The sequence below is a fragment of the Cryobacterium sp. PH31-AA6 genome, assembly GCF_030063195.1.
Classification (GTDB): Bacteria; Actinomycetota; Actinomycetes; order Actinomycetales; family Microbacteriaceae; genus Cryobacterium.
In genome coordinates this window covers 57,672-115,342 of sequence record NZ_JASISS010000003.1, presented here as the reverse complement: position 1 = coordinate 115,342, position 57,671 = coordinate 57,672, and the positions used below count along the sequence as shown (strand labels likewise).

The window sequence follows — 57,671 nt, the reverse complement described above, 5'->3', positions numbered from 1 at the left end:
CTCCCCGAAGGGGTTTCCGGTCGACCACCCGGCGGCCGACCTGCTGCTCAACCGGCGCTGGGCGCTGTTCTCGAACCTGCCGGGTGCGGCGGCACTGGACGACGGATTCATTGACCTTGTGATCGAGCGGTTCCGCGCGATCACCCCCGTCATCGATTTCCTGAACACGCCCCTCGCGGGTGTCACGCCCCTCGAACGCGAGGCCGCGACCGGGCGGAGATCCGCCCGCTAGAGACCGACGGATCCGCTCAGCGAGACTGGCGCCCCTTGGGCTTCGGCGCACCCTTGACCGCCGGCGCGCGCCCCTGGCCTTTGGAGGCTTTTGCCTTGCCGCCGGCCTTCGCCTGAGCCTTCGGGGCGTCGGATGCCACGGGCTTGCGTACCAGAGGTCTCGCGACCTCGAGCAGTTCGAGTCCGGCGCTCGTCAGGGTGGGCACGTCGTCGATGGTGACGAACAGTTCGCCGCCGACCTCGTCCTCGAGCTTGCGGATGGAGATGAGGAGGGTGGCGCGGGTCATGTTGAGGGTCTTCGCCGCGGCACCCCAGTTAGTGGCTTCGGCGGTCGTGACGAAACGCCGGAGCAGGGTGGTATCCACGAGAAAGCCCTTCGAACTGCCGCCGTGCCGGTCACGGGGGCAGTAACAGGGTACGCGGTCAATGAGAACATGGTGAGAGAGCGTCCTCGCGCCGCGGGCGGGCACGGTCAGCCTGGCCCCGTCGGCTGGCTGCCGCAGAACAGGGGATTGCCGGAAAAGACCAAGGTGACGGGGTAATACGGTCGACATCATCAAGGATGACTCTGGGGCTGGGTGATGAATCCCTTCGTCGGTAGTTTGGCGTGCTGTTGAAGTACCTCGAGCCAGCTCCGATACTGCTGGATTGTGGTGAAGTAATGACCGCGTACCCGGTCGATCTCGGCGGTGGCCGGAAGGGAGGACCTGTCGGTGAGCGCAGCCGCGAGCGAGCGCCAGCTTTCCGCGAGAAGGACGAGCTGATCCGAGAGTTCCCATCCCGGTTCCAGTTCCTCGTTCGCTTCAGGAACAGTAACCATCACCGGCGCCCAATCGGCCATGCATGCCTGCAGTCGACGTCTGGTCGAGGACGTGACACGAAACATCAACTCTGCGAACTCCGGCTGAGAGCACAGGGCCGTCAGATCGATTCCCAGTTTGTGATCGTCAATCTGATCCCAGAAGCCGCTAATCGCGTGCGGTTGCGGCTGAATCCCGAGAGCGCCCAGGGTGGCGAGATTCGTCGCGTGGTCGCCCTTTTCGAAGCCGGGGATACCGGCCGAATACAGGTCCGCGCCTACCAGCGGCGCTAGCAGCATGCGGCCGACGTCATTGACGGTCTGCGAGAGGCTGCGGAACGCAATGGTGGATATTCCCCGGAAGCGATCCTTGTCTTGTTCTTGGGTTCGCCGCTTGCTCCACGCGTCCACGAGCCGGGCGGTAACCAGGATGCCAACCAGGCCGATCAACGCGTCTCGGGTGTGGGCGACATCTTTCGTCGCGTCACTGAGACCTCTGAAGTCCAGTAGAGCGGGGCTCAGGATGAGGAGGATTGCCCCTGCCAGCAATCCATGACGTCGGAAAATGCTCAACACTGTCGCGATCATGTGTTTCCCCCTGAATCGACCACTGGCTTCTCGCCATCCAAGATGCCCGGTGCTGCCGTTCGTTGTGCCGGTCAGCAGGCCTTGGAAATTCTGGCACATGTGCGGTCGTCCACGTGGTGACCATGCTGCCGGTGTTTCCGCTTCGGTGCCGTCTCGACCGAAGGTGACGGGTACGTCGTCGCCGGCGAAAGGCGATTCACGTCGGAGGTGTCCCTCGACTTGATGGTCATGACGCGGGGGCCAGCTGCGGGCGCTATCGGGCGGAGCGGCAAGAGAACGAAGGGCAGCGGTGAGAACATGGGGTCATGACCGCAACACTCGTCGCCAGGGGACTGGCCGGCGGCTACGCCCACCGCACCCTGTTCGAATCGCTCGATCTCACCGTCGCCCCCGGAGACGTCATCGGAGTGGTCGGCGCGAACGGGGCAGGCAAGTCCACCCTGCTCCGGCTGCTCGCCGGCATCCTGGTGCCGCAGGCGGGCACGGTCAGCCTGGCCCCGACGGATGCCTTCGTCGGTTGGTTGCCGCAGGAACACGAGCGCGTGGCCGGCGAGACGATCTCGGGCTACATCGCCCGCCGCACCGGGTGCGCGGAGGCGACCCTCGAGATGGATGCCGCCGCGTCGGCCCTCGCCGAAACCGCTCCGCGCCCGGACGGCGTCGACCCGGCCGATGTGTACTCGAGGGCTCTGGACCGGTGGCTCGCGAGCGGCGCCGCCGACCTCGACGACCGGCTGCCGATCGTGCTCGCCGAACTCGGGCTCCGGCTCGGCACCGACCTGGCCGAGAACACGTCGATGACGGCGCTCTCGGGGGGCCAGGCGGCCAGGGTCGGTCTCGCCGCCCTGCTGCTCTCCCGGTTCGACATCGTGCTGCTCGACGAACCGACCAACGACCTCGATCTCGACGGGCTGGAGCGGTTGGAGGCCTTCGTGCGCGGGCTGCGCGGCGGTGTCGTGCTGGTCAGCCACGACCGGGAGTTCCTCGCCCGCTGCGTGACCCGGGTGCTCGAACTCGACCTGGCGCAGAACGCGAACCGGGTGTTCGGCGGCGGCTACGACTCCTACCTCGCCGAACGTGAAACGGCCAGGCGCCACAAGCGCGAGGACTTCGACGAGTTCGCCGCGAAGAAGGCCGATCTGGTCGGCCGGGCCCGCACCCAGCGGGAATGGTCGAGCCAGGGCGTTCGGAACGCCATGAAGAAGGCGCCGGATAACGACAAGATCAGGCGCAAGGCCTCCGCCGAGTCCAGCGAGAAGCAGGCGCAGAAGGTGCGGCAGATGGAAAGCCGGATCAGCCGCCTCGAGGAGGTCGAGGAGCCGCGCAAGGAGTGGCAGCTGGAGTTCACCATCGGCGCCGCACCCCGGTCGAGCGCCGTGGTCGCCACGCTCGGTGCGGCTTCTTTCCGCCGGGGTGACTTCACCCTCGGTCCGGTGTCGCTGCAGGTCAACGCCGGCGAACGGATCGGTATCACCGGCCCGAACGGGGCGGGCAAGACCACCCTGCTCCGGGCGCTGCTCGGCAGGCAGGAGCCGGATGAGGGCACGGCCGCGCTCGGGGCGAGCGTGCGAATCGGCGAGATCGACCAGGCTCGTGCACTCCTGGCCGGTGATCGGCCGCTCTCCACAAGCTTCGAGGAGCTGGTGCCCGACCTGTCCATGGCCGAGGTGCGCACCCTGCTCGCCAAGTTCGGGCTGAAGGCTGACCACGTCGGCCGGCCCGTCGACGAGCTCTCCCCGGGCGAACGCACCAGGGCCGGCCTGGCCCTGCTCCAGGCGACCGGGGTCAATCTGCTCGTGCTCGACGAGCCGACCAACCATCTCGACCTCGCGGCGATCGAGCAGCTCGAGCAGGCGCTCGAGTCCTACCAGGGCACTCTTCTTCTGGTCACCCACGACCGGCGGATGCTTGAACACGTGCAGACCGACCGGCACTGGAGCGTGGACGCGGGGCAGGTCACGGAGTCCTGAGGCGGTCCGACCGGGTTCGCGCCGCCCGGTCGGGCAACCTAGTGTGGTCAGGCCCGGTCTTCCGCTCGGCTGCAGCCGAAGGGGCGTTCCACCGATGATGGGTGCTCACCATGCCATGACCGGCGCGGCCGCGTGGATCGCGCTCACGGCGACCGCCGGCCACGGCCTCGGCATCTTCCCGGTGTCTCCCTCCGGCACGATCACCGGCGCGCTCCTTTGCGCGGGGGCAGCCCTCCTCGCCGATGCCGACCACGGTTCGGCGACCATCTCGCGCTCCGTACCCGTGCTCGGCGGGTTCGTCACCCGCGGCATCTCCCGCGTCTCGGGTGGTCACCGCCACGGATTGCACGGGCTGTTCGCCATCGCCTGCATCTGGTTGTTGGCGACCGGCCTCGACCGGCTGACCTGGCAATTGCCCGGGTTCGCCCGGCCTGTCGACGTGGGGATCGCGGCCGCGAGTGCCGCCTCGATCGCCTTCGCCGCTTACGCACTCGGACTGTCCCGCAAGTCCTGGCCGACAGCCTGGCTGATCGGACTGGTTGCGGCCGCCGGCATCACGGTCTTCACGCCGGAACGCCCCGACTGGTTCGTCGTCTGCGTCACCCTCGGTTACGGCGTGCATCTCGCCGGGGACCTGCTCACCACGGGCGGGCTGCCGCTGTTCTGGCCCTGGATGCCCAAACCGCCCCGGGCCTGGCGCACGGTGCCGGTGCTCAACCAGCTCTGGACCTCCGGCGGCTACCTGGCCGTTCCCGTGCTCGGTAACGCCGGCTCCCTGCGGGAATGGGCACTGCTCATTCCGGTCACCGGCTACGTCGGTTACGGGCTGCTGTTCGCCGCGCTCGCCGAGGTCGGCGTCGACCCGGCGGCCTGGGCGCGCTGATCCCCCTTGGCGGATGAGCGTCGGAGTGGTTCGCTGGAGGCATGACCAAGCTGCCGATGTTCCCGCTCGGGTCCGTGCTCTTCCCGTACCTCCCCCTGCAACTGCAGATTTTCGAGGAACGCTACCTGGTCATGCTGTCCCGGATTCTCGCCGACGAGCCGGCCGAGTTCGGGGTCGTGCTGATCGAACGAGGGCAGGAGGTCGGTGGGGGAGAGCACCGCTTCGGCTTCGGGACCGTCGCACAGATCACCCAGCTCGCGGCATCCGACGGGTTCGTCGGCGTGCTCGCCCAGGGCGACCGCCGGGTGGAAGTGGTCGAATGGCTCGAGGAAGACCCTTACCCCGAGGCGGTCATCCGTGAGATTCCGGAGCTGGACTGGGACGACGACCTTTTCCCGCTCAGGGAGGAGGCCGAAAAGGTGGTGCGCCGTGCCCTCGCCCTGGCCAGCGAGTTCACCGACCAGGCCTGGTCCGCGGATGTCGAACTCTCCGACGATCCGACGGCCGCCGCCTGGCAGCTGGCGGGCATCACCCCCGTCGGCCCCCTCGATCAGATCACCCTGCTGCGCTCGAACACGATGGAGGGGCTGCTCAGTGCCGTGCTGGTCTGCGGCGCCGCCGCGGTCGAGTCGTTCAGCTCCCCCTGGTCGGAGGAGTAGCCGGTTCCACGGTGCCGGCGCGGTGCCGCTTCCACGGTGCCGACTGCACCCGGTGCCGACTTCGCGGCCCCGACCGGTAGGCTGGTGGCGAAAACCGAATATCGGGCCATCACGGTCGATGCGGGAGAGTTCGACGCCGCCAGGCGGGCGAACACCGAAGGAGCAATCCTCCCCGACAATCTCTCAGGTACTCGTACCGCATCGAACTGGCCACTCTGAAAAGTAGTCGCAGCTTCAGCGCGGCTCGCCCATGGTGAAAGCCGCAGCCACGACCGGTGCGGCGAAGCTCTCAGGCCTGACGACAGAGGGGGAGTTCCCAGGGGCTCGATCGCGCCCCGGAGATTCTCGCTCGGCCCCGGCCGACGACAACCTGGAGAACTCATGACCCCGGACACCGCCGCCCACCCCTCGGATTCAGAGTCGACCGCCGCTCCGTCGGCCGTCGAACGGTTCTCCCCGCTGCACCAGGCGCACGTCGACGCCGGCGCCAGCTTCACCGACTTCGCCGGCTGGCAGATGCCGGTGCGGTACTCGAGCGATCTCGCCGAGCACCACGCCGTGCGCACCCAAGCGGGCATCTTCGACCTCTCGCACATGGCCGAGATCACCGTGTCCGGCGCGGATGCCGGGGCGTTCCTCGACTACGCCCTCGCCGGCAAGCTCTCCACGATCGACCTCCTCCAGGCCAAGTACAGCCTCATCCTCAACTCCGCCGGCGGCATCATCGACGACATCGTCGTCTACCGCACCAATGCCGAGGACTACCTCGTCGTCGCCAACGCGGGCAACCGGGTCCCGGCCTACGAGGCGCTGTCGGCCCGGGCCGCCCGGTTCGACGTCACCGTCACGGACCAGAGCGACGACGTCGCCCTGATCGCCGTGCAGGGGCCGGTCTCCCGCGCCATCCTCGAGGCCACCGCCGGGCTCACCGTCGACGGCGACCTTTCCGACCTGAAGTATTACCGGGCCCTGGGCGGCACCTTCCAGGACAGCGACGTGCTCATCGCCCGCACCGGCTACACGGGTGAGGACGGCTTCGAGCTCTACATCGACGTGCCCGCCGCCGCCGCGCTCTGGGACGCACTCCGCGCCGCCGGGGAGCCGTTCGGCCTCGTGCCGGCCGGGCTGGCCAGCCGGGACACCCTCCGCCTCGAGGCGGGCATGCCCCTCTACGGCCACGAACTCTCCGTGACCGGCTACCCGGCCCAGGCCGGGCTCGGCCGCGTCGTCAACCTGGCCAAAGAGACCGACTTCATCGGCCGTGCGGCCAGCGAAGAAGGCCCTCCCGCCGACGCGGCGGTGCTGGTCGGCCTCGTCGCCGCGGGCAAGCGCGCCGGCCGCGCCGACTACCAGGTCTTCCGCAGCATCGATGCCCCCGACGCGGAGGGCGTGATCACGAGTGGTGCGCTGTCACCGACACTGGGGCATCCGATCGCCATGGCCTACGTCGCCCCCGGCCTCGCCGGCCTCGGCACGGAGGTGTTCGTCGATGTGCGCGGAACCCGCATCCCCGCCACGGTCACCCCGCTGCCCTTCTATAAGCGTCAGAAATAGTCACCCCCTAGTTCACCCTTCGAGAGGAAACCCCATGGCAGACAAGTCTGAACTGCAGTACACCGCAGAGCACGAGTGGGTGCTGGTCGACGGCGACACCGCCCTCGTCGGCATCACCGGCTACGCCGCGGACAAGCTCGGCGACGTCGTCTTCGTCGAGTTGCCCGCGGTCGGCAGCACCGTCGCGGCGGGCACCGTCGTCGGCGAGATCGAGTCGACCAAGTCGGTCGGCGAGCTCTTCGCCCCGGTCAACGGTACGGTCACCGAAACCAACGACGCCGTCGTCGACAGCCCCGAACTGGTCAACAGTGACCCGTTCGGCGCCGGCTGGCTGCTCAAGGTGACCTTCACCGAGCTGCCCGCCCTTCTCAGCTATTCCGAATACTCCGCCCTCGTCGGCGAGTAGCCCCAACGCGAAGCCAGGTCACCCAACACATGTCACAGCCCTTCACCCAGCGCCACATCGGTACGGATGCCGACGCGCAGTCCCGAATGCTCGCCACCCTCGGCTACGACTCGGTCGGGGACCTCGTCAACGCGGCGGTCCCTGAGACCATCCACGTCGACCGGTTCCGCACCGTCGGCGACAGCACCCTGCCGCCCGCGGCGACCGAACGGGAGGCGATCGAGGAACTCCGCGAGCTCGCCGACCGGAACACGGTGAAGCGCTCGATGATCGGCCTCGGCTACTACGACACGATCACGCCCGCCGTGATCAAGCGCAATGTGTTCGAGAACCCGAGCTGGTACACGGCCTACACGCCCTACCAGCCGGAGATCTCACAGGGCCGGCTCGAGGCCCTGATCAACTTCCAGACCATGGTCGCCGACCTCACCGGGCTGGCCACGGCGAACGCGTCGATGCTCGACGAGGCCACCGCTGTGGTCGAGGGGATGCTCCTCACCCGCCGGGCCTCAAAGTCCGCCTCGCACCGGTTCATCGTCGACGCGGATGCCATGCCGCAGACCCACGCGCTGCTCACCAGCCGCGCCGCGGCCCTCGGCATCGAGCTCGCGATCGTCGACCTTCAGGCCGACACCACGGCCGCAGAGCTGGGCGACCACTTCGGCATCTTCGTGCAGTACCCCGCCGCATCCGGCCGGGTCTGGAACCCCGCCGGGGTCATCGCCGCCGCGCAGTCGCAGGGGGCCTTGGCCGTCGTCGCGGCCGACCTGCTCGCCCTCACCCTGATCACCTCGCCCGGCGAGCTCGGCGCGGACGTCGCGGTCGGCACGAGCCAGCGGTTCGGCGTTCCGATGGGCTTCGGCGGACCGCACGCCGGCTACATGGCCGTGCGCAAGGGTCTCGAACGGCAGCTGCCCGGCCGCCTCGTCGGTGTCAGCGTCGACGCGGCCGGCCATCCGGCCTACCGGTTGTCGCTGCAGGTGCGCGAGCAGCACATCCGTCGCGACAAGGCCACCTCGAACATTTGCACCGCCCAGGTTCTGCTCGCGGTGATGGCGGGTATGTACGCCGTGTACCACGGTCCGGACGGGCTGAAGAAGATCGCGACCGCGGTACACGAGACCGCCGGCCGACTCGTCGCGGCCCTCCGCTCCGCCGGCCTCGACGTCGCCGGCGACACCTTCTTCGACACCGTGCGGGTGTCGGTCCCATCGCGCGCCGCCGAGATCGTGGCCCGCGCGGCCGGAGCCGGCGTCAACCTCTACCAGGTCGACTCCGACCTGGTCGGCATTGCGGTAGACGAGACCACCACCGCCCGGGACCTCACCGTCGTGCTCGGTGCGTTCGGCGGGCTGGACGCCTTCGGTGCCGTCGATCTCACCGCGGCCACGCCGGGACTCCCCGATGGGCTCGCGCGAACCAGCGCCTACCTGGGCCACCCCGTCTTCAACACGCACCGCTCCGAAACGAGCATGATGCGTTACCTCAAGCGCCTCGCCGACTTTGACTACGCGCTCGACCGGGGGATGATCCCGCTCGGCTCCTGCACGATGAAGCTGAACGCGGCCACGGAGATGGAGGCGGTCAGCTGGCCCGAATTCGGTGGCCTGCACCCGTTCGCGCCCCGCGAGGACGTCGAGGGCTACCTCGAACTCGTCCGCCAGCTCGAAACCTGGCTGACCGATGTCACCGGCTACGACACCGTGTCGCTGCAGCCCAACGCCGGCAGCCAGGGCGAACTGGCCGGTCTGCTCGCGATCCGCGGCTACCACCACGCCAACGGTGACGCGGACCGCACGGTCTGCCTGATCCCGTCCAGCGCGCACGGGACCAACGCGGCCTCGGCCGTTCTGGCCGGGATGCGGGTCGTCGTCGTCGCCTGCGACGACCTCGGCAACGTCGACCTCGTCGACCTCCGGGCCAAGATCGCCGAGCACGCCGGCACCCTCTCCGCGCTGATGATCACCTACCCATCCACCCACGGCGTCTACGAGCACGAGGTCGGCACCATCTGCCGGGCCGTGCACGACGCCGGTGGACAGGTCTACGTCGACGGCGCCAACCTCAACGCCCTGCTCGGGTTCGCCCGCTACGGCGACTTCGGCGGCGACGTCTCGCACTTGAACCTGCACAAGACGTTCTGCATCCCGCACGGCGGAGGCGGACCCGGCGTCGGCCCGGTCGCCGCGAAGGCGCACCTCGCCCCGTTCCTGCCCGGACACCCGATGGCCCAGAGCGACGAGCACTACCTGCACAGCGCGCTCGGCGACACCGTCGTGCACGGCGGCGGCCCCGTTTCGGCCGCGCCGTACGGGAGCCCGAGCATCCTGCCGATCTCGTGGGCCTACGTGCGGATGATGGGCGCGGACGGCCTCCGCGAGGCCACCGGCGCCGCAGTGCTCGCCGCGAACTACGTGGCGAAGCGGCTCGAGGCGCACTACCCGGTGCTGTACGCCGGCGACAACGGTCTGGTCGCGCACGAGTGCATCCTCGACCTTCGACCGCTCACCGCGGCGACCGGGGTCAGCGTCGACGACGTGGCCAAGCGCCTCGTCGACTACGGCTTCCACGCGCCGACCATGAGCTTCCCGGTTTCCGGCACCCTGATGATCGAACCGACCGAGAGTGAGGACCTCGTCGAGATCGACCGCTTCGTCGAGGCCATGATCTCGATCAAGGCCGAAGCGGATGCCGTGGCCGCGGGGAGCTGGCCCGCGGACGACAACCCGCTGCACAATGCGCCGCACACCGCGCAGTCCGTGATCGAGGGGGAGTGGACCCACCCCTACGACCGTGAGACGGCCGTCTACCCGCTGCGCAGCCTCATCCGTGGCAAGTACTGGCCGCCCGTGCGTCGGATCGACAACGCCTACGGCGACCGCAACCTCGTCTGCGCCTGCCCCCCGCCGGAAGCCTTCGCCGACTAACCCCCCTCTGGGCCCGCGAGAGTGTACTTTTCGCCCCTTCGGCGCTGCTGAGGGGGCGAAAACTGCACTCTCGCGGGAGTGAGCTCGGGGAATCAGGTGGCGGGGGTGAGGAGGGCCGGCCACCAGGCCAGGGCGAGGGGGTAGCCGACGAAGGAGAGGACGTCGAGGAGCGTGTGTGCGATCACCAGCGGCATCGTGCGGCCCCAGCGGGTGTAGCACCAGCCGAAGACGACCCCCATCACCGCGTTGCCGATGAAGGGGCCGATGCCCTGATAGAGGTGGTAGCTGCCGCGCAGCAACGCCGTCGACCCGATGATCGTCCAGGTCGACCAGCCGAGCTCGCGCAGCCGAGTAAAGAGGTAGCCGATGACGATGAGTTCCTCGGTGAGTCCGGCCCGCACCGCCGAGAGCAGGAGGACCGGGATCGTCCACCAGAACGTGTCGATCGGCTGGGGCACGACGGCGACCGTGATCCCCAGCATCCGGCCGGCCAGGTAGAGGGCCAGGCCCGGGATGCCGATGGCGAGCACGAGGCCACCGCCCCGGAGCAGGTCCCGCCACCCGTCGGTGAGGTCGAAGCCGAGCCGGCGGAAGGCGCTGCGGCGTGGTTGCCACAACAGATAGAGCACGAGGGCGACGCCGAACAACGCGAAGAACAGGCCGAGGAACTGGTAGCTGAAGTCGAGCCACTCCCGCGTCGACTGCGAGCCGTTGATGCTGGCGGTCTGCTGTGCGAGCGGGGTCGTGTCGGTGAGTCTGGCGATGATCGCCACGATCGAATAGACGGCGGATGCCCCGAGCGAGAGCCCGAGCACGATCGCGATCTCCCAGTACCGGCCGGCACGGCCCGGTCGAACGGGGTTCAGGCGACCAGGGTTCATGTGGCTGGTCTCGTCGCGCAGGCGGGCGTGCCCCCGGGAAGCCGGTGGCGGAACCGGGCCACCAGCCGGTAGCCGACCGAGGCCGCCCAGGACCACGGTGGAACCGTGCCGAGCCAGCCCAGCATCCGCCAGCCGGGCGACGGCTGGCGTCGGAGCAGGGCGGCGACCGCCGCGGCCCCGCCGTATTGCCGGCCGCCGTCGACGAGCCAGACCCGGGACGCGGCATCCGCGGTGGTCAGCGCGTAGGAGGCCAGATCCGTCCATTGGTACGGCGCCGCCGCGGGCATGGCCGGAAGGATGCGTCCCATCCGGGCCACGGAGGTGGTGCAGAACGCGCAGTCACCGTCGAAGATAAGCAGCGCCGACCGTGCGGGGGAGTAACTGTCCATGGAACAATCATCGCATCGCGGCGGTCCGGCGCGGGGTGGGCGCGGCCTCCCCGCAGCGGTCCGACCCGACCGTCTCGAGGCCGTCGCGCAGAGGCGCAGAATCCTGCACGAAATGACGGATAACCGAAACAATCGTGCGCGTTGTGTTTCGCCTCGGTAACGTTATTGCGTTTCGTGGTGCAGTGCGCGCGAACGGTCCCTAAGGTCGAGATCATCTGGCGCGTCAGCCTGGCCACAAACCAGCCCCGCGCTCACTTTGTACAGGAGGAAAATTGAAGATCAACAGACTGGGCATCACTGCCATTGTTCTGGCCGCTGTGGGGGCCCTCACTCTGTCCGGCTGCGCCGGCGGCGGTGCCGGCACGCCTGCGGCGTCGAGCGACGCAAGCGCGATCATCACGACGAACGGCTCCGAGCCGCAGAACCCGTTGATCCCGACCAACACCAACGAAACCGGTGGCGGCAAGATCATCGACGCCATCTTCGCCGGCCTCGTCTACTACGACGCGAAGGGCGCACCCGTCAACGACGTCGCCGACTCGATCAAGTCTGACGACAACACGACTTACACGATCAAGATCAAGTCGGGCCTCAAGTTCACCAACGACGAGCCCGTCACGTCGTCGAGCTTCGTCGACGCCTGGCAGTACGGCGCGCTGCTCAGCAACGCCCAGCTCTCCAGCTACTTCTTCGAGGACATCGAAGGCTTCAGCTATGACGAGGACAGCCCCCTGACCGGCCTCAAGGTCGTCGACGACACCACGTTCACGGTCACCCTGACCTCCGCGCTGTCCGACTTCCCGCTGCGCCTCGGCTACTCGGCCTTCAGCCCGCTCCCGGCTTCCGCGTTCACGGACATGGCCGCCTTCGGTGAGAACCCGGTCGGCAACGGCCCGTACATGCTGGGCAGCGGCACCGCCTGGAAGCACAACGAGAAGATCAGCCTCGTGGTCAACCCGGCCTACGACGGTGGACGCAAGCCCGCCAACGGTGGCCTCACGATCATCTTCTACGCCAACCAGGGCGCCGCGTACTCCGACCTGCTCGCGAACAACCTCGACGTTCTCGACGCCCTTCCGGACAGCGCATACGGCACCTACGAGAAGGACCTCGGCGACCGGGCTGTGAACCAGCCGGCCGCGATCTTCCAGTCCTTCACGATCCCGGCCCGACTGGCGCACTTCGACGGTGAAGAGGGCAAGCTGCGTCGTGCAGCCCTCTCGATGGCGATCAACCGTGACGAAATCACGAAGATCATCTTCTCCGGCACCCGCACCCCGGCCTCCGACTTCACCTCACCGGTGATCGACGGTTGGACCGACAAGCTCAAGGGCGCCGACGTCCTCAAGTTCGACGCCACCAAGGCGAAGAAGCTGTGGGCCGAGGCCGACGCGATCTCCCCGTGGACCGGTACCTTCCAGATCGCGTACAACGCGGATGGCGGCCACCAGGGCTGGGTTGACGCAACGATGAACAGCATCAAGAACACGCTCGGCATCGACGCGGTTGGCGCGCCGTACCCGACGTTCAAGGAAGCTCGCACGCTGATCACGAACCGCACCATCGAGACCGCCTTCCGCACCGGATGGCAGGCCGACTACCCGGGTCTGTTCAACTTCCTCGGCCCGATCTACGCGACCAACGCGGGCTCCAACGACGGTGACTACTCGAACCCCAAGTTCGACGCACTGCTGAAGAAGGGCTCTTCCGAGACCGACCTCGACTCCGCGAACAAGGACTTCCAGGCCGCACAGGAGATCCTGCTTCAGGACCTCCCGGCGATCCCGCTCTGGTACTCCAACGTCACCGGTGGCTACGGCACGAGCGTTCAGAACGTGAACTTCGGCTGGAACTCGGTCCCGATCTACAACGAGATCACCAAGGGCTAGTCTTAACTGAGCACGGGGAAAGGGCGATGACGCACTGTCATCGCCCTTTCTGTATGCCCGGCGCGCAGCGTGCGTCGCCCGGCTCAGGAGGAAACATGACCATCACCAAATTAGGCTTCACCGCCATTACCCTGGCCGCGCTGGGAGCGCTCACACTCTCCGGCTGCGCGGGTGGGGGCGCCGCACCGGCGTCGACGCCGAACCCGGCCGCGATCATCACGACGAACGGGTCGGAGCCACACAATCCCCTGATCCCGACGAGCACGATCGAGACCGGCGGCGCGAAGATCGTCAACTCGATCTTTGCCGGCCTGGTCTATTACGACGCAGACGGTGCGAGCGTGAACGACGTCGCCGACACGATCACGACTGACGACAACACCACGTTCACCATTAAAATCAAGCCCGGCCTGACCTTCAGCGACGGCCAAGCCCTCACCTCGTCGAGCTTCGTCGACGCCTGGCAGTACGGGGCCCTGCTCAGCAACAGCCAGCTGGGCAGCTCCTTCTTCTCGGATATCGCCGGCTACAGCGTCGAGACGGACAGCCCCCTGACCGGCCTCACCGTCGTCGACGACACCACCTTCACGGTCGCCCTGACGGCTCCCACCGCCGATTTCCCTCAGCGCCTCGGCGCCACGGCGTTCTACCCGCTCCCGGCGTCCGCGTTCACGGACATGGCCGCGTTCGGTGAGAGCCCCATCGGCAACGGCCCGTACATGCTCGACGGCGCCACGGCCTGGAAGCACAATGAAAAGATCGACCTCGTCGTCAATCCCGACTACGCCGGCGGACGGGCGCCGAAGAACGGCGGCCTGTCGATCACGTTCTACGCCAACCAGGGCGCCGCGTACTCCGACCTGCTCGCGAACAACCTCGACGTGCTCGACTCGATCCCCGACAGCGCCTACGGCACCTACGAGAGCGACCTGGGTGACCGGGTGATCAACCAGCCCGCCGCGATCTTCCAGTCGGTGACGATCCCTGAGCGCCTGGCGCACTTCGACGGCGAGGAGGGCAAGCTGCGTCGTGCGGCCCTCTCGATGGCGATCAACCGTGACGAGATCACCGAGATCATCTTCTCCGGCACCCGCACCCCGGCATCCGATTTCACGTCGCCGGTGATCGATGGCTGGACCGACACCCTCCGGGGCTCCGACGTGCTCGAGTTCGACGCGAAGGCCGCGAAGAAGCTCTGGGCGGAGGCGGATGACATCTCACCCTGGACGGGAACGTTCCAGATCGCCTACAACGCCGATGGCGGCCACCAGGGCTGGGTCGACGCCGCCTCGAACAGCATCAAGAACACCCTGGGCATCAAGGCGTCCGGCGCACCGACGCCAACGTTCGCGCAGTCCCGCACCGCGATCGCCGACCGAAGCATTCAGACCGCGTTCCGCGCGGGCTGGCAGGCCGACTACCCCAGCGTATACAACTTCCTGGAGCCGTCGTTCGCGACCAACGCCGGGTCCAACGACGGGGAGTACTCGAACCCTGAATTCGACGCGCTGCTGGCGCGGGGATCGGCCGAGAACGACCTGACCGCGGCGAACAGCGACTTCCAGAAGGCACAGGAGATCCTGCTTGAGGATCTGCCCTCCATCCCGCTCTGGTACGCCAACGTCACGGGCGGTGTCGGGACGGATGTGCACGGCGTCGTCTTCGGCTGGGACTCGGTTCCGCTCTTCAACGAGATCACCAAGGACTAGGGTGAACTAGACGTGCGCGGGGGTGATGACCCAGGTCACCGCCCCCGCGCCATGACCGACACGAAAGTACGACGCGCCCTGGCACTGTCCGGAGCGCGTCGCCACGCAGGTAATCTGTATAAACTCCGGTTGCTCGATCACAGATAGGTTCCTCATCCCGTATGACCAATTACATTGATCCGCAAGGCATAGGCGCCTCGTGACCGGATATATCTTCAGACGAATCCTCCAGGCGATCCCCGTGTTCCTGGGCACGACCTTCCTGATCTACTTCATGGTCTTCGCCATGCCGGGTGACCCGATCGTGGCCCTCTTCGGAGACAAGACGCCGAACCCGGCCGTCGTGGCCCAGTTGCGGGCCCAGTACCACCTGGACCAGCCGTTCTTTGTTCAGTACCTGATCTACCTCGGCGGAATCTTCCGCGGAGACTTCGGGCTGTCGTTCTCCGGTGAACCCGTCACCTCGATCCTGGCCCGTACCTTCCCCGTCACGGCGCGGCTTGCCATCCTGGCGCTGCTGTTCGAAACGTTTTTCGGCATCCTCGTCGGCCTCATCTCGGGCCTCCGCAAGGGCAAGCTGTTCGATGCGAGCTCGCTGGCCGTCAGCCTGATCCTGATCTCCCTGCCGATCTTCGTGATCGCGTTCGTCGGCCAGTATGTCTTCGGCGTCTGGCTCGGCTGGGCGCGTACCACGGTGGGCAGCGGCGCCCCCCTGCAGGACCTCGTCCTGCCGGCCCTGGTGCTCGCGAGTGTCAGCTTCGCCCAGATCGTGCGGCTCACCCGCGCGTCGGTGATCGAAACGTCCGGGCTCGACTTCGTGCGCACCGCGTACAGCAAGGGGCTCAGCAGTCGCCGGGTCATTCCCGTGCACATCCTGCGCAACTCGCTCATCCCGGTGGTCACCTACCTCGCGACCGACTTCGGCGTGCTCCTCGTCGGTGCCACGATCACGGAAGGTATCTTCAACGTTCCCGGCGTCGGCAACACCCTGTACCAGGCCATCATCCGCGGCGAGGGTCCCACAGTGGTCTCCTTCGTCACCGTGATGGTTCTGATCTACCTCGTCGTCAACATCCTGGTGGACCTGTTCTACGGTCTGCTCGACCCAAGGATTCGCTATGTCAAGTAATCTCACTGGCGAGCCGACCGACGGCACACCCGTCGACGGACGCTCCAGCACCCACTACGTCGCCCCCCTGGATGAGACGCCGCTCGTCGGCGTCGACGCCGTCAAGGTCGCCGAGAAGCGCAGCAACCTCTGGATCGACGCCTGGCGCGATGTGCGCCGTCGGCCGATGTTCTGGATCTCCGCGGCGCTGATCCTCCTCGTCGCGCTCGTGGCGCTGTTCCCCGGCCTGTTCACCCAGACGCCGCCGAACAACAACTGCATCCTCGGCAACAGCAACGGCGGGCCCACCGACGGTCACCCGCTCGGCTTCACCAAGCAGGGCTGTGACATCTACGCGCGGATCATCCACGGAACGTCGACCTCGCTGTCGGTCGGTTTCATCGTGATCGTGCTGACGACGACGCTGGGCATCCTCTTCGGTGCCTTCTCCGGTTTCTACGGCGGCTGGATTGACGCCGTGCTGTCCCGCCTCGGAGACATCTTCTTCTCCATCCCGTACATCCTCGCCGCGGTCGTCATCATGTCGGTGCTGTCCCAGTACCGGAGCGTGTGGAGCATCTCGCTCGCGATCGGTATCTTCGCCTGGCCATCAACGGCCCGAGTGCTGAGATCCGAGATCCTCAGGGTCAAGAACGCCGACTTCGTGATGGCGTCAACGGCGCTCGGCCTGTCCCGGTTCAAGATCCTGCTCAAGCACGTGCTGCCGAACTCGATCGCCCCCGTGATCGTGATCACGACCATCTCCCTCGCCGGAGCGATCGTCGCCGAGGCCAGCCTGTCGTTCCTGGGTGTTGGTCTGGGCAGCGACATCATGAGCTGGGGTAACGACATCAACCAGGCTCAGAACGACCTCCGCGTCGCCCCGCAGACCCTGATCCTGCCGTCCATCGCTCTCTCCGTTACCGTGTTCGCGTTCATCTCGCTCGGCGAGGTCGTGCGCGACGCACTCGACCCGAAGGCGAGGGCGCTTCGATGAGCGAGCCACTTTCCACGACCGAAGCGGTGAAGCCGCTCCTCGAGATCAAGAACCTCCAGGTCGGTTTCCAGACCCAGAACGGTCTCGTTCCCGCCGTCAACGGCATTGACATCACGCTGATGCCCGGCCAGACCCTCGCCATCGTCGGCGAGAGCGGGTCAGGCAAGTCGACGACCGCCCACGCGATCATCAATCTGCTCCCCGGCTCAGGCCGGATCACGGGCGGAGAGGTGCTCTTTGAGGGCCGCGACCTGACCCAGCTTGACGAGAAGGGGCTCGAGGAGGTGCGCGGACGCCTGATCGGGTTCGTGCCCCAGGACCCGATGGCCAACCTCAACCCGGTGTGGAGTATCGGCTTCCAGGTCGAAGAGGCCATCAGGGCAAACGGGATCGCGACCGGTAAAGAGGTCAAGCAGCACGCCATCCGGGTGCTCAAGGAAGCCGGGCTCGCGGATGCCGACAAGCGGCTCCGCCAGTTCCCGCACCAGTTCTCCGGCGGCATGCGCCAGCGGGTCCTGATCGGTATGGGCCTCTCCTCCCGGCCCAAACTGCTCATCGCGGACGAGCCGACCTCCGCGCTGGACGTCACCGTGCAGCGGGTCATTCTGGACCACCTGGCCATGCTCACTCGGGAAATCGGCACCGCCGTGCTCTTCATCACCCACGACCTGGGCCTCGCCGCGGAACGCGCCGAACAGCTCGTCGTGATGTACAAGGGCAAGGTCGTCGAGTCCGGGCCGTCTCGCGAGATCCTCGAGAATCCGATGCACCCGTACACGCGGCGCCTCGTCGCTGCGGCACCGAGCCTGGCTTCCCGCCGGATCCAGTCCTCGCACCAGAACCTGACCGAGCGGGCTCACACGGCCCCGCGCGCCGGGGATGGTCTCGACCTTCTCGAGGCCGCCGAGGTTCGTGCGGGCCGACGGGCCGCCGCCTCGACAACCGGTGGACCGGCGATCAAGGTCGATGCCCTGACCAAGATCTACAAGATCCGCGGCGCGAAGCGGGACGCGCGGGACTTCAAGGCCGTCGACGACGTCTCCTTCACCGTCGAACGTGGCACCACCATGGCGCTTGTCGGCGAATCCGGATCGGGCAAGTCCACGGTCGCGAAGCTCCTGCTCCGGCTTGAGGATGCCTCCAGCGGCACGGTAACGATCGACGGGACGGACACGGCCACGCTGCGCGGCCGCGGCCTCCTCGACCTGCGTCGTACCATGCAGCCGGTGTTCCAGGACCCGTACGGATCCCTGGACCCGCTGCGCAACATCGGCAACACGATCGCCGAGCCGCTGCAGGTGCACAACGTCGGTGACCGGACCTCGCGCCGGGCCAGGGTCGACGAACTGCTCGACCAGGTTGCCCTGCCGTCGGTGCTCGCCACCCGGTACCCGAACGAACTCTCCGGCGGCCAGCGCCAGCGTGTCGCGATCGCCAGGGCGCTCGCGCTCAAGCCGGAGATCGTGATCCTCGATGAGGCGGTGTCGGCGCTCGACGTGTTGGTGCAGGCGCAGATCCTCAAGCTCCTCGCCGACCTGCAGGCCGAACTCGGGCTGACCTACCTGTTCATCACCCACGACCTCGCGGTCGTGCGCGTGATCGCAGACCACGTCTGCGTCATGCAGCGCGGCAAGATCGTCGAGTCGTCGACCGTCGACAAGGTCTTCGACAACCCGGAGCAGGACTACACCAGGGAACTGCTCAACGCGATCCCCGGCGCAAACCTCACGCTCGGGGCCTAAGGGCACCGTCATCGGCTGGACCTACCAGGCACCAGCACCCACACCGACGCGGGGCGGGAACTTCGGTTCCCGCCCCGTTCGCGTTTTTTGCGACCGAACCCGACGCTCTCAGGGTCCGGGCAGGGAGAGTGCGGTAGGATTATCCGTTGGGTCGGACTTTGCCCACACACATCCATTCTTCGTCGCATGCGGTACTCTGCGGCATCATTCTTCGTAAGGATTTACTTCATGGCGATTGCCACGCGCAATAACCTCCGAAATGTCGCAATCGTCGCCCACGTCGACCACGGCAAGACCACGCTGGTAGACGCGATGCTCCAGCAGACCAACTCGTTCGCGGACCACTCGCATGTGGAAGAGCGCGCGATGGACTCCAACGAGCTTGAGCGCGAAAAGGGCATCACGATCCTCGCCAAGAACACGGCGGTTTCGTACAAGGGCATCCACGCCAACGACGGTCCCATCACGATCAACGTGATCGACACCCCCGGCCACGCCGACTTCGGTGGCGAGGTCGAGCGCGGCCTGTCCATGGTCGACGGTGTCGTGCTGCTCGTCGACGCCAGTGAGGGCCCGCTCCCGCAGACCCGCTTCGTGCTCCGTAAGGCACTTGAGGCGCACCTGCCCGTCATCCTGCTGGTCAACAAGACCGACCGCCCCGACGCTCGTATCGTCGAGGTCGTCGAGGAGAGCCAGGATCTCCTCATCGGTCTGGCCAGCGACATGGCAGACGACTTCCCCGACCTCGACCTCGACGCGATCCTCGACGTCCCCGTCGTCTACGCCTCCGGCCGTAACGGTGCGGCGAGCCGCAACCAGCCCGAGAACGGCCAGCTGCCTGACAATGACGACCTCGAGCCGCTCTTCGAAGCGATCCTCGAGCACATCCCGGCCCCGGTCTACGATGACGAGCACCCGCTGCAGGCGCACGTGACCAACCTGGACGCCTCGCCGTTCCTCGGCCGTCTCGCCCTGCTCCGCATCTTCCACGGCACCATCCGCAAGGGCCAGACCGTGGCCTGGATCAAGTACGACGGTTCCGTGCACAACGTGCGCGTGACCGAGCTGCTGATCACCAAGGCACTCGACCGGTACCCGACCGAGAGCGCCGGACCCGGCGACATCGTCGCCGTCGCCGGTTTCGAGGACATCACCATCGGTGAGACCCTCGCCGACCCCGATGACCCCCGCGCCCTGCCGACCATCACCGTCGACGAGCCCGCCATCTCGATGACGATCGGCACCAACACCTCGCCGATCATGGGCAAGGTCAAGGGCCACAAGCTCACCGCGCGCATGGTCAAGGACCGTCTTGACCGCGAACTCGTCGGTAACGTCTCGCTCAAGGTCGTCGACATCGGACGCCCCGACGCCTGGGAGGTCCAGGGCCGAGGCGAACTCGCCCTCGCCATCCTGGTCGAGCAGATGCGTCGCGAGGGCTTCGAACTCACGGTCGGCAAGCCGCAGGTTGTCGTGCGTCGCGTTGACGGCAAGATCCACGAGCCCTACGAACACCTCACCATCGACTCGCCCGAAGAGTACCTCGGCGCGATCACCCAGCTTCTCGCCGCCCGCAAGGGTCGGATGGAAAACATGGCGAACCACGGCACCGGCTGGGTCCGGATGGAATTCATCGTTCCGTCGCGCGGCCTGATCGGCTTCCGCACCCAGTTCCTCACCGACACCCGTGGTACCGGTATCGCCAACGCGATCTTCCACGGCTACGAGGCCTGGGCCGGCAACATCGTCACCCGTAACAACGGCTCGATCGTCGCCGACCGCGCCGGCGTGGTCACCCCGTTCGCCATCATCGCCCTGCAGGAGCGGATGTCGTTCTTCGTCAACCCGACCGAAGAGGTCTATGAGGGCATGGTCATCGGCGAGAACTCGCGCGCCGACGACATGGACGTCAACATCACCAAGGAAAAGAAACTGACCAACATGCGTCAGTCCACCTCCGACACCTTCGAGTCGATGACCCCGTCCAAGCAGATGACCCTTGAGGAATGCCTCGAGTTCGCCCGCGAAGACGAGTGCGTCGAGGTCACCCCGGCCATGGTGCGCATCCGCAAGGTCGAGCTCGCGGCATCCGCCCGCCAGCGTCAGACCTCGCGCCTGAAGAAGCAGGACGCGAACTAGCTCACGCTCAGAGTCGCCGACGGCGTCGTCCTGGATTCGTCCGGAACGGCGCCGTCGGCGTTTCTGCGGTGGGGATCCACTCGACCTGTCCGCCCTGCGTCGGGCGTCTCTGCGCCCGGCCACCCGGTGTCAGGTGCTGCCGGCCGGACCAACTGACGTAGCATCGCAGGATGAGTACCGCACCCCATTCGATCTCCGCCCGTCTCCGAATCGTCGCGGCGGTGGCCGTCGCGCTGCTCGCCGGCCCGCTGCTGGCTGGTTGCTCGGCCGACGCGGTCGGTGGTGCCGTCAACGGGGCCGTGCAGGGCGCGACCGGCGGCGACGTGAGCCTCTCGGGCAAGCTGCCGACCGGGTGGCCGGCCGAGGTGCCCGTGGTCGAGGGCACGCTGTTCTTCGGTTCGGCGAACACCGTCGACGGCAAACGAACCTGGGTGGTCACGGTCAAGTCGGAGGCCGCGGACCCGCTGGCCGAGGTGAAGACGAGCCTGACGACTGCCGGTTTCGTTCTCGATGAGTCGCCGTCGGCATCCGTCGGCACCGCCGGCGTGGTCGCCATGAGGGACGCGAACTTCGCCGTGGTCGTCGCCGGCAACCCCTCCGGCCTCCTCTACACGGTAACCCCCCGCACCTAACCCCCTCCCACCCCGCCATCAACCGCGAGAGTGCACTTTTCGCCCCCTCAGCATTCGTGAAGGGGCGAAAAGTGCACTCTCGCGAAAGGGGCGAGGGGGCGTCGATCTGGTGCCGGTGGGCCGGGTGGGCGGTTAGAGGTTCGGGGCGGCATCCGATTCCGTCACGGTGAAGTCCGCCTTGCCGATGCCGTCGCCGGTCATGCCCGGCTTGCACGCGGTGAAGTAGTGGCCGGCGGCCAACTGCACGACGAGGTTGCGGCTCAGGCCGGGACCGATGTTCTCGGCTTCGCCGACGATGCGCAGCCCGTCCTCGGCGAGCAGGTAGAACTCGGTGACCTGGTCACCGGAGTTGGTGACCGTGAATCGCACGCTGCCCGCCGGGGCTTCGGCGGCGGAGACGGCGCACGCGGTCGCGCTGCTGTCCACGGTGAGGGAGGCGTGGGAGGCGCCGGACGTGCCGGCGTTCGGGACGCAGCCGGTGAGGGCGAGGAGGCCGGCCGCCGAAGCGAGGCCGAGCAGGGGGAAGCGAGCGCGCATGAGGCAATCCTTGCTGGGGAGTGGGAACGGTAGAGGAAGAGGTCAGGATGCCGGGTCAACCGGTCAGCGCACGGGCTCGGCCACGGGCTCGGTCGCCGGCTCGACCGGGCGAGGCGCGGACCGCACCCGGCCGCCGTTCCGGCTCGCCCGGATGAACAGGCTGAGGCAGATCGCCGTGTACCCGGTCCAGACGACCAATTCGAGCCAGGTCGTCACCGGGGAGAAGTTGAGGGTTCCCTTGAGCAGGGTGCCGAACCAGCTGTCCGGCGGAATCGCCGCGCTCACGTTGAAGGCCAGGCTGTTCAGCCCCGGAAGCACCCCGGCCTCCTGCAGGTCGTGCACGCCGTAGGAGAGCACCCCGGCCGCGACGACGATCAGGATGCCGCCGGTCCAGGTGAAGAATTTCGCCAGGTTGATCCGCAGCATGCCGGAGTAGACCAGCCAGCCCAGGCCGACGGCGCTCAGGATGCCGAGGGCGGCGCCGATGAGGGGCATGGTGGTCTCCCCGGTGGCCTGCACGGCCGCCCAGATGAACAGGGCGGTCTCGATGCCCTCCCGGCCGACGGCGACGAAGGCGACCACGACGAGGCCGACCCCGGCCCCGAGCAGGGAACGGTCGATGCTGCCGCGGAGGTGGCCGGACAGGTCCCTGGCCGTGCGCAGCATCCAGAACACCATCCAGGTCACCAGCCCGGTCGCGGCGATCGAGAGCACGCCGCCGATGGTCTCCCGGGCGGCGAAGGAGAGGCCGTAGGTGCCGAAGGTGAGGGCCGCGCCGATCACGAGGGCGAGCACTACCGCGAGGCCCACGCCGAGCCAGATCCGGCGAAGCACGTCACGCCGGTCGATTTTGACGACGTAGGCCACGAGGATGGTCACGATCAGGGCCGCTTCGAGGCCTTCGCGCAGGCCGATCAGATAGTTTGCGAGCACGGGACTTCCTGGGGATCGGGGAGCGCTGACAATGGTAAGGCTTACCTAAGTAAGGGTACTCTAACTTCGACGTGGCCGTCCTGTCCAGCTAGGGTTCTTCAGCGGGCGTCTGTCCGCCGCCTACCAGGGGAGCCCAGCCATGGTCATGTCCGGCAGCGGAGAAAGCGTCGTGTTCGTGCACGACCGTCCCGGTGACGAGGCGCTGCTCACCGGCGGCACGATCGCCCGACTCCGCGCCGATGGCGCCGATGTCGTGGTCCTGTTCGGGGTGCGGGCCGCGGGGGACACCGGCGAGGACCCTGCTGCCAGCGCCGACGTGCGCGCCGCCATGGCCGGCCTGGGCGTGAGCGACTGGCGGATGCTGGCGGCGCCGACACCGGCCGGCAACACCGGCGAAGCCGCCGCCGACGATCTCCGCGCTCTGACCGCCCATCTGGCCGACGTGCTGGACGAGGTGGGCGCAACCGCCCTCGTGCTCGGCGCCGACGACGTCCGGCTACGGGCCGCCGCGACCGAGGCCGCCCACACGGCGGGTATCCCCATCTTCCGGAGCATGCGGGTCTCCGGTGCGATCGGCCAGCGGGTGATCGCCATCGACATGAGCGACCACGTGGACGTGAAGCTGCGGGCCGTCTCCGCCTACCCGGGGCGTTGGCGAGTGACGGACCACACCGTGTGCCCGACGGTGCCGTCGGCCGCCACCTTGACCGGTACCGGCGGTATGACCGCCGCCGGCACGGTCATCGGCGGGACCGAGACCTACGTTCGCCTTCCCCCGCACCCGGCCGCGGCGGAGCCAGCGCCCGGCCCGGGTGCCCGGGCGCTGGCCGGACTGCTCGCCTTCGTTGTCGGCGTGGTCTTCGGCGTCCTCGGCACGATCGCGCACCAGGCGACGATCGCGATCGGCCCCGTCGTCATCCCGATCGGGCTGGTCCTCTCGCTCGCCGGGGTGACCGCGCTGCTGGCCGGACTGCGCCTCGTCGTCGGCGACCGGCTGATCGTGCTGCTTGCCGCGATCGGCCTGCTCGGCACGATCTTTCTGCTGTCGCTGCGCAGCGCGGGCGGCTCCGTGCTCGTGCCGGAGGGCCTGCCCGGCACGCTGTGGACGATCGGGCCGACCCTGGTGGCCACGGTCGTGCTCGCCTGGCCGCGAATTCCGGCCCGGCACGGTTCGGCATAGGATTGGACTTCCGCTCGTGAAGGGAGCTCGTCACCCGTGACCTACGTCATTGCCCTACCGTGCGTCGACGTGAAGGACCGCGCTTGCGTGGACGAATGCCCCGTCGACTGCATCTATGAGGGCGACCGCTCGCTCTACATCCACCCCGACGAATGCGTCGACTGCGGAGCCTGCGAACCCGTCTGCCCGGTCGAAGCGATCTACTACGAAGACGACGTGCCCGAACAATGGGCCGAGTACTACAAGGCCAACGTCGAATTCTTCGACGACGTCGGATCCCCCGGCGGCGCGGCCAAGGTCGGCGTGATCCACAAGGACCACCCGATCATCGCCGTCCTGCCGCCCCAGGTGTAACCGTCCATTGTTGAAGCCGCTGCCCGACTACCCCTGGGACCAGATGGTGCCCTTCGCCGAGCGGGCACGCGCCCATCCGGACGGTATCGTCGATCTGTCGATCGGTTCGCCGGTCGACCCGACGCCCGCGGTCATCCGGCAGGCGCTCGCCGATGCCACCGACGCGCACGCCTACCCGCAGACCGCCGGCACCCCGCAGCTGCAGTGGGCCATCATCGAGTGGTATGCCCGGCGCCGCGGCGTGCTCGGCCTCACCGAGGCCAATGTGCTGCCGACCATCGGGTCCAAGGAACTGGTGGCCCTGCTGCCGTTCATGCTCGGCCTCGGCGAGGGCGACACGGTCGTGCACCCCGTCGCCGCCTACCCCACCTACGCGATCGGCGCGGCGATGGCCGGTGCGGATGCCGTGGCCGCCGACAATCCGGCCGACTGGCCGGCCACCACGAAGTTGGTCTGGCTGAACAGCCCCGGCAACCCGGACGGGAACGTGCTGACGGTCGCCGAGCTGCGCCAGGCGGTCGACCGGGCCAGATCGCTCGGCGCTGTGATCGTCTCGGACGAGTGCTACGCCGAGCTCGGTTGGGCCGGAGACTGGCTGACCGACCCGATTCCCAGCATCCTCGACCCGCGGGTGATCGGGACCGACCGCCGCGACGTGCTCGCGATCTATTCCCTGAGCAAGCAGTCGAACATGGCCGGCTACCGTGGCGCGTTCGCGGCCGGGTGCGCCACCGTGCTCGGCAGGCTGCTGACCGTGCGCAAGCACGCCGGACTGATGCTCCCGGCTCCGCTCCAGGCCGCCATGGTCGCGGCCCTGGGCGACGACGCCCACGTTGCCGAGCAGAAGGAACGCTACCGGGCACGTCGCGAGATGTTGTTGCCGGCGGTCGAGGCGGCGGGTTTTCGGATCCAACGCAGCGAGGCCGGGCTGTATCTGTGGGCTTCGGAGGGGCGCGACGCCTGGGAATCGATCGGGCGGCTTGCCGACCTGGGCATCCTGGCCGGTCCGGGCCCGTTCTACGGTGCCGGTTCCGCGCAGCAGGTGCGTTTCAGTCTCACCGCCACCGATGAGCGGATCGCGGCCGCCGCGGAACGGCTGAAGGGCGCCTGACCGAACCGAAACCGGGCCTCGAGCCCCGCAGCGCCGCCGGCCAGGGCTTGTGGATAATCACCAATGAAATCAGGGCATTCCTATCGGATGCAACAGTAGGCGGTTGAGCCGATTAGGCTGTATCAGCGTTGACGTCTCTAGCCACACCGGTGTGCTGTGTAGAAGACCGCGCGCCGAGAGGCAGTGATACTCAGTGACACTCAGTGATACCCAGGGAGCCGCCGTGAGCGAACACGCACAGCGAACACCGTCCATCGACCCGCAACAGGCCAGACTGAGCTTCCCCGGAGGGTCAGCCGAATTCCCGATCGTGCGCGGCACGGCCGGCGCATCCGGCCTGGACATCTCAAGCCTCACCCGCCAGACCGGCCTGATCACGCTCGACTCCGGGTTCGTCAACACCGCAGCGACGCGGTCGGCGGTCACCTTCATCGACGGCGAGAAGGGCATCCTGCGCTACCGCGGATACCCGATCGAGCAGATCGCGCAGAACTCCAACTTCCTCGAGACGGCCTGGCTGCTCATCTACGGGGCGCTGCCCAGTGCGAGCGAACTCGACGCCTTCGACCAGCGCATCCGCCGGCACAGCCTGCTGCACGAGGACCTGCGCGGGCTCTTCGACGTGCTGCCGTACAACGCGCACCCCATGGCGGTGCTCTCCTCCGGCGTGTCGGCGCTGGCGGCGTACTACCAGGACTCGCTCGACCCGAAGGACCCGATCCAGGTCGAACTGGCCACGGTGCACCTGCTAGCCAAGCTCCCGGTGATGGCGGCCTACGCCTACAAGAAGAGCATCGGTCAGGCGTTCCTCTACCCGGACAACTCGCTCGGCTACGTCGACAACTTCCTTCGGCTGATCTTCGGCACGCTGGCCGAGCCGTATCAGGTCAACCCCGTCGTGAGCAAGGCGCTCGAGCGTCTCCTGATGCTGCACGAGGACCACGAGCAGAACGCGTCGACCTCGACCGTCCGTCTCGTCGGCTCGACCGAAGCGAACCTGTTCGCGTCGGTGTCGGCCGGGATCAACGCCCTCTCCGGCCCCCTGCACGGCGGCGCGAACGAGGCCGTGCTGAAGATGCTCGGCGAGATCAAGGCATCCGGCGAAGGCGTGGAGAAGTTCGTCGAACGGGTCAAGAACAAGGAACAGGGCGTGCGCCTGATGGGCTTCGGCCACCGGGTCTACAAGAACTACGACCCGCGGGCCACCCTGGTCAAGGAGAGCGCCGACGAGGTTCTCGCCGCCCTGGGCGTCAAGGACGACCTGCTCGACATCGCCAAGGAACTCGAGCACATCGCGCTGAACGACGACTACTTCCGGGAACGCAAGTTGTACCCGAACGTGGACTTCTACACCGGCGTCATCTACAAGGCGATGGGATTCCCCACGAGCATGTTCACCGTGCTCTTCGCGATCGGACGCCTGCCCGGCTGGGTGGCGCACTGGCGTGAGATGAACGAGGACCCGACGACCAAGATCGGCCGTCCGCAGCAGCTCTACATCGGCTCGCCCGAGCGCGACTTCCCGCACCGCTAGCAAGCAGGGGCAATCAGGGCGGGGCCGGGGCGATGCCTACGGTCCCGCAGTGAGTCGCAGGGTGTCCGTTGCGGACGCCCGCACGGCGGCGAGCGAGAACGGCCAGGGCCTGGTCTCCTGGTGCTGCCAGAGCGCGGTCTGGTCGTCGTAATTCGGGTGGAACGCGTGCCCCGAATTCCCGGTCAGGTTCAGCCAGGTCGAATCGTCCCAGTCGGCCAGGCTGACCACCTGGCGCATCGAGGGCACCCAGTTGACCGTGTAGCCGATCGTGGCATCCCAGCCGACCGCGTCGATCACGGATGATCCGCCCGCCAATTCGTACGGCCCACGGTTGAACAACCACTCAAGCGGGGCGATGCCCGACTTGCCGAAGCTCGCGTTCGTGATCTCGAGGGTGTGGATCTTTCCCCAGCGCCAGAGCGACGGGTCGGAACCCATCAGCCGCTCGCCCTCGAGCGCGGCCTGCAAGAGTGCACGCTCGAGCATGCCGTCCCGGCTCGCGGAACCGACCCTCGCGTTCTTCCACCAGGGCGAGTCCGGGGTGTCGAGCAGGCCGATCACCACCGAGTAGGCGCGGTCGCCGCCGGCGAGCCGGGTGGACTCCGGGAGCCGGGTGTTGAACAGGTCGACCAGCAGGTTGCGCCAGACGATGCTGAAATACGCGGCTGCGGCGCTGTCGCTCTCCAACCGGTAGTCCCAGCCGTCGAACAGGGCCAGGGCCGCCCTGGTTCGGGTGGTGGGCTTGAGCGTCTGCAGCACGGGCACCAGCCGGGCGGCGAGCGGGCTGTAGGTGTCGGCCTGGATCTCGCTCATCATGGCCGGGGTCATCGGCGTGCCGGCGTCGATCAGCGCCTGCACTCGTGCGGTGATCTCGGTGGCCCGGTAGCCCAGGTCCCAGTCCGCCGTGATCAGGTAGGGGTAGTCCGGGCCGACGGGGGCGTTGTTCGCGGTCACGATGAAGCCGCTGGCCGGGTTGAGGGACTGCGGCAGCGCGTCGAAGGGGATGTAGCCGTCCCAGCCGTATTCGCTCGTCCACCCCGGCACGGGGACCGTGCCGTCACCGGCTCGGCGGATCGGGATCAGTCCGGGCGCCTGATAGCCGATATTGCCCTCGACGTCCGCGTAGACGAGGTTCTGCGAGGGAACATCGAAGAGTGAGGCCGCCTGCCGGAACGTCGCCCAGTCGGTGGCAGCGCCGAGCGCGAAGATGGCGGTCGCGGTGTGTCCGGGCGACAGGGCGGTCCACTGCAGCGACAACTCGTAGGTGGTCCCCGCGTCACTGGGCTCAGCGCCCGTGGTGTCCGCGCCGGCGGCCGGTAGATCGACGGCATCCGGGTAGTCGGCCGCGATGGCGGGGAAGGCGCTGCCCGTGAGCCCGCTCACGATCGGCCCGTGCCCGGTCGACCGAATCGTGATCCTGACCGGGTCGCCGCCGGCGACGCTGATCTTTTCGTTGCGCACCTGGATCGGTGTGGCCACGCCGTCGTACTCGTAGCTGTCGCCGGTGACCTTCTCGAGGTAGAGGTCGGCGACATCCGGGCCGAGGTTGGTGAAACCCCAGGCGATCTTCGCGTTGTGGCCGATGATGATCCCCGGCAACCCGGAGAAGCTGTAGCCGGCGAGATCGAACGGGCACTCTGCGGTGACCGCGGCGCACCGGAGCCCGACCTGATACCAGACCGACGGCATCACGGGGCCCAGATGAGGGTCGTTGGCCAGGATCGGCTTGCCGGTCGCGGTGTGCGCCCCGGAGACAACCCAGGAGTTGGACCCGATCTCCCCTCCGGCCGGGCCGAGCAGCTCGGGCACCGCGGCGAGCGTGCGGTGAAGGCCGGCCAGGGACGACACCAGCGCGGCCTCAGCACCGGCCTCAAGGGCCGGCGCTGCCGGGGCCGTGGTGGTCGCCGCCGCGGCCGCCACGGGAGCACCGGCCGGCATCCCGCCGACGATGGTCGGGTGCGCGGCGTACGGGTAGCTCGGATGCAACTGGGCCACCTCGGCGGGGGTGAGGTTGCCGGCGAGCTGGGCCCGGTCGATCTCGTCGTCGAGATTGGAGCGCAGGTCCCAGGCCATCGCCTTCAGCCAGGCAACCGAGTCGGCCGGAGTCCACGGCTCGACCGTGTAGCCCGGGTTCTGCACGGCGAGCACCGCGTACTCGACGGACAGGTCCGCGCCGGCGTGGCCGGCCAGATAGGCGTTCACGCCGTCCGCGTAGGCCTGGTAGTAGCCCAGCGTGACCGGGTCGAGCAGCGCGACCTCCGCCTCGGCCACGGCCCGCCAGCCGAGGGTGCGGATGAACGTGTCGGTGCCGACCTGGCTCCTGCCGAACAGTTCCGCGAGCCGTCCGCTCGTCACGTGCCGGCGGAAGTCCATCTCCCAGAACCGATCCTGGGCGTGCACATACCCCTCGGCCCTGAACAGGTCGCCTGCGCTGCCGGCCACGATCTGCGGGATGCCGGCCTGGTCGCGGTACACGGTCACGTCCGCGCCGAGCCCCGGCAGCGTCGCCTGCCCGGACAGGGTCGGGAACGAGCGGGTGACCGTCCACACGCCCAGCCCGGTGACCACCAGGGCAAGGCTGAGCACGACCGCGAGCACGGCGAGGGCGGACCTGATCCTGCGGTGGCGCCTGCTGCGCGGTGCGTCGGTTCCCACATCACTCCTTCGTGACTGGCAGCGTACCCCCGGGCGGGGAGCGGCTAGGCGTGCAGCTGTTCGTTCAGCAGGATGCCCGTGCCGCTGCGCTGGAGCACCTCGACCGCCCCCGACACCGAGTTACGCCGGAAGAGCAGGCCAGGAACCCCGGACAGCTCGACGGCCTTCATCGTGGGCGCCTTGCCCTCGGCCGTGCGCGGCTGGTCGGGCAGGGTCACCTTGGTGCCCGCGGTCACATACAGCCCGGCCTCCACGACGCTGTCGTCACCGATGGAGATGCCGACGCCGGAATTCGCGCCGAGCAGCGCGCGCGCGCCGATGGCCACCCGTTCGGTGCCGCCACCGGACAGGGTGCCCATGATCGAGGCCCCGCCACCGATGTCGGCGCCGTCGCCGACGACGACACCCTGGGAAACACGGCCCTCGACCATCGAGGTCCCGAGGGTGCCGGCGTTGAAATTGACGAACCCCTCGTGCATGACCGTCGTGCCGGGGGAGAGGTAGGCGCCCAGGCGCACCCGCGAGGCATCCGCGACGCGCACCCGGTCCGGGGTGACGTAGTCCAGGAGGGGCGGGAACTTGTCGATCCCGGAGGCCTGGATGCCGGCGCGCTGCAGCGCGGGACGGAGCCGGGCGAAGTCGGCCGGCAGCATCGGACCCGCGTTGGTCCAGGCCACGGTGGGGAGGTGGCCGAAGATTCCGTCGAGGTTGATGCTGTTCGGGAGCACGAGAAGGTGGGACAGAAGGTGCAGGCGCAGGTAGGCATCCGAGGTGCTCGCCGGGGCGGTGGCCAGGTGGATCTCGACGGTGACGGCCTCGACCCGCACGGCCCGGCGGGGGTCCTCTCCGGCGAATTCCTCCAACTCGGATGGCACGATCCAACGGTCACGGCCGGCCGGCAGTGTGCCGAGTCGGGGCGTCGGGAACCAGGTGTCCAGCACCGTCCCGTCACCGGCGACCGTGGCCAGGCCATACCCCCAGGCGTTGACGGGGACGATGGACTGCGGGGACACGGCGGTGATCATGGCTCTAGATTAGTAGAATGCCCCTCAACCTGATCACCCTGGACCTGTCCGCCTCCTCGATCGACCTCACCAGGGCGATCTGCGATATCGAGTCGGTATCCGGCAATGAGACGGCCCTGGCCGACGCGATCGAGCAGGCCCTCTCCGGGCTCGAACACCTCGAAATCATCCGAGACGGTGACACCGTCGTGGCTCGCACGAACCACGGCCGGGCGCAGCGCGTGGTCATCGCCGGGCACATCGACACGGTCCCGCTCAACGGGAACTTGCCGACCCGGTTCGAGACGCGCGACGGCGTCGACTACCTCTGGGGCCGCGGCACGGTGGACATGAAGGCCGGCGTGGCGGTGCAGCTCAAGCTGGCCGCGGAGCTGACCGACCCCACCGTCGACGTGACCTGGATGTGGTACGACCACGAGGAGGTCTCCGACGAACTGAACGGCCTCGGCCGGCTCGCCCGCAACCGCCCCGACCTGTTCGTCGGCGACTTCGCCATCCTCGGCGAACCGACCAACAGCCAGGTCGAGGGAGGCTGCAACGGCAATGTGCGGATCGAGATCCGCACCTTCGGCCTGCGGTCCCACTCGGCGCGCAGCTGGGTGGGCGACAACGCCATCCACAAGGTCGCCCCGATCCTCGACGTGCTGGCCGGCTACCAGGCGCGCGAGGTCGAGGTTGAGGGTCTCGTCTACCGTGAGGGCCTGAACGCCGTGGGCATTTCCGGCGGTATCGCCGGAAATATCATCCCCGACGCGTGCATGGTGCACGTCAACTACCGCTTCGCGCCCAGCCGGTCCGGTGCCGAGGCGGTTGCGCACCTCACCGAGCTGTTCGGCGAGTACGAGATCACCGTGGTCGACATGGCCGAGGGCGCCCGCCCGGGCCTCGACGCGGTTCTGGCCCAGGAATTCCTCGTCGCCGTCGGCGGCGAGGCCCGCCCCAAGTACGGCTGGACGGATGTCGCCCGTTTCTCCGCCCTCGGGATCCCCGCCGTGAACTATGGACCCGGTGACCCGCTCAAGGCCCACGCGGACGACGAGCGGGTGGCCCTGCACCAGATCACGGAATGTGAGGACGGCCTCCGTTCGTGGCTGACCGCAACCGCAGGCTGACCCCGGACGCTCCGGCGGTCTGGTCGCGGCCGGCGGTCTGGTTCCGGCCGGCGGTCTGGTTCCGGCCGGCGGACTGGTACCGCGCGGCGCCGTGGTGGGCCAGGGTCGCGGCGATCTGGGCGGCATCCCGGGTGGTCACGACCACGCTTGTGCTGCTGCTTGCCCGGGTGCAGGGCGCGAACCCGTGGACCGCGGCGAGCCCGGGCTACGCCGACTTCGCGAACATCTGGGACGGACGCTGGTACAACATCGTCGCGGTGGCCGGCTACCCGGCCGTGCTCCCGGTCACGGTCGACGGGCACATCGCCGAGAACGCCTGGGCGTTCATGCCCGGTTACCCGGTGATGGTGCGCCTGCTGATGATCGTGCTCGACCAGCCGTGGGCGCCGATGGCCGTGCTCGTCTCCGTCGCCTTCAGCCTGGGCAGCGCCCTGCTCTTCTACCGGCTGATGCTCCGGGTGCTCGGCGAGTCGACGGCCCTGTTCGCCGCCGTGCTGTTCTGCGTTGCCCCGCTGTCGCCGATCCTGCAGTTCGGCTACGCCGAGTCGATGCACCTGTTCTTCCTCACCCTCGCCCTGCTCCTGCTGTTGGAGCGGCGGTACGTGCTGCTCTTCCCGGTGATCCTGGTGATGGCGTTCACCCGGCCGAGCGGGCTCGCCTTCGCCCTGGCCATCGGGCTGCACCTGGTGCAGCGTTGGCTCAGCAGGGGCAGGGACCCCTTCCCGGTCGTGGAGCGGGTGACGGTGCTATTCGTGGCCGGATTCAGCGCGGTCTGCGGGCTGGCCTGGCCCGTCATCGCCTGGGCGGTGACCGGGTCGATGACGGCGTACACCGACACAGAGCTGGCGTGGCGGTCGGCGTACATCGGCGACCAGGAGCTGGTGCCGTTCACGGCCTGGTTCCAGTCCGGGGTGTGGTGGCTGGGGATGCCGCTGGGCATCGTCGTCGTTGCCGCCCTGATCCTCGGCTTCGCGGCCCTGTTGTTCATCTCTCCGGTGCGCCGGCTGGGCGTCGACCTGCGGTTCTGGCTGGCCGCCTACGCGCTCTACCTGCTCGCGGTGTTCTTCCCTCAATCGAGCACCTTCCGGCTGCTGATACCGCTGTTCCCGCTGCTCGGTGCCGTTGCCCTGCCGAGGAGCCCGGTCTACCGGGTGCTGGTCGTTCTGCTCTTCATCGCCGGCCAGATTGGCTGGCTCCTGCTCTGCTGGGGGGTCGACGGAGCGGACTGGACACCCCCCTAATTACTGTCTGACGCCTCGATGGTCGATAATGGAAGTTCAGACGAATGAATGGAAGGGGAGTTCATGGCGGCCATGAAGCCAAGGACCGGAGACGGGCCAATGGAGGCTGTAAAGGAGGGGCGCCTCATCATCGTGCGTGTTCCGCTCGAAGGTGGAGGCCGACTTGTCGTCTCCGTGAACGACGCTGAGGCCAAAGAGCTTCACGATGCGCTGGCCGGTGTGGTCCAGTCGACCGTATAGCCTGTTGCGATCGGCTGCGCAGTTCTGCTGCGCAGCCGATTTTTTTTGCCCTGACCCCCTCGGCCGGCCGGCGGGCGGGCCGAGGGGGTCAGGCCCGGATCTTGGTGATCTGGAGCAGACCGTCGCCGACGGGCGACAGGGCGCTGATCACCGCGGTTGACCCGGCGATCTCGGCGAGGAGGGTGCGGAAGCCGGTGGCCACATCGTCGCGCTGCGCCGGGTTGGCGACGCGTCCGCGCCAGAGGGCGTGGGCGACGAGCACCGTTCCGCCCGGTCGCGCCAGGCGCAGGCCGTGCTCGACGTACTCGATCACCGATTGCGGGTCGGCGTCGACGAAGACGATGTCGTAGGAATTCTCGTTCATCCGCGGAAGCACCTCGGCCGCCTTGCCGGTGATCAGGCGCACCCGGTTCGAACGGATGCCGGCCTCGGCGAAGCTCGCCCGCGCGTGCTGCTGGTGGTCGACCTCGGTGTCGATCGAGGTGAGTGTTGCGCCGGGCGCGCCGGTGAGCAGCCAGATCCCGGAGACGCCGGCCCCCGTGCCGACCTCGAGGATGCTGCGGGCGCCGGTCGCCGCGGCGATCACGGCCGATTGCGCTCCGACGGCAGGGGAGATCGCATCGATTCCCAGTTCGAGGGACTGCTGCCTGGCCCTGGCCACAGCGTCGGACTCGACGACGGAATCGTCGGAGAACTTCCAGTTCAGATCTTTGTCAGACAAGCGCAACTCCAGTAGGTGATTGACTCCAGCCTAGAGGCGCGGCCGCGCTGGTCGGGGGAGGCCTCGCCGGGGGTTATTCTGAGGGAATGTTTGGTCTGACGTTCGAGAAGATCCTCCTCATCGGGATCGTCGCCGTCTTCCTGCTCGGACCGGAGAAACTTCCGCACTACGCCTCCCAACTCGCGCGCCTGGTCAAGCAGCTCCGGAACATGGCGAACGGTGCCAAGGAACGGATGCGCGACGAGATGGGGCCGGAGTTTGACGACGTCGACTGGAAGAAGCTCGACCCCCGCCAGTACGACCCGCGCCGCATCATCCGTGAGGCCCTGATCGACGACGACGGCGAGGTGAAGGCGCAATCGGCGACGGTGTCCCGGGCCGTACCGAACCCCGACGGCGCATACCTGCAGCGCAAGCGGGCCCGCGAGAAGGCCCTCTCCGCGCCCCAACCCGCCCCGTTCGACTCCGAAGCCACCTGACCGCGCCCTGGCCGGTCAGGCAATGTTCGCGATCGGTGTGCCCTGTGCCACCTGGGCGCCCTCGTCGACGAGCAGGGTGATCAGCCCGCCGGTTTCGGGGTAAACCTCGGCGTCGACCTTGTCCATCGCGACCTCGGCGACCAGGGTGCTCGGCTGCACCTGCTCGCCCGACTCGACGAACCAGGTCACCAGCACCCCGGTCGCGTCGTCATCGTCGGACATCCGGGGGAAGAGGATGTCGGTCATGTTGCCATCGCGTCCCGCACGGCCTTTTCGATTCGGGCGGGCGTGGGGAGTACCGCGTATTCCAGCTGGTGGGCGTAGGGAATGGGCACATCGGGAACGCAGACCCGGGCCACGTGCTTGAGCAGGCTCGGGTCCCGTTCGACGACCGCGGCGATGACTTCGCCGGAGAGTCCGAAGGACTGGTAGTCCTCGTCGACCACGATCAGCCGACCGGTTTTCGCGACCGACCGCACGATCGCGTCCCGGTCGAGCGGGACAAGGCTGCGCAGGTCGAGCACCTCGACGCTGATTCCGTCCGCCTCCAGCTTCTCCGCCACGTCCAGGCTGTGATGCACCGAGAGCGCCAGCGTCACGATGGTGACGTCGGTGCCCGCCCTGGCGACCCTGGCCTTGCCGATCGGGACGAGATATTCCTCCTCGGGAACGGGCCCGACCGCACGCCGGTTCTTCTGCATCCAGCCCAGGCCCATGATCCCCTTGTGGAACATGAAGACCACCGGGTCATCGGTCTCGATCGCAGCGGTCATCAGCCCCTTCGCGTCGTACGGATTCGAGGGCACCACAACTTTCATGCCCGGAAGGTGCGCGAAAGTGCCCCAGAGGCACTGGGAATGCTGGGCTCCATCGGAGTACCCGCCGCCGGTTGCCGTCATGAGCACCATCGGGACGCGCACGTTGCCGCCGGACTCATAGTGGATCTTGGCCATGTGGTTGTAGATCTGGTCCATGCAGACGCCGAAGAAATCGGCGAACATGAGCTCGACGATCGGACGCATGCCCTCCACGGCGGCACCGATGCCGAGCCCGATGAACGCGGTTTCCGAAATCGGGGTGTCGAGGATCCGGTCCGGGCCGAACCGTTCGATCAGCCCGCTCGTCGACGAGAAGATCCCACCGTACGGGCCGACATCCTCGCCCATCACGAACACCGAGTCGTCCCGGTCCATCCGCTGCGCGATCGCCTCCTGCATGGCCTTGGCGGTGGACAGCCGGCGGGAGCCGGCGTCGGGCTCGATCGGGAGCTCGAGCGGTCGGGCGGAGATCGTGTCGGTCATGAGGGTGCTCCTTCGGAGAAGACGTAGTCGAGATGATCGAGGGGGTCGGGAGTGGCCGAACCGCGGGCGAAATCGACGGCATCCTCGACCTTCTCGACGGCCGAGGCCCGCATGGCTTCGTACGCGGCGTCGGTGAGCACGCCATCGGCGAGCAGGGTGTCCCGGTACCGGGGGATCGGGTCGTGCTCCGCCACGGTCGCCAGCTCCGGGCGGTATCCCTCCGCGTCGCCCTCGAAGTGGCCCCACAGCCGTAGGGTGTGCACCTCGATCAGGGTGGGACCCTCGCCGGCCCTGGCCCGGGCGACGGCGTCGGCCGCGGCCGCGTAGACGGCCTCCACGGAGTTGTCCTCGACCCGCACGCCCGGCATCCCGTAGCCCGCGGCGCGGAGCGCATTCGAGGGGACCGAGGTGGCACGGTTGCGAGGCACCGAGATTCCCCAGTCGTTGTCCTCGACGACGAAGACCACCGGCAGCTTCCAGAGCGCGGCCAGGTTGAGCGATTCGTGGAACGCGCCCTGGTTGGCGGCGCCCTCCCCGGTCACCGCCACCGCCACCCTGTCGCTGCCGCGGCGTTTGAAGGCGAAGGCCTGGCCCAGGGCCGGGGGAAGCCCCTCGGCGATGATCCCGGAGCAGGAGAAGTGGGTGCTCGGGTCGAACAGGTGCATATGACCGCCCCGGCCGTGGCCGAGCCCGGTCTCGCGACCGAAGATCTCCGCCGTCATCGGCCGCAGGGCAACGCCGTGCGCGATGGCGACGTGGTGCGGTCGGTGGGTCGCGGTGAGGGCGTCGTCGGCGCTCAGGTGGGCGCACACGCCCGCGGCGACCGGTTCCTGCCCGGCCGAGAGGTGCATTTCGCCGGGAATCAACCCCGCCCCGATATCGAACGCCGGTTGTTTGTCCGCGTAGTACTCCCTGCGGATCGCCTCCTCGTACGTTCTGATCAGGACCATGGTGTTGAGCAGTCCCCGGCGGACCTCATCCGTCAGGACCTGCGAGTGGCCGGTCAGGGACTGTGTATGGGTGGGCGTCATTGCTTCTCCTCCAGCGTTCTGCGGCGAGCGTCCCGCGGCGACCACCGCGCGGAAGTCGGTGGTGCGGCATCGGATCGCTTCTCAAGCGCAGGGTAAGCCGGACCGCGCGGCGCAGGCAGCGGGCGGATTTCAGATGGTGAACTTGGGCCGGGTCGCGCCGCCCAGTTGGTTCGCGAGGGTGCTCGCGGCCGTGCGCAGTTGGCGGCTGATCGCATCCAGCCCCGTGTCGAGCCGGTCGAGGGACACCGTGACGGCCAGGGCGGCGATCACGCCCGGTGCCCGCACCGGCACGGCGACGCAGGAGTGTCCGAGCCGGTATTCCTCACGGTCGACGGTGGATTCGCTGCCCCGCCGGAGATGGTTGAGTTGGGCGCTCTGGCCCGCGCGGGGCCTCGGGGTCACACGCACGGGAGGGTGCCGGGTGAGGTATTCCGCCCGCTGCTCGCGGCTCAGCTGGGCCAGGATCTGCCGGCCGAGGGCCGTGGAACGGGCGCCGTCGGCGAGCCCGGCCCACAACTCCGGGCGGGGCGCTCCCGTGTGGTCGACGATGTCGACCAGTCGTACCTCGCCTGCGCTGAACCGGGCGAGGTACGCCGTCGCCTCCTGCTCCGCCGCGACCTGACGGAGGGTCTGCCGCACCACGGCGAGGAAGACGCCGGCGTGCTCTGCGCCGCGCAGCCCCGGGAAATGCTGCCCGAGCACCAGCCCGTCGGGTTCGGCGGCGAGGTAGCCCTCGTGCACGAGCGTGCGGGTGAGGTTGTAGGCCGTGCCGAGGCTCAGGCCCGCCGCGTTTGCGATGGCCTTGACCGGCAGCGGGCGGGTGGCGGCGGCGACGATGTCGACCAGCTTCAACGCGCGTTGCACGGAGGAGATGAGGGTCTGGCGATCCTGTGGCATCTGGCTTCCGATCGGATTGCTCTTCGGAACAGGATAGACAGGCTCCGGCGCACCGGCTAGGGGTTGCGGGAGCGCGATCCGGGGTGGCGCACTCGAGCGCGGTCGGCCGACACACCGCGAGTGCTGAGCACTACGCTGGGGCCAGGAAAGGTGCTCATGTCGAACAAGCCCGTGAAGGTCAAACGGATGAACAAGGCGCTCTACGAGTCGGAGCTTCGTCGGCTGCAGACCGACCTGGTGTCGATGCAACAGTGGGTCAGGGAGTCTGGGGCCCGCGTCGTCGTCATCTTCGAGGGTCGGGACGCGGCGGGTAAGGGCTCCGCCATCAAACGAGTCACCGAGTACCTCAACCCCCGCAGCGCCCGGATCGTGGCCCTGCCGGTGCCGACCGAGCGCGAGCGCGGCCAGTGGTACTTCCAACGCTACGTGGAGCATCTGCCCTCCACGGGGGAGATCGTGCTGATGGACCGCTCCTGGTACAACCGTGCCGGGGTCGAACGGGTGATGGGGTACTGCACGCCCGACGAGTATCGCCGGTTCCTGCACCAGGCTCCCCTCTTCGAACGGATGCTGGTCGAAGACGGCATCCTCCTCGTCAAGTACTGGTTCTCGGTCTCCGACCACGAGCAGGAGGCCCGGTTCCGTTCGCGGCAGAACGACCCGATGCGCCGGTGGAAACTCTCGGAAACCGACCTGTTGTCGATCACGAAGTGGGTGGACTACTCCAAGGCGAAGGACGAGATGTTCGTGCACACCGACATTCCCGAGGCCCCGTGGTGGGTGATCGAGAGTGATGACAAGCGCGCCGCCCGCCTGAATGTGATCAGCCACCTCCTGTCGATCGTGCCCTACGAGCATCGCGAGCCGCCGGCCGTGACGATCCCGCACCGGCCGACCGGGTCGGACTACGAGCGGCCGCCGCGGGAACTGAACCGCCCGGTGCCCGACTATGTGGCGGCGCTCGCCGTGGCCGACGGTAAACCGAAGCCCTCGAAGGCCGCAAAGGCCGCAAAGGCCGAGAAGGCCGAGAAAGCAGACAAGGCCTAGCCGCAGCGGTCGGCAATCCAGGCGTAGAGCCGGGCCCGCAACGCGTCATCGACGGCCAGATCCCAGTCTCCCGAGCGTTGCGGTGCCCCCGGCCCGACAGCGACGTGCACCCTGAGCGGGAACACGGTGCCGCGCTTGTCCTCGGCGATCGCGTGCGGGTCGCAGCGGGTGGGTCGCAGGGCGAGGGAGAGGCGCGCGGTCGGAGTGGTTGCGTCGAGGGTGCGCCCGACCGGCCAGTCGAGTCCGTCGGCGGAGGCGAGGAGCACCGTGGCGCCCACCTGGTCGATCGTGACGGTGCCCGGCGCGCCGGTCGGCGTGAGCGCCAGGTCGAGCCAGGCGCGGGACGCCGGGCCGGTGCCGTCGACCCGGAGCTCAGGGGACACCGCAACGCTCACAACGCCGGTCAGCGCCTCGGCCAGGCAGTCCTCGTCCTGGATCCGGTCGAGGGCGCCGCTGTCATCCACCGCGGGAAGGGTGGCGCTGCCGCTGCTGCCACTGGGTCCGACCCAGTCGAGGGTGACCGTGTCCAGAGCGACCGTGTCGGTCGGCGCCGTCAGATCGGTGCAGCTGGTGGGTGCCAGGTGCACGCGCAGGTCGCGGGTCATTCCCGGCTCGAGCCGCAGACGCGTGGTCCAGACGGCGGCGGCGATAAACCGGGTGGAATCGAACCGGGCGGAACGCAGATCGAGCGAGGTCGGGCCCGCGTTGCTGACGCTGACCTCGAGCACCCGGTCGGCGTAGTCGAACCGATTCTGGAAGATCCGCACGGTCACGCCGGCTGGCGGGCCCTGGGCGGTGGCGCAGCCGGAGAGGGAGGCAAGAAGGCACGCGACAAGCAGCGCCGCCGGCATCCGGCGGGATGCTTCTGGTCGACGGCGCGCTCGCACGGGCTACCTCGGCGAGATACCCAGGCTGCGGCCGGCCAACCCGCGGGCGCGGGTCGCGAGCCGGTCGGCGACGGCCTGGATGGCGATCGCCGCCGGGTCGAGGGGGTCACCCAGCACGACCGGTACCCCGGTGTCCCCGCCGCTGCGGAGCGGCACGCTCAGCGGAACCTGTGCGAGCAGCGGCACCGGGGTCTCCTGGCCGTCGCCGAGCCGGCGGGCGACCTCGGCGCCGCCGCCCGAGCCGAAGATGTCGAGAACGGTGCCGTCCGGCTGCACGATCCCGGCCATGTTCTCGATCACGCCGTAGATCGTCTGCCCGGTCTGTCGGGCCACCACGCCGCTGCGTTCCGCGATGTCCGCGGCGGCGGGCTGCGGGGTGGTCACGACGATGACGTCGGCCTGGGGGAGCAGCTGGCCGACGGAGATGGCCACGTCGCCCGTGCCCGGGGGAAGGTCGAGCAGCAGGACGTCGAGGTCGCCGAAGTAGACCTCGGTGAGGAACTGGTTGATCGTGCGGTGCAGCATCGGGCCGCGCCAGGCGACGGCCACGGAGGAATCGTCGACGAACATGCCGATCGAGATGACCTTCACGTCGTAGGCGATCGGCGGCAGGATCATGTCACCGACCTGGGTCGGTTTCACCGCCGTGCCCTTGTCGCTGCCCGGAGCCGGGGGCCCGATCAGGCCGAGCAGTCCGGGGATGGAGAAGCCGTAGACATCCGCATCGACGATGCCGACCCGCAGCCCCCGCGCGGCGAGGGCGACGGCGAGATTCGCGGTGATCGTGGACTTGCCGACACCTCCCTTGCCGCTGGTGATGGCGTAGACGCGGGTGAGCGAGTCCGGCCCGAACTGGCTGGTGCGTGCGCCCTGTCCGCCGCGGAGCTTCTCGGTCATGGCGCGGCGCTGCTCGCGGGTCATCACGGTGACGTCCACGCTGACCCGGCCGGCGCCCGCCACGGACTCGGCGGTTTCACGCACGTCGCGTTCGATCTGGCGGGCCGCCGGGCAACCGGCGATGGTCAGCCGGAGGCCGACCGTGGTGTGCCCGTCCGCGGCGACGTCCACCCCGGCGACCATGTCGAGCTCGGTGATCGGGCGGCGGATCTCGGGGTCGATCACGCGCGCGAGGGCGGCGAGAACCGCCTCGCGGGTGGGCTGCGCATCATTCACTCCGTGGACGCTCCTCGCTGCGGCGGCGCTCGGGCGCCGGGTCGTGATCGTGGTCGCGCTCGCCCTTGCGGCCGCGCTTGCGTTCGCGTTTGTCCTGGTCTTCGCGTTCCTCCAGGTTTTCGAGCAGTGCCCGCAGCTCGGCGCGGAGGAAGTCACGGGAGGCCAGGTCCTTCATCCCCAGGCGCAGCGCAACGACCTCGCGGGCGAGGTATTCGGTGTCGGCCAGGTTGCGCTCAGCGCGCTGCCGGTCCTGCTCGAACTGCACCCGGTCGCGGTCGTCCTGCCGGTTCTGCGCCAGCAGGATCATCGGCGCCGCATAGGAGGCCTGCATGGACAGGACCAGGGTCAACGCGATGAAGCCGAGCGACACCGAGTCGAAGCGCCAGGCCTGGGGTGCGAGCGTGTTCCAGGCGATCCAGCCGACGGCGAAGAAGGTCAGGCCGAGCAGGAACCAGGGCGTTCCCATGCCGCGGGCGATCGCCTCGGTGAAACGGCCGAACCGGTCGCTGCTCGGGCGGTTGCGGTTGAGCTTGCGCTTGCGGCCGAGGGTGGCCGTGCGCAGCCCCTTGGGCGAGTCAAGACGGAGATCCGATCGGTTAGCTCGGGCCATTGCCGGTCCTCCGTCCGTGGTTCAGCGGGATGCTTCCCGTTCGTAGTTCGGTGCGCGCGGCGGCGCGGCGGCGCACGTCGTCGTTTTCGTCGTGACTTCGCCAGTCGTCGGGTAGCAGATAGTCGAGGACATCGTCAATCGTCACCACCCCGACGAGTCGATAGTTGTCGTCGACGACGGGCACGGAGACGAGGTCGTAGCTGGCCAGGATGCGGGTGACCTCCGCCGCCGAGGTGTCCGCGGACACGGGATCGAGGCCCTGGTCGAGCAGCGTGCCCAGGCGTTCGTGGGGCGGGTAGCGCAGCATCCGTTGGAAGTGCACCATGCCCAGGAAACGGCCGGTCGGCGGTTCGTAGGGCGGCAAGGTGACGCAGATCGCCGCGCCGAGCGCGGGGGCGAGGTCGTGGCGGCGGATCAGCGCGAGTCCCTCGGCGACCGTGGCGTCGGCGGAGACGATGATCGGCTCCGTCGTCATCAGGCCGCCGGCGGTGTCCGGGGCGTAGGTGAGCAGGAAGCGCACATCGTCGGCCTCCTCCGGCTCCATCAGGTCGAGCAACTGCTCGCCGTGCTCCTCCGGCAGCTGCGCGATCAGGTCGGCGGCGTCGTCCGGCTGCATGTGGTCGAGCACGTCGGCGGCGCGGGCGTCGCCGAGCCGGGTGAGGATGCCGACCTGCTCGCGTTCGGGCATCTCCTCGAGCACGTCCGCGAGCCGGCCGTCCGGCAACTCGCCGGCAACCTCGTACATGCGCTCCGGAGGCAGGTCGAGCAGGGTGTTGGCGAGGTCGGCGGGCTTGAGGTCGGAGTAGGTGGCGATCAGCTGTTCGGCGGACTGGGCCTGGCCGGCCGTGGCGTGCTCGCGCACCTCGTTCCAGGCGGTGAACGCCGTGGCTCCCTTCGCAAACAGGGACAGGCTCGTCTTGGGCCGGCGCACGAAGAGCTGGGCGATCGCCCAGCCGCCCTGTGCGGACTCCTCGATCGAGACATCCTCCACGGTCGCCTCGCCTGAGCCGTCGTTGAAGACCACCGTGCGGCCGAGCATCTCGGCGATCACGCGCACCTCGCCGCCGCGCTGCTCGAAGCGGCGCACGTTGATCAGGCCGGTGGTGATGATCTGGCCGGAGCCGATGCTGGTCACCCGGCTCATCGACACGAACACGCGTCGTTTGCCCGGAATTTCGACGATCAGGCCGACCACGAGGGGCGGATCGTTTTTTCGGTAGACCACCAGCACGTCGCGTACCTTGCCGACGCGGTCGCCCGCGGGGTCGAAAACGGTACACCCGGCCAAACGGGCAACGAAGACTCTGGTGGCACTCACAGTACAAATCTAGGCCACCTTCAGGGAATATCAGTGCTGTGGGAGAATGGTGGCATGAGCAATCAGAGCCTTTTCGGTGGCCGCGGCGCCGCACTCTTCCCCGTTCTGCCCAAGGGTGACGTGCTGGCGACCTACGAAACCTACTTTGAGGCGCAGGCCGCCGTCGACAAGCTCGCCAAGGCCGATTTCCCGGTCAAGAAGCTTTCCATCGTCGGCAACGACCTCAAGAGCGTCGAACGGGTGACCGGCAAGCTCACCTGGGGCCGGGTCGCACTGGCCGGCGCGGCATCCGGGGCCTGGCTCGGGGTGTTTTTCGGACTGCTCTTCTTCATCTTCTCCCCGACCGGCGCCGGACTGCCGTTCGTGCTGGCTGCCGTACTCATCGGCGCCGGTTTCGGGATGTTGTTCGGGGTCGTCAGCTATGCGCTCAACCGTCGCCGCCGCGACTTCACCTCGACCATGCAGGTGATTGCGACCACCTACCAGGTGATCGTCGACGCGGAGCTGGTCAACCGGGCGCGCAACCTGCTCGCCGGGCAGGCAGAGGCGGCACTCGCGCCCGCCGCGCCCCCGCATCCGTCCGACCCGCCCACCCTCGAGCCCTAGCCCCAGCCTCCTAACCCGTCCCCGCCCTCTTCGCGAGAGTGCAGTTTTGGCCCCTTCGCTGCGCATGAAGGGGCCAAAACTGCACTCTCGCGGGAGCGGTTAGGCGGTGAGGTGGGCAATCCAGGCTTCCACGTCTGCAGAGGTGCGGGGGATGCCGGCGGAGAGGTTCTCCGGGCCGTCGGCGGTGATCAGGATATCGTCCTCGATCCGCACGCCGATGCCGCGGAACTCTGCCGGCACGGTGAGGTCGTCCGGCTGGAAGTACAGGCCGGGCTCGATCGTGAACACCATGCCCGGTTCGATCACGCCATCCATGTACATGTCGCGGCGGGCCTGCGCGCAGTCGTGCACGTCGAGTCCGAGGTGGTGACTGGTGCCGTGCACCATGTAGCGGCGGTGGTGGCCGTTGTCGGGCAGGAGCGCCTCCTCGGCGGTGACGGGCAGCATGCCCCACTCCGCGGTGCGGCGAGCGATCACGGCCATCGCGGCGGCGTGCACGTCGCGGAACACCGCGCCGGGGACGGCCACGGCGAACGCGGCATCCGCGGCTTCGCGCACGGCGTCGTAGACCTGCCGCTGCACCGGGGTGAAGGTGCCGTCGACCGGGAGGGTGCGGGTGATGTCGGCGGTGTAATAGCTGTCGACCTCGACCCCGGCATCGAGAAGGATCATGTCGCCGGGCGTGACCGGCCCGTCGTTCCGGGTCCAGTGCAGAATGCAGGCGTGTGCGCCGGATGCCGCGATGGTGTCGTAGCCGACCGCGTTGCCGTCGGAACGGGCCCGCGTGTTGAACACGCCCTCGACCAGACGTTCGCCGCGCAGGTGGGAGCTGGACCTGGGCAGGTCGCGGATGACGTCGCCGAAGCCGCGTTCGGTGGCTGCGACGGCGAGGCGCATCTGGGCGATCTCGTAGGAGTCCTTGACCAGGCGCAGCTCGGAGAGGTCTCTGGCGAAGTGGGCGTCCGGTTCGTGCTCGCCGTTGATCTCGAGGCTGAACGGGGAGTCGGACGCATTCGTGGTGAGCACCTTGTCCGCCGCGAAGCGAAGCCTGGCCTCGTCGACCTCCTCGGTGAAGACCGGGTCGGCCTCGCGCACGACGAGCGTTTCGCTGTCCACGGCCTCGAGCACGACGGCCAGGTCGGCGATGCCGCGCACCTGGATGCCGAGGTCGGCGGCGACCTGGGCGATCGACGGGCGCGGGCCGATCCAGAACTCGCCGATGTCGGGGTTCGCGTAGAACTCGTCGGAGTCGCGACCGGCCCGTTCCCGGAAGTACAGGGTGGCGTCGTGGCCGGACTCGGTCGGCTCGAACACGAGCACGGCACCGGGCTCGGAGTCGCTGCCCCAGCCGGTCAGATGCGCGAAGGCGGAGTGCGCCCGGAACGGGTAATCGGTGTCGTTGGAGCGCTGCTTGAGTCGGCCGGCGGGGACGATCAGCCGCATGCCCGGGTGCGTGGCGGAGATCCTGGCCCGCCGGGCCGCCGCGAACGGTGCCTGCTCACGCGCGGGAGGTAGCTCGGACGTGTGTTCGGCCCAGGAACTGGAGATATACGCCTTGAAACCTGCCGACCCTGGCGTCGTTGAACGGTTCTCGTTCGATCGGGGGGCAGGGGAGATAGCGGATTCGCTGGAAGAGACCATGAGGCCATTGTCCCATTGACCGGGTGGATGCCCGCTGGGTGCCCGCTGGACGGCGTGTGGCCGGTTCAGCGGGGCCGGGTCAGCGCGGTGACAGGGTCGCGACGATCGGGCGGTGGTCGCTGCCGGCCGCGTCCGACGACTGGATGACGTTCATGCTGTCCGTCTGCCAATTCGGCGTGGCGAGCACGTGGTCGATCGGGCTGCCGAGCAGCGGCGGCAGGAACGTCGGCCAGGTGCCGACGGCCCCGGAGCCGGTGGCCAGGGCGGAGTCCCGGCACCGGCCCAGAACGGCCTCGGCCGCTGATTCCCGCCCGGACATGTGATCGACCGTGGCGTTGAAGTCCCCGGCCATGATCACATTCCCGCCGGAGCATTGGTCGGCGAGCCAGTCGAGGTCCGAGCGCCAATTGGACATCTCCCAGTTGATCGGGGCGACCGCGTGCACCGCGATGATGGTGGGTCCGACCCCGTCGATCGGGGTCGCGACAACCGTCGGCAGCACGTTGGTGTTGCCGGGCGGGCCGGAGCCCCCGGGGTTGCTCACGCTGTAGTCGCCGAGGTCGGGGCTGATCAGCAGGGTCGTCGACCTGGCCTTGGAGATCTGGTCGAACGCAATGGTGTGGACCCACATCGGCCGCCCACCCTCACGCATGAGGGCGGCGACCTTCTCGCCGGTGGCCTCCGTCGTCTCGGGGAGGGTGACGATGTCCGCGCCCTGGTCGAGGGCAAGGCGAGCGATCGCGGCGGCACCGGGCTCGTCGCCGAGTGTGTTCCAGCTGAGCACGGTGACGTCGTCGGTCGCTCTGGCGGATGCCGTGGTCGTCTCGGTTGCCGCGGCAGCCGCCACCCCGATTCCCCGCGTCGCGAGCACGGCGGCATTGCCGAGCGCGAACAGGAGCAGCAGCACGCCCAGGGACCCGGCCAGGCGCCGCAGTGGCCTGATCGGGGTGAGCAGGAGGAGCACGACCAGCCCGGCGGCGGCGACGGCAACGCCGAGACCACGCAGGGAGACGGCGTGCGCGACGACCCAGCTGTTCTGCAGGCCGAACAGCTGAGGCCAGCCGAAGGTGAGCAGGACGAGGGCGGCGCCGCCGAGGAGGAGGGCGGTGAGGAATCGGGGCAACATAGCCTGATCATGCTAAGTGCCCACGCTGGGCGAAGCCCGTGCCGGGCCCAACTAGCATGGGGAGATGGCAGGCGAACGGCGTTTCAGAGGTCCCATCGACCTGCACACCCACTCGAGCGTGTCCGACGGTACGGAGACCCCGTCCCAGTTGGTGCGCGCCGCCGCCGCCGCCGGTCTCGGCACGATGGCGCTCACCGACCACGACTCCACCGCGGGCTGGTTCGAGGCCGCGGCGACGGCGCGCACGATGGGGATCACCCTCATTCCGGGAATGGAATTCAGTACCCGGATCTCCTTCCTCAGCGTGCACCTGCTCGCCTACCTGTTCGACCCGTCCGACGCCGGTATCGTCGCCGAAACTTCCCGGGTGCGACAGGCGAGGCTCGTGCGCGCCGAACAGATGGTGGAACGGATCGGGGCAGACTACGGGTTGACCTGGGAAGACGTGCTCGCCCAGACCACCCCGGATGCGACCGTCGGCCGCCCGCACATCGCGGACGCGCTCGTGGCGCGCGGTTTCGCTCTCACCCGGAGTGAAGCCTTCGCGGGAATCCTGCACTGGGACGCCGGCTACTACCAGCCGCACTACGCCCCCGACCCGCTGCGCGCGATCGAAATTGTCCGGGCGGCCGGGGGAGTGCCGGTCATCGCGCATCCGGCGACGCGTGGCGTCGATGACGTGATCCCGGAGTCACGGCTGGCCAGGCTGGTCGACGCCGGACTGTTCGGCCTCGAACTCGAGCACCGGGAGAACAGACCGGAGGCGAAGGCCAGGCTCTACGAACTCGCCGAGAAATACGGGCTGCACGTCACGGGGTCGAGCGACTACCACGGCGAGGGCAAGCCCAATCGCCTGGGCGAGAACACGACGGCGCCCGAGGTGCTCGAGGCCCTGATCAACGAGGGCACCGGCTCCGCGCCGATCTACGGCTGATCGGCCGCGCCGGTCGGTCCGGTCGAAATCCGGAGCCCGACAGGCAGATCCATCGCGTCGGTGGTCGAGCCTGTCGAGACCCGGGCCTGTCGAGACCCGGGCCCGTCGAGACCCGGGCCTGTCGAAATCCGTTGACTAGCTGGCGGTGCCGGACTGCGGGGCGCTGCGGCGGGTGCGGCTGCGACGCCGTGGGGCGCTGTTGCCGTCGTGGTGCTCGGCGCCGCCGCCGTCATGCGTGCCGGCCGCGGGGACAACGGCGGGAGCATCCGGGTTCGTGGTCTGGCTGACCCGGGTGCGGGTGCGTCCGCGCCCGGAACGCTCGCCGCCACTCTCACCGGCACTGGCATCGGCACCGGCACTCGCGCTGACCGACGCCGGGCGACCCGAGCCCGAGCGGCCGGAGTCGGGGCGACCCGAGCCCGAGCGGCCGGAGTCGGGGCGACCCGAGCCCGAGCGGCCGGAGTCGGGGCGACCCGAGCCCGAGCGGCCGGAGTCGGAGCGACCCGAGCCTGAGCGGCCGGAGTCGGAGCGGCCCGAACCGGACGAGGTCTCGCGCAACGGTGACGCACGCAGGCGTCCCTTCGACCCGGTCGGGATGTTCAGGTCGGTGAAGAGGTGCGGCGAGGACGAGTACGTCTCCATCGGCACCGGAGTGCCGAAGTCGAGGGCGTTGTTGATCAGCGTCCACTTGTGCATGTCGTCCCAGTCGACGAAGGTGACGGCGATGCCGGTCTTGCCCGCGCGCCCGGTGCGGCCGACGCGGTGCAGGTACGCCTTCTCATCTTCGGGAATGGTGTGGTTGATCACGTGGGTGACGTCTTCGACGTCGATGCCGCGGGCGGCGACATCCGTTGCGATCAGGATGTCCTTCTTGCCGGCCTTGAAGGCGGCCATCGCACGCTCACGCTGCTCCTGGTTGAGGTCGCCGTGCACGGCGGTGGCGTTGAAGCCGCGGTCGCCGAGCTCCTCGACGAGTTTCGCGGCGGCGCGCTTCGTGCGGGTGAAGATCACGGTTTTGCCGCGGCCCTCGGCCATGAGGATGCGGCCGATGACCTCGTCCTTGTCCATGTTGTGCGCGCGGTAGACGAGGTGCTCGATGTTGGCCTGCATGAGGCCCTCGTCGGGGTCGCTGGCCCGGATGTGGATCGGGCGGTTCATGAAGCGGCGGGCGAGAGCCACGATCGGGCCAGGCATCGTCGCCGAGAACAGCATGGTGTGGCGGGTCGACGGAGTCTGTGAGAACAGCTTCTCGATGTCGGCGAGGAAGCCGAGGTCGAGCATCTTGTCTGCCTCGTCGAGCACCATCTCACGCACATTGGCGAGACTGAGCAGGCGCTGGCTGGCCAGGTCGAGCAGGCGGCCGGGGGTGCCGACGACGATCTGGGCACCGGCCTTGAGCTGCTCGATCTGACCCTCGTAGGCCTTGCCGCCGTAGATGGACACGATCTTCGTGTCGCGGTTGCTGGCGGCGAGTTCGAGGTCCTCGCTGACCTGAACGCAGAGTTCGCGGGTCGGCACGACGACGAGCGCCTGCACGCCCGGCTCAGGGTTGAGCCCGAGGCGCTGGATCAGCGGGAGACCGAAGCCGAAGGTCTTGCCGGTGCCCGTCTTGGCCTGGCCGATGATGTCCTGGCCGCTCAGTGCGAGGGGGATGGTCTGTACCTGGATGGGGAAGGGCTCGAGGATGCCTTTATCTGCGAGGGCCTTGACCATGTCCTGGTCGATATTAAGTTCGGAGAAAGTCACGAATGGTTGCCTGTCATTAGCTGGATGCTTCGAATGCGCCCGTTTTCTGCCTCGGGCACCCGCCACCGATCCATGCCGATGGCGTGGTCCAACCTTACCGGGCGGCCCCTGTGAAACCGATGAGGCGCACCGCTCGGACGCGCACTGTCCTATGCTGAGCGTGTGATCCCGTGGCTCGATCGGCGCGCGCAGCGTGTGGAGATCCCTCGTCCGTCGACGAGGGGAACGCGTCAGTCGACCACGAAAGTGGACATCTCCGACCTGACGCCCGAGCTGCTGCCCTACCTCGGCCAGGCCGCATATTTCGAACTGGGAATGTTCGAGAACCTCGCTCAGGCGATCCGAATCTCACCTGATCTCGATGCCAAAGAGGGGCTGAGCGTGGTCGCAGGGCGAGCGCTCGCCAAGCACCAGGGTCTCGTCGCCGAGGTTCGTCGCCGCGGCGGCGAACCCGCCGAGGTGATGGCGCCGTTCGCACCTGCCCTGGATGATTTCCGGGCCAAGACCATGGGCGCGGACTGGCACGAGCTCTTGCTCACCTGCTACCTCGCCGGCGGCCTGCTCGACGACTTCTTCATTCGTCTCTCCGACGGGCTGCCCGGCGACGTCGGCCCGCGGATCGCGCACCTGCTCGGCCAGGGCGCGGGCACGGATGTGCTGGTCACCCATCTCAAGGCGGCCATCGACGGCAATCCCGGCCTCGGCTCGCACCTGGCGTTGTGGGGGCGGCGACTGGTCGGCGACACCATGCTTGTGGCGCGATCGGCCATCCCGGCCGCTGCCCCGCCGGTCGACGGAACGACCGCGACCGCGCCGCCGACGGCAACGACACCGGGGGAGGCCCGGATCGAACCGGTCTTCACCGAACTGGTCGCGGCGCACACCCGCCGGATGGACGGCCTCGGCCTCACCGCCTGAGCGCCACCATCAGCCCGGCTCCCGTCGGCACACGCCGAGTCGGGCCAAGTCAGCCCGGTTCGGGCCGAGGCAGCCCGGTTCAGGCGTGTCCCGGATGTCCGGTCTTCATCAGCGTGTGCAGCATCTGCCGGTCACCCCGCGTGCGCGAACGCCCGAGCCAGATGCCTGCGGCAACGGAACCGGCCGCGGCCAGGATGAGGGACACCCACCAGATCCAGCCGCCGTCCCAGGCCCAGCCGAGCCAGGTGAGTGCGACCCAGACGATCGACGCGACGGCGGTGCCGACTGCCGGCACGAGCATGGAGCCGTGCGTGTGTCGACCGGGCAGCAGATACCGTGCCGCGATCCCCAGAAACGCACCGCCGAGGGCGACGAAGAGGAGCTCCATGGCTGGTTAGGCGACGAAACCGACGCGGCGGGACTCCTCGGAGCCCAACTCGACATAGGCGAGTCCGATCGTCGGGACGATGTAGACCCGGCCCTTGGAGTCGGAAAGCTTGAGGTAGCCGGTCTGCCCGGCGAGGGCGGCAGCAACCGTCTCCTCGATCTCGTTCGCGGGCTGCGAGGTCTCGAAGCCAATCTCACGGGGAGAGTTGAAGATGCCAATGCGAATATCCACCAGATGCGCCTTTCGTTGCCTAAGCGCCCAGATTACGACAGAACGGCCCGCCCGCCCGACATCGTTCACTGTCGGCGCAACCCGGTAGCTTTGAAAACGTGACAACCCTGGGATTCGCGCCGCGCACCGACACCGATTTCGCGGCCGCTGGACCCGCAAACCCGGCCGGGCCCGCTCCGTACGACCAGAGTTCCCTGGCCGCCCCGGCCGGGCTGGACGCGGCGCAGCTGGCCGTGCTCGGCCTGGCCGACGGGGCCTCGGCGGCCGTGATCGGCGCGCCGGGCACCGGCAAGACCACGGCGCTGGTCGAACTCGTCGCCGAGCGGGTGCTCGGGCGGGGCTACTCACCGAGCGAGGTTCTCGTGCTGGTGCCGACCCGCACCGGGGCGACGACGCTGCGTGACCGCCTCGCCCTGCGGCTGGGCGTGCCGACCAATGGGCCCCTGGCCCGCACCGCCAACTCCGTCGCGTTCCAGATCGTGCGGGACGCCGTGGCCCGCGCCGGCGGGCCGGCCCCGACCCTGCTCACCGGCGGGGAACAGGACCAGATCATCGCCGAGCTCCTCGAGGGTCACCGTCTCGACGGCACCGGCCCGGACTGGCCGGCCCCCCTGGCCGCCGATGTGCGCGCTCTGCGCGGTTTCCGCACCGAACTGCGCGACCTGATGATGCGCGCCGTCGAGTACGGCGTGACCGCGGACACCCTCGCCGGTCTGGGGCGCAGCACCGACCGGCCGGAGTGGGTGGCCGCCGCGGAGTTCATCCGCGGCTACGAAGACGTCAAGGACCAGACCAGGCCCGGCCAGTACGACTCGACCGAGCTCGCCGGGTTCGCCGCCGCGGTGGTGGCCGGCGCGGCCGCCGGCCCGGCGGGCGCATCCGCGATCGGGTCGCTCGCAGGGCTGCGCCTGATCGTGCTCGACGACGCCCAGGAGCTGACCCAGGGCGTCCTGACGTTGATCCGCCAGTTCGCGGCCAGGGGTGTGGCCATCGTCGCCGCCGGTGATCCCGACATCAGCACCGGTTCCTTCCACGGCGCCCATCCCGACGCCCTCGGCCGACTGTCGAGCTACCTCGGCGGAATCCCCGTGACCACCCTGGTGCTCGACACGGTGCACCGGCACGGCGACGCGATCCGCGGCGTGGTGCGCGGGATCACCCATCGGATCGGCACCGCGGCCGCCGGGACCCAGCGGGCGGCCGCCGCGGCCGACACGGCCGGCGCGGACGCGCCCCAGCCCGATGCGCCCCAGCCCGACGCCGTGCAGGCGATCCTGGCGGCCAGTCCCGCCGACCAGCTCGCGGTCATCGCCCGCCGGCTGCGCGAACGGCACGTGCTCGGCGGCATCCCCTGGGGCCGGATGGCCGTCGTGGCCCGCAGCGGTTCCCTGGTGCCGTCCCTGTCCCGCGGGCTCTCCGCGCTCGAGGTGCCGACCCAGGTCTCGAGCGCGCAGACCGCGCTCCGCGACGAATACGCGGTGCGCGCCTTCATCCTCGCCCTCGAGATCACCCTGGGTCGCAAGACCCTCGACACCGCCACAGCGGTCGACCTGCTCCGCGGTCCGCTCGGCGGCCTCGACCCGATCACGCTGCGCCGCCTCCGCGCGGCCCTGCATCAACAAGAGCTGAATCAACAAGAGCCGAACGGGCAGGAACCGACCGGGCAGGAACCGACCGGTGCCGGCCACCGCAGCGCCGACGAACTGCTCGTCGACGCGCTGGCCAACCCCGAGCTTCTGGGCGGCATCGACAACCGAACCGCCCGGCGCGCGGCGAGCTGCGGCCACAGCCTCCACGCCGCCGCCGTCGAATACGACGCCGGCGCCACGATCGAGGAACTGCTCTGGGGGCTCTGGCAACGCAGCGGGCTCGCCAGGGAATGGTTCGAGCAGGCCTCGGGAACCGGCATCGTCGCCGACGAGGCCAACCACAACCTCGACGCCGTTGTCGCTCTCTTCTCCGCCGCCCAACGCTATGTCGAGCGCACTCCGACCGCCCCGCCGCTGCTGTTCCTCGAGCACCTGGTCGACACCGACGTCCCCGAGGACACCCTGGCCCCCCGCGCGCTCGGCGACGCCGTGGTGGTCTCCACCCCGAGCGGCCTGATCGGGCGCGACTTCGACCTCGTGGTCCTGGCCGGGGTGCAGGCGAACGTCTGGCCCGACCTGCGCATCCGTGGTTCCCTGCTCGGGGCCGGTGACCTGGCCGCGCTCGCCGCAGGCCAGGTGCCCCAGCCGGGCAGCGAACGCACCGCGGTGCTGCACGACGAGCTGCGGATGTTCGCGCAGGCCGCCAGCCGCGCCGGCGCCGAGCTGTTGGTCACCGCCGTCGACAACGAAGAGAACGAACCGTCGGTGTTCCTGCGGCTGCTGCCCGACGCCGTCTCGACCGTCGACCTCGACTCCGGTGACGCCAGCCGCTACCCGCTGTCCCTGCGTGGCCTGGTCGGGCGGCTGCGCCGCGACCTCACCCGTGGCGGCGCGGCCGGGCCGGGCGAGGAGATCGCGGTCAGGGCCGCGGAGGCCGCGGCGACGCTCGCCCGCCTCGCCAGGGAGGGCGTGGCCGGCGCCGCGCCCGGCCAGTGGTACGGCCTGCTCGATCCGAGCACCGTGCGCCCGCTCAACGACCAGGAGGTCGGCGATCAGCCGGTGCGGGTCTCGCCCTCCCGCATGGCCGCGTTCGAAACCTGCCCGCTGCACTGGGTGATCGGGCAGGTCGGCGGCGGAACGTCGAACACCGCCTCCAACCTCGGCACGATCATCCACAAGGTGCTGGAGGAATCCACCGACCGGAGCCCCGACGCGCTCTGGGAAGCCGTCGACTCCCGCTGGAACGAATTGCACTTCGACGCCGAATGGCAATCCCGGCTGCAGAAGGTGGAGGCGCGCGTGCTCACCGACCGGCTCGCGTCGTACCTGCTCGACTTCGAGCAGACCGGCGGCGCCCTGCTCAGCGCCGAGGGCACCTTCGCCCTCGACGTGGACGGCGCCGTACTCTCCGGCACGATCGACCGGGTGGAACGCCTCCGTGACGGCCGGGCCGTGATCGTGGACCTGAAGACCGGCCGGGGCGACCCGATCAGCGACGCCGGCGTGGCGGAGCATCCGCAGCTCGGCGCCTACCAGCTGGCCTTCACCGAGGGAGCCATCGAGGGCATCCCGCCCGGCACCCCGCTGGCCGGCGCCCGCCTGGTGATCGTCTCCTCCGGCACGGTCAAACAGAATTACCGCAACCCGACCCAGCCACCGTTCACCCCCGAGGAGCTCGACGCGTTCCGCCGCCGGGTGGGCGAGGACGCCGCCGGGATGGGGGCCGCCACCTTCGTCGCCGAGATCAGTTCCCACTGCCTCGACCCGCGCTCGCACGGGTCCTGCCGAATCCACGTCATCAAGCAGGTCAGCTCATGAGTGCACCCCGTACCGCCTTGCCGATCTCGGCCCTCCAGATCGCGGAAGCGCTGGAGATGTTCCCGCCCACGGCCGAGCAGCAGGCCGTGATCGAGGCCCCGCTCGCGCCCACCCTGGTCGTCGCCGGGGCAGGCAGCGGCAAGACCGAGACGATGGCGAACCGGGTGCTCTGGCTGCTCGCCAACGGCCACGCCAGGCCCGACCAGATCCTCGGACTCACCTTCACTCGCAAGGCGGCCGGCGAGCTGGCCGAGCGGATCGGCAAACGAATCGACCAGCTCGACGCGAAGGGGCTGTTGCCGCACGATGAAGCGGAGGGACCCGATGCGCCGCCCGTCGACTCGACCGACCTGTTCAACAGCCCCACCGTCTCCACCTACAACTCGTTCGCCAGCCGCCTGTTCACCGACAACGCCCTGCTGCTCGGGCGAGAGCCCGAATCGGTGCTGCTCAGCGAGACCAGCGCGTGGCTGCTCGCCCGGAGGGTCGTGGTCGAACACGGTGACCAGCGGCTGGTCCCCTTCGGCAAGAGCGTCGACGCGGTGACGGATGCCGTGCTCGGGTTCAGTCGTGCGCTCGCCGAGAACCCGCCGCCCGTCGTTCCCGGGCAGCAGCCCGCCGCCCACGATTTCGCCGGGCTCGCCAACGGCTTCGCCTACCTGCGGGACCTGTCGTTCGGCAACCCGCGCAAGAAGATCCCCTACGGTTCCGTCAGCGAGTCTCTCGCCGCCGTCGAACCGCTGCCGGTGCTGGTCGAGCTTGCCCAGCGGTACGCGAGCGAAAAAAGACGGCTCGGGCTGATCGAATTCTCCGACCAGGTGGCGTTGGCCCTGCAGGTCTGCCAGAAGGTGGAGAAGGTCGTCGCCCGTTATCGCGACCAGTACCGGGTCGTGCTGCTTGACGAATACCAGGACACCTCCGTGCTCCAAACCGAGCTGTTGCACACCCTGTTCGCCCGGCACCCGGTGATGGCGGTCGGCGACCCGCACCAGTCCATCTACGGCTGGCGCGGGGCCAGCTCGGCCAATCTCCTCGGATTCTCGCGGAGCTTCGCCGGTCTCTCCAACGCCGAGGCGCCGTCGATGTCGCTGTCCTACACCTGGCGCAACCCGGTGACGGTGCTGGACGTCGCCAACACGCTCGTGTCCCCGCTCAGCGATGCGCTCCGGTCCCGGCCGGACGGGATCCAGGTGGATACCCTCAAGGTTCCGCCCGGCAAGGAGACCGGTCGGGTCGAGGCCGTCATGGCCGAGACCATCGCCGAGGAGGCCGTCACCGTCGCCCGCTGGTTCGCCGAACGACTCACCAGGGGCGGGGACCACTCCGGGGCGATGCTCTTCCGCGCCAGGCGCGAGATGGAGTTCTTCGCCGAGGTGCTGCGCGAGAACGGCGTGCGTGCGCACGTCCTCGGCCTCGGCGGGCTGCTGTCGACGCCGGAGGTCACCGATGTGATCAGCGTGCTCCGGGTCGTGAACGACCCGGCGGCGGGCAGCGAACTCGTCCGGCTACTCAGCGGCGGCCGCTACCGGGTGGGGCCCCGCGACCTGCAACAGCTGGCCTCTGTGGCGCGCTGGCTCGCGGCCCACGATTGGGCCCAACAGGCGGTGACCGACGAACTCAAGGCGAAGCTACGGGCATCCGTCGCCGTCGACGAGGGGGCGTCCCTCGTCGACGCACTCGACTTTGTCGCGGCGGCGCCCGATCGCCACGGGCAGCTGGCCGAGTTCAGCGAGCCGGGCCTCGCCCGACTGCGCGCGGCCGGTCGCCAGCTCTCCTGGCTCCGCTCGCGGGCCGGGCTGCCCCTGCTCGACTTCGTGCGCCTGATCGAGCAGGAGACCCTGCTCGACGTCGAGCTCGTCGCCAATGAGGCGAACGGGCTCGGCCTGGCCAATCTGTACGCCTTCCACGACACCGTGTCGGCCTTCCTCGCCAGCGACGAGATCGGCAGCCTGGCCAGCTTCCTGCGCTGGCTGGCCAGGGCGGAACGTGCCGACGACATGGGCCCGCGGGTCGAGCCGTCGGAGAAGGGCACCGTGCAGCTCCTGACGGTGCACGGCGCCAAGGGGCTCGAATGGGACTACGTTGCCATCCCCAACCTCACCGAGAAGAGCCTCCCGGCCCAGACCAGGGAGGGAGCGGGCTGGCTGCGTTTCGGCGAGCTGCCCTACCCGTTCCGCGGCGACCGGGCCGAGCTCCCCGAGCTTCGTTGGCGGGAGCACGAGACCCAGCTCTCGTTCGACCTCGAATTCACGGCCTACAAGGAGCAGCTCGCCGCCCGCCATGACGACGAGGAGCGCCGGCTGATCTACGTCGCCACGACCCGCGCCCAGCGCGAGCTGCTGCTCACCGGGTCGTTCTGGGGCAGCGGCAGCACGATGCGCAAACCGAGCCGGTATCTGCTCGAACTCGCGGAGGCCGGACTGATCGGCCCGGTGCCCCCGGTGAGCGCGGAGGAGGAGAAGCCGGACACCGGCCTCGATCAGGCGGAGAGGTGGCCGTTCGACCCGCTCGGCACGAGGCGCGCCGTCGTCGAAGCCGCGGCCGCGCGGATCGAGGTGGCCACCGCGGTGGCCGCCGCGACCGGCGCCGACCCGGAGACCCGGTGGTCCCACCCGGTGACCCTGCTGCTCGAGGAACGCGCGCAGCGCCTGGCGGGCTCCGGCAGAATGCCGTTGCCCACCCGCATCCCCGCGTCACGGTTCAAGGACTACGTCGACGACCCGGCCGGGGTGGCGGCGGGGTTGCGCCGCCCGATGCCCGAACGCCCCTACCGCGCCACCCGGCTGGGCACGCTGTTCCACTCCTGGGTGGAGCGCAGGGCCGGCGGCGCCACCTCCGGCGACGTCATCGACGCCGACCTGAATGAACTGGACCTCGGCGACCTCGACCCCGACGCGTTCGATCTCGATCTCGACCAGGACGCGCCCCTCGAACAGGCGCAGCTCGAACGGCTGCAACGCACGTTCGAACGCTCACCCTGGGGCAACCTCAAGCCGGAAGAGGTGGAGATCGAAATTCACCACGTGCTCGCCGGGCAGGTCTTCGTCTGCAAGCTCGACGCGGTCTACCGCACCGAAACCGGCTACCAGGTCGTGGACTGGAAGACCGGCCGGGCGCCGAAGAACGCCGCGGACCTCGAGCTCAAGCAGACCCAGCTCGCGCTCTACCGCCTCGCCTACGCGCGCTGGAAGGGCATCGATCCCGAGTCGGTCGACGCCGTGTTTTACTTCGTCGCCGACGACACGGTCATCGCCCCTGACCGGCTCTACTCGGAGGACGACCTCGTGGCGGCCTGGTCGTCGGTCGCCGGCAGGATGCCGATCGGTCCCGTCGTGTCGTCCGCGGCGTCGGGATCGGCACTGGAACCGGTATCGGTAGCGGTACCCGAATCGGATCCGCTGGCGTCGTCGTCGAACTCGCTCGGGCCGAACTCGGACAGATTGTAGGCATCCGTGTGCATGGCCGACCCCAGGTCGCGGCGGGGAATCCCGCGCGGAGTGGCGGCGAGCAGGTTCTCCACGTCGTTGACGTCGAGGATGGGCCCCGTCTTCGGTGACAACGGATGCATGGTGTGCGTGTGCACGCTGTCGACCAGGCCGTCGAGCATCGCCACGGCGTCGTCGACGATCGCCTGGTTGCGACTGTCGGTGCCGTGCAGCAGCCAGCGGGCGAGTTCCAGTTCGGCGTAGAGCATGGCGCGCTGCGTGATCCGGGGATCGTTGCCCTGACGGGCGGCGGAGTAGGACGCAACGGCCGTCTCCCCGGCCGCTCCGCGGGACGCCAAC

At 68.8% G+C, this 57,671-nt stretch carries 50 protein-coding genes, 1 pseudogene and 2 riboswitches (2 of these 53 cut by a window edge); of the genes and pseudogenes, 28 read left to right on the top strand and 23 right to left on the bottom strand.

The window, feature by feature from the left end; genetic code table 11:
• Window positions 1-232 carry the 3' portion of a DUF2461 domain-containing protein gene (locus QMG61_RS03905; RefSeq protein ID WP_283493025.1) on the top strand. The gene continues 488 nt to the left of window position 1, outside the view, so the window shows 232 of its 720 coding nt (coding positions 489-720); its start codon lies off the left edge, out of view; its stop codon occupies window positions 230-232.
• Between the two features lie 16 nt (window positions 233-248).
• Here the strand turns inward: QMG61_RS03905 and QMG61_RS03900 are convergent, their stop codons facing one another.
• Window positions 249-596 carry a LysR family transcriptional regulator gene (locus QMG61_RS03900; protein ID WP_283493024.1) on the bottom strand — a complete coding sequence of 116 codons (348 nt, stop codon included), beginning with the start codon at window positions 594-596 and terminating at the stop codon, window positions 249-251.
• Between the two features lie 191 nt (window positions 597-787).
• Window positions 788-1,618 (bottom strand): hypothetical protein, encoded by an 831-nt coding sequence (locus QMG61_RS03895; RefSeq protein ID WP_283493023.1) that lies wholly within the window; start codon window positions 1,616-1,618, stop codon window positions 788-790.
• Between the two features lie 305 nt (window positions 1,619-1,923).
• On the opposite strand from QMG61_RS03895, the gene QMG61_RS03890 reads away from it, so the two are divergent.
• The 6 genes from QMG61_RS03890 (at window position 1,924) to gcvP (ending at window position 10,017) form a co-directional block, all read left to right on the top strand.
• On the top strand, window positions 1,924-3,588 hold the full coding sequence (locus tag QMG61_RS03890) for an ABC-F family ATP-binding cassette domain-containing protein (protein ID WP_283493022.1): 1,665 nt from the start codon (window positions 1,924-1,926) through the stop codon (window positions 3,586-3,588).
• Between the two features lie 94 nt (window positions 3,589-3,682).
• Window positions 3,683-4,471, top strand: coding sequence for a metal-dependent hydrolase (locus QMG61_RS03885; protein WP_283493021.1), 789 nt, complete (start codon window positions 3,683-3,685; stop codon window positions 4,469-4,471).
• 41 nt (window positions 4,472-4,512) lie between these two features.
• Window positions 4,513-5,130, top strand: coding sequence for an LON peptidase substrate-binding domain-containing protein (locus tag QMG61_RS03880; RefSeq protein ID WP_283493020.1), 618 nt, complete (start codon window positions 4,513-4,515; stop codon window positions 5,128-5,130).
• A gap of 111 nt (window positions 5,131-5,241) precedes the next feature.
• Window positions 5,242-5,339: riboswitch (glycine riboswitch) on the top strand.
• Window position 5,340: 1 nt separating this feature from the next.
• Window positions 5,341-5,442, top strand: a riboswitch (glycine riboswitch).
• A 69-nt stretch (window positions 5,443-5,511) separates the two neighbouring features.
• Complete coding sequence (gene gcvT / locus QMG61_RS03875) at window positions 5,512-6,684, top strand: glycine cleavage system aminomethyltransferase GcvT (protein ID WP_283493019.1); 1,173 nt, start codon at window positions 5,512-5,514, stop codon at window positions 6,682-6,684.
• A 34-nt stretch (window positions 6,685-6,718) separates the two neighbouring features.
• A complete protein-coding gene (gcvH, locus tag QMG61_RS03870) occupies window positions 6,719-7,090 on the top strand; it encodes a glycine cleavage system protein GcvH (protein WP_283493018.1) in 372 nt (123 codons plus the stop codon).
• A 29-nt stretch (window positions 7,091-7,119) separates the two neighbouring features.
• Window positions 7,120-10,017 (top strand): aminomethyl-transferring glycine dehydrogenase, encoded by a 2,898-nt coding sequence (gene gcvP / locus QMG61_RS03865; RefSeq protein WP_283493017.1) that lies wholly within the window; start codon window positions 7,120-7,122, stop codon window positions 10,015-10,017.
• A 92-nt stretch (window positions 10,018-10,109) separates the two neighbouring features.
• Here gcvP and QMG61_RS03860 read toward each other — a convergent pair whose 3' ends face one another.
• Both QMG61_RS03860 and QMG61_RS03855 read right to left on the bottom strand, forming a co-directional pair.
• Window positions 10,110-10,898 (bottom strand): CPBP family intramembrane glutamic endopeptidase, encoded by a 789-nt coding sequence (locus QMG61_RS03860; RefSeq protein WP_283493016.1) that lies wholly within the window; start codon window positions 10,896-10,898, stop codon window positions 10,110-10,112.
• Window positions 10,895-11,287, bottom strand: a complete 393-nt coding sequence (locus tag QMG61_RS03855; RefSeq protein ID WP_283493015.1) for a thiol-disulfide oxidoreductase DCC family protein — start codon at window positions 11,285-11,287, stop codon at window positions 10,895-10,897. Before QMG61_RS03855 ends, QMG61_RS03860 begins: the two co-directional genes overlap by 4 nt.
• Before the next feature lie 272 nt (window positions 11,288-11,559).
• On the opposite strand from QMG61_RS03855, the gene QMG61_RS03850 reads away from it, so the two are divergent.
• The 7 genes from QMG61_RS03850 to QMG61_RS03820 all read left to right on the top strand — a co-directional run bounded on the left by QMG61_RS03850 (window position 11,560) and on the right by QMG61_RS03820 (window position 21,503).
• Window positions 11,560-13,176, top strand: a complete 1,617-nt coding sequence (locus QMG61_RS03850) for a peptide ABC transporter substrate-binding protein (protein ID WP_283493014.1) — start codon at window positions 11,560-11,562, stop codon at window positions 13,174-13,176.
• A gap of 95 nt (window positions 13,177-13,271) precedes the next feature.
• Entirely contained in the window at window positions 13,272-14,885 is a 1,614-nt protein-coding gene (locus QMG61_RS03845) for a peptide ABC transporter substrate-binding protein (RefSeq protein WP_283493013.1), read from the top strand.
• 199 nt (window positions 14,886-15,084) lie between these two features.
• A complete protein-coding gene (locus QMG61_RS03840) occupies window positions 15,085-16,014 on the top strand; it encodes an ABC transporter permease (protein WP_283493012.1) in 930 nt (309 codons plus the stop codon).
• Window positions 16,004-16,990: an ABC transporter permease gene (locus tag QMG61_RS03835; protein ID WP_283493011.1), complete on the top strand. Its 987-nt coding sequence runs from the start codon at window positions 16,004-16,006 to the stop codon at window positions 16,988-16,990. Before QMG61_RS03840 ends, QMG61_RS03835 begins: the two co-directional genes overlap by 11 nt.
• The gene (locus tag QMG61_RS03830; protein ID WP_283493010.1) at window positions 16,987-18,732 is read left to right on the top strand and encodes a dipeptide ABC transporter ATP-binding protein; all 1,746 of its coding nucleotides are present in this window, start codon (window positions 16,987-16,989) and stop codon (window positions 18,730-18,732) included. The genes QMG61_RS03835 and QMG61_RS03830 overlap by 4 nt, the downstream gene beginning before the upstream one ends.
• Before the next feature lie 228 nt (window positions 18,733-18,960).
• On the top strand, window positions 18,961-20,871 hold the full coding sequence (gene typA / locus QMG61_RS03825) for a translational GTPase TypA (protein ID WP_283493009.1): 1,911 nt from the start codon (window positions 18,961-18,963) through the stop codon (window positions 20,869-20,871).
• 170 nt (window positions 20,872-21,041) lie between these two features.
• Entirely contained in the window at window positions 21,042-21,503 is a 462-nt protein-coding gene (locus tag QMG61_RS03820) for a hypothetical protein (RefSeq protein WP_283493008.1), read from the top strand.
• Between the two features lie 132 nt (window positions 21,504-21,635).
• Here the strand turns inward: QMG61_RS03820 and QMG61_RS03815 are convergent, their stop codons facing one another.
• Window positions 21,636-22,040 (bottom strand): cupredoxin domain-containing protein, encoded by a 405-nt coding sequence (locus QMG61_RS03815; RefSeq protein ID WP_502846999.1) that lies wholly within the window; start codon window positions 22,038-22,040, stop codon window positions 21,636-21,638.
• A 63-nt stretch (window positions 22,041-22,103) separates the two neighbouring features.
• A complete protein-coding gene (gene efeU / locus QMG61_RS03810) occupies window positions 22,104-22,973 on the bottom strand; it encodes an iron uptake transporter permease EfeU (RefSeq protein WP_283493007.1) in 870 nt (289 codons plus the stop codon).
• Window positions 22,974-23,112: 139 nt separating this feature from the next.
• Here efeU and QMG61_RS03805 point away from each other — a divergent pair, with 139 nt between their 5' ends.
• From QMG61_RS03805 to QMG61_RS03790, 4 genes are all read left to right on the top strand, one after another.
• Window positions 23,113-24,153, top strand: coding sequence for a PIG-L deacetylase family protein (locus QMG61_RS03805; RefSeq protein WP_283493006.1), 1,041 nt, complete (start codon window positions 23,113-23,115; stop codon window positions 24,151-24,153).
• Between the two features lie 36 nt (window positions 24,154-24,189).
• Window positions 24,190-24,507, top strand: coding sequence for a ferredoxin (fdxA, locus tag QMG61_RS03800; protein WP_134510615.1), 318 nt, complete (start codon window positions 24,190-24,192; stop codon window positions 24,505-24,507).
• A 10-nt stretch (window positions 24,508-24,517) separates the two neighbouring features.
• On the top strand, window positions 24,518-25,618 hold the full coding sequence (dapC, locus tag QMG61_RS03795) for a succinyldiaminopimelate transaminase (protein WP_283493005.1): 1,101 nt from the start codon (window positions 24,518-24,520) through the stop codon (window positions 25,616-25,618).
• A 223-nt stretch (window positions 25,619-25,841) separates the two neighbouring features.
• Window positions 25,842-27,152: a citrate synthase gene (locus QMG61_RS03790; protein ID WP_283493004.1), complete on the top strand. Its 1,311-nt coding sequence runs from the start codon at window positions 25,842-25,844 to the stop codon at window positions 27,150-27,152.
• Window positions 27,153-27,188: 36 nt separating this feature from the next.
• On the opposite strand, the gene QMG61_RS03785 is transcribed toward QMG61_RS03790, so the two are convergent.
• Window positions 27,189-29,807: a penicillin acylase family protein gene (locus tag QMG61_RS03785; protein WP_283493003.1), complete on the bottom strand. Its 2,619-nt coding sequence runs from the start codon at window positions 29,805-29,807 to the stop codon at window positions 27,189-27,191.
• A gap of 44 nt (window positions 29,808-29,851) precedes the next feature.
• Window positions 29,852-30,832: a 2,3,4,5-tetrahydropyridine-2,6-dicarboxylate N-succinyltransferase gene (gene dapD, locus QMG61_RS03780; protein ID WP_283493002.1), complete on the bottom strand. Its 981-nt coding sequence runs from the start codon at window positions 30,830-30,832 to the stop codon at window positions 29,852-29,854.
• Between the two features lie 17 nt (window positions 30,833-30,849).
• On the opposite strand from dapD, the gene dapE reads away from it, so the two are divergent.
• From dapE to QMG61_RS03765, 3 genes are all read left to right on the top strand, one after another.
• A complete protein-coding gene (dapE, locus tag QMG61_RS03775) occupies window positions 30,850-31,944 on the top strand; it encodes a succinyl-diaminopimelate desuccinylase (RefSeq protein WP_283493001.1) in 1,095 nt (364 codons plus the stop codon).
• Window positions 31,920-33,185 carry a glycosyltransferase family protein gene (locus tag QMG61_RS03770; RefSeq protein ID WP_283493000.1) on the top strand — a complete coding sequence of 422 codons (1,266 nt, stop codon included), beginning with the start codon at window positions 31,920-31,922 and terminating at the stop codon, window positions 33,183-33,185. Before dapE ends, QMG61_RS03770 begins: the two co-directional genes overlap by 25 nt.
• A gap of 63 nt (window positions 33,186-33,248) precedes the next feature.
• Entirely contained in the window at window positions 33,249-33,425 is a 177-nt protein-coding gene (locus tag QMG61_RS03765) for a DUF3117 domain-containing protein (protein ID WP_134365588.1), read from the top strand.
• Between the two features lie 88 nt (window positions 33,426-33,513).
• Here the strand turns inward: QMG61_RS03765 and QMG61_RS03760 are convergent, their stop codons facing one another.
• A complete protein-coding gene (locus QMG61_RS03760) occupies window positions 33,514-34,146 on the bottom strand; it encodes an O-methyltransferase (protein ID WP_134510621.1) in 633 nt (210 codons plus the stop codon).
• Between the two features lie 86 nt (window positions 34,147-34,232).
• Between QMG61_RS03760 and QMG61_RS03755 the strand changes: the two genes are divergently transcribed.
• Window positions 34,233-34,625, top strand: a complete 393-nt coding sequence (locus tag QMG61_RS03755) for a twin-arginine translocase TatA/TatE family subunit (RefSeq protein WP_283492999.1) — start codon at window positions 34,233-34,235, stop codon at window positions 34,623-34,625.
• Window positions 34,626-34,640: 15 nt separating this feature from the next.
• Here the strand turns inward: QMG61_RS03755 and QMG61_RS03750 are convergent, their stop codons facing one another.
• The 4 genes from QMG61_RS03750 to QMG61_RS03735 all read right to left on the bottom strand — a co-directional run bounded on the left by QMG61_RS03750 (window position 34,641) and on the right by QMG61_RS03735 (window position 37,854).
• Window positions 34,641-34,871 (bottom strand): biotin/lipoyl-containing protein, encoded by a 231-nt coding sequence (locus QMG61_RS03750; RefSeq protein WP_283492998.1) that lies wholly within the window; start codon window positions 34,869-34,871, stop codon window positions 34,641-34,643.
• The gene (locus QMG61_RS03745) at window positions 34,868-35,926 is read right to left on the bottom strand and encodes an alpha-ketoacid dehydrogenase subunit beta (RefSeq protein ID WP_283492997.1); all 1,059 of its coding nucleotides are present in this window, start codon (window positions 35,924-35,926) and stop codon (window positions 34,868-34,870) included. Before QMG61_RS03745 ends, QMG61_RS03750 begins: the two co-directional genes overlap by 4 nt.
• Entirely contained in the window at window positions 35,923-36,957 is a 1,035-nt protein-coding gene (locus QMG61_RS03740) for a thiamine pyrophosphate-dependent dehydrogenase E1 component subunit alpha (RefSeq protein WP_283492996.1), read from the bottom strand. Before QMG61_RS03740 ends, QMG61_RS03745 begins: the two co-directional genes overlap by 4 nt.
• Window positions 36,958-37,086: 129 nt before the next feature.
• Window positions 37,087-37,854: an IclR family transcriptional regulator gene (locus QMG61_RS03735; RefSeq protein WP_283492995.1), complete on the bottom strand. Its 768-nt coding sequence runs from the start codon at window positions 37,852-37,854 to the stop codon at window positions 37,087-37,089.
• A 156-nt stretch (window positions 37,855-38,010) separates the two neighbouring features.
• Between QMG61_RS03735 and ppk2 the strand changes: the two genes are divergently transcribed.
• A complete protein-coding gene (gene ppk2, locus QMG61_RS03730) occupies window positions 38,011-38,901 on the top strand; it encodes a polyphosphate kinase 2 (protein WP_283492994.1) in 891 nt (296 codons plus the stop codon).
• Here ppk2 and QMG61_RS03725 read toward each other — a convergent pair.
• From QMG61_RS03725 to QMG61_RS03710, 4 genes are read right to left on the bottom strand one after another with little or no spacing between them, the layout of a single operon-like run.
• On the bottom strand, window positions 38,898-39,752 hold the full coding sequence (locus tag QMG61_RS03725) for a hypothetical protein (RefSeq protein WP_283492993.1): 855 nt from the start codon (window positions 39,750-39,752) through the stop codon (window positions 38,898-38,900). The genes ppk2 and QMG61_RS03725 overlap by 4 nt on opposite strands.
• A gap of 39 nt (window positions 39,753-39,791) precedes the next feature.
• A complete protein-coding gene (locus QMG61_RS03720; protein ID WP_283492992.1) occupies window positions 39,792-40,961 on the bottom strand; it encodes an Mrp/NBP35 family ATP-binding protein in 1,170 nt (389 codons plus the stop codon).
• Complete coding sequence (locus tag QMG61_RS03715; protein ID WP_283492991.1) at window positions 40,954-41,571, bottom strand: DUF1003 domain-containing protein; 618 nt, start codon at window positions 41,569-41,571, stop codon at window positions 40,954-40,956. Before QMG61_RS03715 ends, QMG61_RS03720 begins: the two co-directional genes overlap by 8 nt.
• A complete protein-coding gene (locus QMG61_RS03710; protein WP_283492990.1) occupies window positions 41,558-42,889 on the bottom strand; it encodes a magnesium transporter MgtE N-terminal domain-containing protein in 1,332 nt (443 codons plus the stop codon). The genes QMG61_RS03715 and QMG61_RS03710 overlap by 14 nt, the downstream gene beginning before the upstream one ends.
• A gap of 54 nt (window positions 42,890-42,943) precedes the next feature.
• On the opposite strand from QMG61_RS03710, the gene QMG61_RS03705 reads away from it, so the two are divergent.
• Window positions 42,944-43,495 carry a YflT domain-containing protein gene (locus QMG61_RS03705; RefSeq protein WP_283492989.1) on the top strand — a complete coding sequence of 184 codons (552 nt, stop codon included), beginning with the start codon at window positions 42,944-42,946 and terminating at the stop codon, window positions 43,493-43,495.
• 99 nt (window positions 43,496-43,594) lie between these two features.
• Here the strand turns inward: QMG61_RS03705 and QMG61_RS03700 are convergent, their stop codons facing one another.
• Both QMG61_RS03700 and QMG61_RS03695 read right to left on the bottom strand, forming a co-directional pair.
• A complete protein-coding gene (locus QMG61_RS03700) occupies window positions 43,595-45,136 on the bottom strand; it encodes an aminopeptidase P family protein (protein WP_283492988.1) in 1,542 nt (513 codons plus the stop codon).
• A gap of 79 nt (window positions 45,137-45,215) precedes the next feature.
• Window positions 45,216-46,262 carry an endonuclease/exonuclease/phosphatase family protein gene (locus QMG61_RS03695; RefSeq protein ID WP_283492987.1) on the bottom strand — a complete coding sequence of 349 codons (1,047 nt, stop codon included), beginning with the start codon at window positions 46,260-46,262 and terminating at the stop codon, window positions 45,216-45,218.
• A gap of 64 nt (window positions 46,263-46,326) precedes the next feature.
• Between QMG61_RS03695 and QMG61_RS03690 the strand changes: the two genes are divergently transcribed.
• Complete coding sequence (locus QMG61_RS03690) at window positions 46,327-47,196, top strand: PHP domain-containing protein (RefSeq protein ID WP_283492986.1); 870 nt, start codon at window positions 46,327-46,329, stop codon at window positions 47,194-47,196.
• A 135-nt stretch (window positions 47,197-47,331) separates the two neighbouring features.
• On the opposite strand, the gene QMG61_RS03685 is transcribed toward QMG61_RS03690, so the two are convergent.
• Window positions 47,332-48,942, bottom strand: coding sequence for a DEAD/DEAH box helicase (locus QMG61_RS03685; RefSeq protein ID WP_283492985.1), 1,611 nt, complete (start codon window positions 48,940-48,942; stop codon window positions 47,332-47,334).
• 246 nt (window positions 48,943-49,188) lie between these two features.
• On the opposite strand from QMG61_RS03685, the gene QMG61_RS03680 reads away from it, so the two are divergent.
• Window positions 49,189-49,860, top strand: a complete 672-nt coding sequence (locus QMG61_RS03680; protein WP_283492984.1) for a ferritin-like fold-containing protein — start codon at window positions 49,189-49,191, stop codon at window positions 49,858-49,860.
• A 79-nt stretch (window positions 49,861-49,939) separates the two neighbouring features.
• Here QMG61_RS03680 and QMG61_RS03675 read toward each other — a convergent pair whose 3' ends face one another.
• Window positions 49,940-50,248, bottom strand: coding sequence for a hypothetical protein (locus QMG61_RS03675; protein WP_283492983.1), 309 nt, complete (start codon window positions 50,246-50,248; stop codon window positions 49,940-49,942).
• Between the two features lie 6 nt (window positions 50,249-50,254).
• A complete protein-coding gene (locus QMG61_RS03670; RefSeq protein WP_134365249.1) occupies window positions 50,255-50,479 on the bottom strand; it encodes a DUF3107 domain-containing protein in 225 nt (74 codons plus the stop codon).
• A gap of 98 nt (window positions 50,480-50,577) precedes the next feature.
• Here QMG61_RS03670 and QMG61_RS03665 point away from each other — a divergent pair, with 98 nt between their 5' ends.
• Together QMG61_RS03665 and QMG61_RS03660 are read left to right on the top strand one after the other, a co-directional pair.
• Window positions 50,578-53,886, top strand: a complete 3,309-nt coding sequence (locus QMG61_RS03665) for an ATP-dependent helicase (RefSeq protein WP_283492982.1) — start codon at window positions 50,578-50,580, stop codon at window positions 53,884-53,886.
• Entirely contained in the window at window positions 53,883-57,332 is a 3,450-nt protein-coding gene (locus QMG61_RS03660) for an ATP-dependent helicase (RefSeq protein WP_349357844.1), read from the top strand. Before QMG61_RS03665 ends, QMG61_RS03660 begins: the two co-directional genes overlap by 4 nt.
• 281 nt (window positions 57,333-57,613) lie before the next feature.
• On the opposite strand, the pseudogene QMG61_RS17415 reads toward QMG61_RS03660, so the two are convergent.
• Window positions 57,614-57,671, bottom strand: a pseudogene (locus tag QMG61_RS17415) (phosphotransferase); its annotated part runs 707 nt beyond the window's last position; the annotation flags it as partial.

Coding starts and splice junctions, on each gene's coding strand:
- QMG61_RS03895 (WP_283493023.1), bottom strand. CDS start 1,618: ATGATCGCGACAGTGTTGAGCATTTTCCGACGTCATGGATTGCTGGCA.
- QMG61_RS03890 (WP_283493022.1), top strand. CDS start 1,924: ATGACCGCAACACTCGTCGCCAGGGGACTGGCCGGCGGCTACGCCCAC.
- QMG61_RS03885 (WP_283493021.1), top strand. CDS start 3,683: ATGATGGGTGCTCACCATGCCATGACCGGCGCGGCCGCGTGGATCGCG.
- QMG61_RS03880 (WP_283493020.1), top strand. CDS start 4,513: ATGACCAAGCTGCCGATGTTCCCGCTCGGGTCCGTGCTCTTCCCGTAC.
- gcvT (WP_283493019.1), top strand. CDS start 5,512: ATGACCCCGGACACCGCCGCCCACCCCTCGGATTCAGAGTCGACCGCC.
- gcvH (WP_283493018.1), top strand. CDS start 6,719: ATGGCAGACAAGTCTGAACTGCAGTACACCGCAGAGCACGAGTGGGTG.
- gcvP (WP_283493017.1), top strand. CDS start 7,120: ATGTCACAGCCCTTCACCCAGCGCCACATCGGTACGGATGCCGACGCG.
- QMG61_RS03860 (WP_283493016.1), bottom strand. CDS start 10,898: ATGAACCCTGGTCGCCTGAACCCCGTTCGACCGGGCCGTGCCGGCCGG.
- QMG61_RS03855 (WP_283493015.1), bottom strand. CDS start 11,287: ATGGACAGTTACTCCCCCGCACGGTCGGCGCTGCTTATCTTCGACGGT.
- QMG61_RS03845 (WP_283493013.1), top strand. CDS start 13,272: ATGACCATCACCAAATTAGGCTTCACCGCCATTACCCTGGCCGCGCTG.
- QMG61_RS03835 (WP_283493011.1), top strand. CDS start 16,004: ATGTCAAGTAATCTCACTGGCGAGCCGACCGACGGCACACCCGTCGAC.
- QMG61_RS03830 (WP_283493010.1), top strand. CDS start 16,987: ATGAGCGAGCCACTTTCCACGACCGAAGCGGTGAAGCCGCTCCTCGAG.
- typA (WP_283493009.1), top strand. CDS start 18,961: ATGGCGATTGCCACGCGCAATAACCTCCGAAATGTCGCAATCGTCGCC.
- QMG61_RS03820 (WP_283493008.1), top strand. CDS start 21,042: ATGAGTACCGCACCCCATTCGATCTCCGCCCGTCTCCGAATCGTCGCG.
- QMG61_RS03815 (WP_502846999.1), bottom strand. CDS start 22,040: ATGCGCGCTCGCTTCCCCCTGCTCGGCCTCGCTTCGGCGGCCGGCCTC.
- QMG61_RS03805 (WP_283493006.1), top strand. CDS start 23,113: ATGGTCATGTCCGGCAGCGGAGAAAGCGTCGTGTTCGTGCACGACCGT.
- dapD (WP_283493002.1), bottom strand. CDS start 30,832: ATGATCACCGCCGTGTCCCCGCAGTCCATCGTCCCCGTCAACGCCTGG.
- dapE (WP_283493001.1), top strand. CDS start 30,850: ATGCCCCTCAACCTGATCACCCTGGACCTGTCCGCCTCCTCGATCGAC.
- QMG61_RS03765 (WP_134365588.1), top strand. CDS start 33,249: ATGGCGGCCATGAAGCCAAGGACCGGAGACGGGCCAATGGAGGCTGTA.
- QMG61_RS03755 (WP_283492999.1), top strand. CDS start 34,233: ATGTTTGGTCTGACGTTCGAGAAGATCCTCCTCATCGGGATCGTCGCC.
- QMG61_RS03750 (WP_283492998.1), bottom strand. CDS start 34,871: ATGACCGACATCCTCTTCCCCCGGATGTCCGACGATGACGACGCGACC.
- QMG61_RS03745 (WP_283492997.1), bottom strand. CDS start 35,926: ATGACCGACACGATCTCCGCCCGACCGCTCGAGCTCCCGATCGAGCCC.
- QMG61_RS03740 (WP_283492996.1), bottom strand. CDS start 36,957: ATGACGCCCACCCATACACAGTCCCTGACCGGCCACTCGCAGGTCCTG.
- QMG61_RS03735 (WP_283492995.1), bottom strand. CDS start 37,854: ATGCCACAGGATCGCCAGACCCTCATCTCCTCCGTGCAACGCGCGTTG.
- ppk2 (WP_283492994.1), top strand. CDS start 38,011: ATGTCGAACAAGCCCGTGAAGGTCAAACGGATGAACAAGGCGCTCTAC.
- QMG61_RS03725 (WP_283492993.1), bottom strand. CDS start 39,752: ATGCCGGCGGCGCTGCTTGTCGCGTGCCTTCTTGCCTCCCTCTCCGGC.
- QMG61_RS03715 (WP_283492991.1), bottom strand. CDS start 41,571: ATGGCCCGAGCTAACCGATCGGATCTCCGTCTTGACTCGCCCAAGGGG.
- QMG61_RS03705 (WP_283492989.1), top strand. CDS start 42,944: ATGAGCAATCAGAGCCTTTTCGGTGGCCGCGGCGCCGCACTCTTCCCC.
- QMG61_RS03700 (WP_283492988.1), bottom strand. CDS start 45,136: ATGGTCTCTTCCAGCGAATCCGCTATCTCCCCTGCCCCCCGATCGAAC.
- QMG61_RS03695 (WP_283492987.1), bottom strand. CDS start 46,262: ATGTTGCCCCGATTCCTCACCGCCCTCCTCCTCGGCGGCGCCGCCCTC.
- QMG61_RS03690 (WP_283492986.1), top strand. CDS start 46,327: ATGGCAGGCGAACGGCGTTTCAGAGGTCCCATCGACCTGCACACCCAC.
- QMG61_RS03675 (WP_283492983.1), bottom strand. CDS start 50,248: ATGGAGCTCCTCTTCGTCGCCCTCGGCGGTGCGTTTCTGGGGATCGCG.
- QMG61_RS03660 (WP_349357844.1), top strand. CDS start 53,883: ATGAGTGCACCCCGTACCGCCTTGCCGATCTCGGCCCTCCAGATCGCG.